General features: G+C 47.8%; 41 protein-coding genes (2 of these 41 cut by a window edge). 24 read left to right on the top strand and 17 right to left on the bottom strand.

Translation table 11 applies throughout. The features are described 5' to 3' along the window. The 11 genes from AC5JBY_RS29635 to AC5JBY_RS29585 all read left to right on the top strand — a co-directional run. A protein-coding gene (locus AC5JBY_RS29635; protein ID WP_495908315.1) for a 3-oxoacyl-ACP synthase III family protein crosses the window boundary here: on the top strand, positions 1-270 show its 3' end. 795 nt of this gene lie to the left of the window's left edge; 270 of the gene's 1,065 nt are visible here — the last part of the coding sequence; the start codon falls outside the window, past its left edge; it ends in the stop codon at positions 268-270. Between the two features lie 266 nt (positions 271-536). Further along, on the top strand, positions 537-1,532 hold the full coding sequence (locus tag AC5JBY_RS29630; protein ID WP_495908314.1) for a hypothetical protein: 996 nt from the start codon (positions 537-539) through the stop codon (positions 1,530-1,532). 17 nt (positions 1,533-1,549) lie between these two features. Continuing rightward, positions 1,550-3,328 carry a thiol-activated cytolysin family protein gene (locus tag AC5JBY_RS29625; RefSeq protein WP_495908313.1) on the top strand — a complete coding sequence of 593 codons (1,779 nt, stop codon included), beginning with the start codon at positions 1,550-1,552 and terminating at the stop codon, positions 3,326-3,328. 21 nt (positions 3,329-3,349) lie between these two features. Next, positions 3,350-6,301 (top strand): two-component regulator propeller domain-containing protein, encoded by a 2,952-nt coding sequence (locus AC5JBY_RS29620; RefSeq protein WP_495908312.1) that lies wholly within the window; start codon positions 3,350-3,352, stop codon positions 6,299-6,301. Positions 6,302-6,311: 10 nt separating this feature from the next. Further along, positions 6,312-7,079, top strand: a complete 768-nt coding sequence (locus tag AC5JBY_RS29615; RefSeq protein WP_495908311.1) for a LytR/AlgR family response regulator transcription factor — start codon at positions 6,312-6,314, stop codon at positions 7,077-7,079. Between the two features lie 76 nt (positions 7,080-7,155). After that, a complete protein-coding gene (bamJ, locus tag AC5JBY_RS29610; RefSeq protein WP_495908310.1) occupies positions 7,156-7,563 on the top strand; it encodes a BamJ family beta-barrel-assembly machinery protein in 408 nt (135 codons plus the stop codon). A gap of 300 nt (positions 7,564-7,863) precedes the next feature. Further along, the gene (locus AC5JBY_RS29605; protein WP_495908309.1) at positions 7,864-10,974 is read left to right on the top strand and encodes a SusC/RagA family TonB-linked outer membrane protein; all 3,111 of its coding nucleotides are present in this window, start codon (positions 7,864-7,866) and stop codon (positions 10,972-10,974) included. Positions 10,975-10,986: 12 nt separating this feature from the next. Beyond that, positions 10,987-12,840 carry a RagB/SusD family nutrient uptake outer membrane protein gene (locus AC5JBY_RS29600; RefSeq protein WP_495908308.1) on the top strand — a complete coding sequence of 618 codons (1,854 nt, stop codon included), beginning with the start codon at positions 10,987-10,989 and terminating at the stop codon, positions 12,838-12,840. A gap of 30 nt (positions 12,841-12,870) precedes the next feature. Continuing rightward, the gene (locus tag AC5JBY_RS29595; protein WP_495908307.1) at positions 12,871-13,278 is read left to right on the top strand and encodes an SGBP N-terminal domain-containing protein; all 408 of its coding nucleotides are present in this window, start codon (positions 12,871-12,873) and stop codon (positions 13,276-13,278) included. Between the two features lie 28 nt (positions 13,279-13,306). Further along, a complete protein-coding gene (locus AC5JBY_RS29590; protein WP_495908306.1) occupies positions 13,307-14,296 on the top strand; it encodes a DUF4466 family protein in 990 nt (329 codons plus the stop codon). A gap of 90 nt (positions 14,297-14,386) precedes the next feature. After that, positions 14,387-16,441 carry a right-handed parallel beta-helix repeat-containing protein gene (locus AC5JBY_RS29585; protein WP_495908305.1) on the top strand — a complete coding sequence of 685 codons (2,055 nt, stop codon included), beginning with the start codon at positions 14,387-14,389 and terminating at the stop codon, positions 16,439-16,441. Positions 16,442-16,505: 64 nt separating this feature from the next. On the opposite strand, the gene AC5JBY_RS29580 is transcribed toward AC5JBY_RS29585, so the two are convergent. Further along, a complete protein-coding gene (locus tag AC5JBY_RS29580) occupies positions 16,506-17,114 on the bottom strand; it encodes a hypothetical protein (protein WP_495908304.1) in 609 nt (202 codons plus the stop codon). A 24-nt stretch (positions 17,115-17,138) separates the two neighbouring features. Further along, positions 17,139-17,639 carry a DUF2004 domain-containing protein gene (locus AC5JBY_RS29575; protein WP_495908303.1) on the bottom strand — a complete coding sequence of 167 codons (501 nt, stop codon included), beginning with the start codon at positions 17,637-17,639 and terminating at the stop codon, positions 17,139-17,141. An 89-nt stretch (positions 17,640-17,728) separates the two neighbouring features. Between AC5JBY_RS29575 and AC5JBY_RS29570 the strand changes: the two genes are divergently transcribed. From AC5JBY_RS29570 to AC5JBY_RS29555, 4 genes are all read left to right on the top strand, one after another. Further along, positions 17,729-18,541, top strand: a complete 813-nt coding sequence (locus tag AC5JBY_RS29570; protein WP_495908302.1) for a DUF1206 domain-containing protein — start codon at positions 17,729-17,731, stop codon at positions 18,539-18,541. Between the two features lie 212 nt (positions 18,542-18,753). After that, complete coding sequence (locus tag AC5JBY_RS29565; RefSeq protein ID WP_495908301.1) at positions 18,754-22,542, top strand: M36 family metallopeptidase; 3,789 nt, start codon at positions 18,754-18,756, stop codon at positions 22,540-22,542. A 261-nt stretch (positions 22,543-22,803) separates the two neighbouring features. Next, positions 22,804-25,281 (top strand): DUF8696 domain-containing protein, encoded by a 2,478-nt coding sequence (locus AC5JBY_RS29560; RefSeq protein WP_495908300.1) that lies wholly within the window; start codon positions 22,804-22,806, stop codon positions 25,279-25,281. 152 nt (positions 25,282-25,433) lie between these two features. Next, positions 25,434-26,474, top strand: coding sequence for an NAD(P)-dependent alcohol dehydrogenase (locus AC5JBY_RS29555; RefSeq protein WP_495908299.1), 1,041 nt, complete (start codon positions 25,434-25,436; stop codon positions 26,472-26,474). A 164-nt stretch (positions 26,475-26,638) separates the two neighbouring features. Here the strand turns inward: AC5JBY_RS29555 and AC5JBY_RS29550 are convergent, their stop codons facing one another. Beyond that, a complete protein-coding gene (locus AC5JBY_RS29550; RefSeq protein ID WP_495908298.1) occupies positions 26,639-27,724 on the bottom strand; it encodes an alpha/beta hydrolase in 1,086 nt (361 codons plus the stop codon). A 165-nt stretch (positions 27,725-27,889) separates the two neighbouring features. Here AC5JBY_RS29550 and AC5JBY_RS29545 point away from each other — a divergent pair, with 165 nt between their 5' ends. Beyond that, the gene (locus tag AC5JBY_RS29545; protein WP_495908297.1) at positions 27,890-28,261 is read left to right on the top strand and encodes a hypothetical protein; all 372 of its coding nucleotides are present in this window, start codon (positions 27,890-27,892) and stop codon (positions 28,259-28,261) included. 10 nt (positions 28,262-28,271) lie between these two features. Beyond that, on the top strand, positions 28,272-29,231 hold the full coding sequence (locus tag AC5JBY_RS29540; protein ID WP_495908296.1) for a DUF6528 family protein: 960 nt from the start codon (positions 28,272-28,274) through the stop codon (positions 29,229-29,231). Between the two features lie 82 nt (positions 29,232-29,313). Here AC5JBY_RS29540 and AC5JBY_RS29535 read toward each other — a convergent pair whose 3' ends face one another. Further along, positions 29,314-30,339 carry a bestrophin family protein gene (locus AC5JBY_RS29535; protein ID WP_495908295.1) on the bottom strand — a complete coding sequence of 342 codons (1,026 nt, stop codon included), beginning with the start codon at positions 30,337-30,339 and terminating at the stop codon, positions 29,314-29,316. 167 nt (positions 30,340-30,506) lie between these two features. Here AC5JBY_RS29535 and AC5JBY_RS29530 point away from each other — a divergent pair, with 167 nt between their 5' ends. The 4 genes from AC5JBY_RS29530 to AC5JBY_RS29515 all read left to right on the top strand — a co-directional run bounded on the left by AC5JBY_RS29530 (position 30,507) and on the right by AC5JBY_RS29515 (position 34,185). Further along, positions 30,507-31,166, top strand: coding sequence for a nuclear transport factor 2 family protein (locus AC5JBY_RS29530; RefSeq protein ID WP_495908294.1), 660 nt, complete (start codon positions 30,507-30,509; stop codon positions 31,164-31,166). 86 nt (positions 31,167-31,252) lie between these two features. After that, positions 31,253-32,218: a DUF2268 domain-containing putative Zn-dependent protease gene (locus tag AC5JBY_RS29525; RefSeq protein ID WP_495908293.1), complete on the top strand. Its 966-nt coding sequence runs from the start codon at positions 31,253-31,255 to the stop codon at positions 32,216-32,218. 159 nt (positions 32,219-32,377) lie between these two features. After that, the gene (locus AC5JBY_RS29520; protein ID WP_495908292.1) at positions 32,378-33,193 is read left to right on the top strand and encodes an SDR family oxidoreductase; all 816 of its coding nucleotides are present in this window, start codon (positions 32,378-32,380) and stop codon (positions 33,191-33,193) included. A gap of 89 nt (positions 33,194-33,282) precedes the next feature. Next, a complete protein-coding gene (locus tag AC5JBY_RS29515; RefSeq protein WP_495908291.1) occupies positions 33,283-34,185 on the top strand; it encodes a helix-turn-helix domain-containing protein in 903 nt (300 codons plus the stop codon). Here the strand turns inward: AC5JBY_RS29515 and AC5JBY_RS29510 are convergent, their stop codons facing one another. The 3 genes from AC5JBY_RS29510 to AC5JBY_RS29500 all read right to left on the bottom strand — a co-directional run bounded on the left by AC5JBY_RS29510 (position 34,186) and on the right by AC5JBY_RS29500 (position 38,927). Then, the gene (locus tag AC5JBY_RS29510; protein ID WP_495908290.1) at positions 34,186-35,508 is read right to left on the bottom strand and encodes a serine hydrolase domain-containing protein; all 1,323 of its coding nucleotides are present in this window, start codon (positions 35,506-35,508) and stop codon (positions 34,186-34,188) included. A gap of 243 nt (positions 35,509-35,751) precedes the next feature. After that, positions 35,752-38,148, bottom strand: coding sequence for an ABC transporter permease (locus tag AC5JBY_RS29505; protein ID WP_495908289.1), 2,397 nt, complete (start codon positions 38,146-38,148; stop codon positions 35,752-35,754). Between the two features lie 248 nt (positions 38,149-38,396). Next, complete coding sequence (locus AC5JBY_RS29500) at positions 38,397-38,927, bottom strand: NAD(P)H-dependent oxidoreductase (RefSeq protein WP_495908288.1); 531 nt, start codon at positions 38,925-38,927, stop codon at positions 38,397-38,399. A gap of 90 nt (positions 38,928-39,017) precedes the next feature. On the opposite strand from AC5JBY_RS29500, the gene AC5JBY_RS29495 reads away from it, so the two are divergent. Both AC5JBY_RS29495 and AC5JBY_RS29490 read left to right on the top strand, forming a co-directional pair. Further along, on the top strand, positions 39,018-39,407 hold the full coding sequence (locus AC5JBY_RS29495; RefSeq protein WP_495908287.1) for a winged helix-turn-helix transcriptional regulator: 390 nt from the start codon (positions 39,018-39,020) through the stop codon (positions 39,405-39,407). A 65-nt stretch (positions 39,408-39,472) separates the two neighbouring features. Further along, positions 39,473-40,009: a peroxiredoxin family protein gene (locus AC5JBY_RS29490; protein ID WP_495908286.1), complete on the top strand. Its 537-nt coding sequence runs from the start codon at positions 39,473-39,475 to the stop codon at positions 40,007-40,009. 75 nt (positions 40,010-40,084) lie between these two features. Here the strand turns inward: AC5JBY_RS29490 and AC5JBY_RS29485 are convergent, their stop codons facing one another. The 6 genes from AC5JBY_RS29485 to AC5JBY_RS29460 form a co-directional block, all read right to left on the bottom strand. Further along, positions 40,085-41,584 (bottom strand): DUF4394 domain-containing protein, encoded by a 1,500-nt coding sequence (locus AC5JBY_RS29485; protein WP_495908285.1) that lies wholly within the window; start codon positions 41,582-41,584, stop codon positions 40,085-40,087. Between the two features lie 207 nt (positions 41,585-41,791). Then, complete coding sequence (locus tag AC5JBY_RS29480) at positions 41,792-43,318, bottom strand: IPT/TIG domain-containing protein (protein ID WP_495908284.1); 1,527 nt, start codon at positions 43,316-43,318, stop codon at positions 41,792-41,794. Further along, on the bottom strand, positions 43,315-46,770 hold the full coding sequence (locus AC5JBY_RS29475; protein WP_495908283.1) for a TonB-dependent receptor: 3,456 nt from the start codon (positions 46,768-46,770) through the stop codon (positions 43,315-43,317). The genes AC5JBY_RS29480 and AC5JBY_RS29475 overlap by 4 nt, the downstream gene beginning before the upstream one ends. A 71-nt stretch (positions 46,771-46,841) precedes the next feature. Beyond that, positions 46,842-47,792 carry a FecR family protein gene (locus AC5JBY_RS29470; protein ID WP_495908282.1) on the bottom strand — a complete coding sequence of 317 codons (951 nt, stop codon included), beginning with the start codon at positions 47,790-47,792 and terminating at the stop codon, positions 46,842-46,844. Between the two features lie 102 nt (positions 47,793-47,894). Beyond that, a complete protein-coding gene (locus tag AC5JBY_RS29465; protein ID WP_495908281.1) occupies positions 47,895-48,485 on the bottom strand; it encodes an RNA polymerase sigma factor in 591 nt (196 codons plus the stop codon). 74 nt (positions 48,486-48,559) lie between these two features. Then, on the bottom strand, positions 48,560-50,689 hold the full coding sequence (locus AC5JBY_RS29460) for a T9SS type B sorting domain-containing protein (protein ID WP_495908280.1): 2,130 nt from the start codon (positions 50,687-50,689) through the stop codon (positions 48,560-48,562). A gap of 190 nt (positions 50,690-50,879) precedes the next feature. On the opposite strand from AC5JBY_RS29460, the gene AC5JBY_RS29455 reads away from it, so the two are divergent. After that, the gene (locus tag AC5JBY_RS29455; protein ID WP_495908279.1) at positions 50,880-51,308 is read left to right on the top strand and encodes a GNAT family N-acetyltransferase; all 429 of its coding nucleotides are present in this window, start codon (positions 50,880-50,882) and stop codon (positions 51,306-51,308) included. Here the strand turns inward: AC5JBY_RS29455 and AC5JBY_RS29450 are convergent. The 4 genes from AC5JBY_RS29450 to AC5JBY_RS29435 form a co-directional block, all read right to left on the bottom strand. Further along, complete coding sequence (locus AC5JBY_RS29450) at positions 51,292-53,388, bottom strand: polysaccharide lyase family 8 super-sandwich domain-containing protein (protein ID WP_495908278.1); 2,097 nt, start codon at positions 53,386-53,388, stop codon at positions 51,292-51,294. The genes AC5JBY_RS29455 and AC5JBY_RS29450 overlap by 17 nt on opposite strands. Positions 53,389-53,488: 100 nt before the next feature. After that, on the bottom strand, positions 53,489-55,435 hold the full coding sequence (locus AC5JBY_RS29445) for a heparinase II/III domain-containing protein (protein WP_495908277.1): 1,947 nt from the start codon (positions 55,433-55,435) through the stop codon (positions 53,489-53,491). A 5-nt stretch (positions 55,436-55,440) separates the two neighbouring features. Continuing rightward, positions 55,441-56,904: a BNR-4 repeat-containing protein gene (locus tag AC5JBY_RS29440; RefSeq protein WP_495908276.1), complete on the bottom strand. Its 1,464-nt coding sequence runs from the start codon at positions 56,902-56,904 to the stop codon at positions 55,441-55,443. Next, positions 56,889-57,671, bottom strand: the 3' portion of a protein-coding gene (locus AC5JBY_RS29435; protein ID WP_495908275.1) for a heparinase II/III domain-containing protein. It continues 1,104 nt past the right edge of the window; 783 of the gene's 1,887 nt are visible here — the last part of the coding sequence; its start codon lies beyond the right edge, outside the window; the stop codon is at positions 56,889-56,891. The genes AC5JBY_RS29440 and AC5JBY_RS29435 overlap by 16 nt, the downstream gene beginning before the upstream one ends.

Here is a 57,671-nt window from a genome sequence, read left to right as displayed (position 1 = left end):
AAGAAGATCTTCATTCACCAGGCCAATGAGAAGATGGATGAAAGTATCGTGCGGGCTTTTTACGCTTTATATGGCACACAAACTCCACAGGATATTATGCCCATGTGCATTCACTGGCTGGGCAACAGCTCGGTAGCTACCATTCCTACTTTGTATGACCTGGTGCGCAGGGATAAATACACGGAGCATGCGCTGGAACCGGGTGACGTGATCCTGTTTGCATCTGTAGGCGCCGGTATGAACATCAATGCGGTTTGTTACCGTTATTAATATATTGTTGAAACTCCTCTACAGACAGCATGTACCTTTGCTTCGATCACTTTTGCTTCGATAGCAGATTTCTCACTGCGCCGCTACAACTTTCACTTTGTAGTTGCGAATGGCTCCGTTCGAAATGACAGAAAGGAGGAGTCGTTTGAAATGACAGAAAAGAGAGCTGCCAGTTAATAATTGCAGGCCGCCAGCTAATCATTGTATGGCTGTATGGGGTGTAGTCCCATTGTATGTTGCATAAAAATCATCCTAAAAGCATTTTTATGAAACGTACATCATCATTGCTGCTGCTCTTGTTGCTGGCTATAGTGGCTACCCAGGCGCAGCAGGCACAGCCGGGTAAAGTAGATCGTCTGGTACAGAAAGGGCAGCAGGCGGTGAACAAGGTGAAAACGATTGTTGCTGTATTTCAGCCTTATCTCATCAAAGCCAAAGAGTTGTATAGTCAGGGGAAAGAGTTGGCAGGCAACGTGAAAGGCGCGGCCAGAGGCCTCAATGGCTCAACGGCTAACAGCGGTACAACCGGCTCTTCTACCTACACCGATAACAGTAGCACTTACCCGCCTGCTACGACCTCTCCTCCTACTACGGGTGATTATGGCAATGCCACCGGAACTACCGACCCTTATGCAGCAGGGACGACTCCACCTGCAGAATATTACCTGCCGGTAAATGAGCCAGCGACCGTCAACAACGATGGCAGCGGTAACTGGGGCAACCAGAACAACGCTTTGTATGGTAACTGTCTCGACGTAATGACGGGCACCGTCATGGGCATGGGGGAGGCGGCTGATAACCCCGGTTCTGTTGACCTGATCTTCTTTGCTTCTACCGATGTGCCCGGCAATTATGTGGTGATAACGCCCAACTATGTGCGCACCAATGCAGCCTCTACTTACATGACACAACATACTTCTGACCCGGTGTTGCAATGGAAAGACGTGAGTGAAAGCGAAGTGGCGCTTACTAAAATGACCATCGGTCAGTTTAACCAGATCCAGAACAACAGCCAGATATCGAATGCCGTGCGGAATGCCCAGAACTATGCCGGCTATCTCAACTTTGTTGGTCAGCGGCTGGAAGGACAGGTGCTGGCGGTGCGCACGCAAATGGAAAACAGGGAAGTGTATGCGCTGGTGGCTGTGGAAAAACAGCTGGGTGTTTCGGGCAGCAATGGTTATCTCAAGATCAGGATCAAGGCCCAAGGGGTAGATAACAACAACAATGGTATTCCCGATGCCAATTATTATATCCGTTAATCATTAATCCTTATAGCATGAAACTCATAAAGCATTTGTGGGGCATGGCCCTGCTATTATTGGCCGGGGCTACAGCCCTGCAGGCTCAGGAGAAATTAAAACAACAGTCTATCCGCATCAATACCGGTACGCCCAATACGGCTGCGCAAGTCATCAAGGGTAGCAGTGCAACGCATGTGGACAAGAGAAATGTGATGAAGCGTGTAACGACCAATGTCAACTTCCAGTTGCCGGGCGGTACTACAGTTACCCGTTATTTTAATTTGCCAGGCAATACAACGGTAATTAAAAAAGGGATCGCTAATCAGAAAAAGGTACTTAAAGAAGCTGCCAGTTCTTCGGGTGAATGTGTTACACAAACGGCGAAGATCGATATGGGGCCGCAGGAAAACATGACTCCTGTAAGCGCCAGTGACTACCTGCTTTGGAATGCCCCGGGCATGATGTATGATATGCTTACTTTCTATGCCGGTGATTACCGTACTAAGGAGAAGTTCCGTTTTGGCGAGGGGCGTAACCCTATTGTGCTGACTACTTCGGTGAGGAATATCGCTACTTCTATTACGGAAACGGTCCAGGCGCCAACACGCGAAAATATCAACCAGGCTATCAGTAATTTGTACAACCGTTTTACCAGTGATCCCACAAAAACGGGTAGCCAGTCTTTTATATATTATGGCAGTGCACTTGAAAATACTGATGAGTTTTTTATGAAAGTAGGGGCCTCTGCCAAATATTTCGGCGGCAGTGTGGACGCCAGCATGGCGGTAGGTAATAAGCAGCAATATAAGAGCATGTACTTTGAGGCCACCAAAGAGTTGTTTTCTATCGATGCGATGCCCACACAACAAGGGTTCTTCAACGCCCCTGTGGATGGGGCCCATGCGATAGGGTACATATCGCAAGCTGTATATGGCGTGAAGGTCATCGGGAAAATAGAGATCAAAAATGAGTCGAACTCCATGGAAGGTAAACTGAAAGTGGCGTATGATGCAGGCTTTGCGGGCGGTTCGCTGAGCATCGAGAACCTGTCGAAGGAATGCAAGACGGAGTCGAGGGTATTTCTCTATGTAGTTGGCGGCACCAGCAATTCGGTGGTCAGTTGTACGATGAACAATATACAAAGTACCATCGAGAGCATTACCCGCAGTGTTACTTATCATACTGCCACACCGTTGCGTGTTCAATTCAGTACGCTCGAGGGGCAGGCTGTGAAGTATGCAGATGTAACCAATAATTTCAATTATGAACGTTGTGTTCCGCCTGTTATAGCGGCTGCGCCTAAAAAGGTTTCCGTTAATGTCGATTTGCTTAAAGTGATTGGCAGTGATTGTGACTTGTTTGGTGAAATATGGGTAGAACTCTGGAGCCCACACGGTGGAGACATGAACAGGTTCAGGAGAAGTCCTGACAACCGGGTATTCAAAGCCTCTGCAGAGCAGGTGGTGAAAAAGAATGAATTGATGGGTTATAAACCTAACCGGGAGGTACGGTATGAGAATATTCCTCCTGAATTGCTGGAAGGAGCAGAATTGCATATCTATTACATGCTGAAAGACCAGGATGATTTTAGTGATGACCTGCTGGAGCAGCGGGGTGGTCATAAGGTAAAAGTGAAAAACCCCAATACCGGACTTGGTGCAGCCGTGACACCCTATTGGGAGTTTTACCGCAGTGAGATCAAACTGACGCCCGGTGTAGATGTACAGGGGTATGATACCGAGTTTGTGGATAGAGGTGATGGCGTGAAAATATCTTTCTGGATCAGGAATGAACCGATGGCGCCGAAAAACTAAAGAAGCGGTACATTTATCGATATGAAATGGCTGGCCGCAGGTATCTTTTGTTTAATAGTAAATGCAGTTGTTGCCCAACAACTGCATTTTGATACGTATACTACCAGCAATGGCTTGGTGGCCAATGAAATTCGCTGCATTACACAAGCCTCTAATGGATTCATGTACTTCGGTACGCCAGCCGGTGTAACGGCTTACGATGGCAACCGTTTTCGTAAATACAATTACCGTAGCGGTTTTCATCATTCACTTGTACAGGATATCGAAGAGGTGGCGCCTGGCGATATTGCTTTTTTTGCTACTGCTGCCCGCACCAGTTATCATATCCGCAACCAGCGATTAAGTTCGGATACCTTGATTGGTGGGGAGCCGGTGCGTAGCCTTTACAAAGCGCGTGACGGGAGCTTTTTTGCCTGCACGGAGGAGGGACTTTATCGTTACGAGCGTGAAAAACTTACCCGTATACCTATTTATGAAGGGCAGGAGGATAAGCCTGAACTGAATTGTATGACGGAGTGGCTGGACAGTTTCGTCGTTATCGGCCGGTCGTTTTTCAGTATCGATGTATTCAATAAATATACCTGGAAGCTGGTGAGCTCTTCTGTTGCTCCTTACTTTGTTCGTAATGTTTTTGCCGACTCTCATGGTCGGGTATGGATCGGTTGTATAGAAAAGGGTATGCTGTGTATCGATCGTAGTTCGGTGCAGGCATCCCGTTTACAATTTGTATCACTGCCTGCATTCTTCCAGGCTTATTCAACAACAGAGTTCAGATGCACGGTTGAAGACAAGCAGGGCAACCTGTGGATGGGTACGGTGGGTAAAGGGCTCATTCGTTATCATCCGGCATCGGGCAGGTTTCAGCAAATATCCTCCGCAAGTGGGTTGGCGGGTAACACGGTGTTTGTGTTGTACGCAGACCGTGAAGATAATCTGTGGATCGGTTCCAATAACGGACTGCAAAAACTGGTGTACAAAGATTGGCTGCTCTACTCTTCGCGCGATGGGTTGCCTGCTGATCTTGTGCTGGATGTGATCGAACGGGATGATGGCAGCTTTGTTACCGCAGGCTATTCAGGTCTTGCCTGGATCAGGCCACAACAAAAGACTATTGTCTGGAATATGCCTTTTGACGATAAGACGGTAAACTCTTTGATAAAGAAAGGCAATGCGTGTTATGCGCTCTCGTCACATACACTGAATGTGCTTTCCTTTGATCATGATGTGATCAAGTTGGTAAGGTCTTATCCGTTGCGCGGCAATTACCGGACGATGATCATGTACAAAGACAATCTTTTGCTGGGTGGCGATAATGTACTGGCGGTATTGCATAACGATCAGGTGCACGAAAACTCGCTGGCATCGGGGCCTATCAATTGTATGACGGTTGACAGCAATGGCATATTATGGACGGGGAGTAAGGATAACACTGTTTGTGGTTATCAAATGACTGAGCTGTTGCAGCCTCAATTGTTGTATACTGCTGGTCATGGTATTGACGGGGTGGCTGATGAAGTTCATTCTATTCTTGCCGATAAACAGGGAAGGATATGGTACAGTACTGTATTGCATGGATTATATATGCTGAAGCCGGATGGCGGAGAGTTCCTTGAAGGTTTGCATTTATCAATACAGGGCGGCATGAGTGATAATACCTGTAGAGGGTTATTCCTGTATAATGATACTACCTTGCTGGCCGGTACAGGGGCCGGGCTCGACAGGGTAATCATTTCTCCTTCTTCAGGCAGGTATTCCGTTGTGCCGGTGAGTACTTACTATGATTTTTCAAGCACAGTGTATATCATCAAGCCTGGCCAGGGGCGTTCTTTGTTGCTGGGCACAGAATCGGGATTGATGCAATTGCCCGGTATTGCTACCGATAAACAGGATGCCCGCCGCCTGCCTATTTACTTTACTTCCTTCAGCCTGCTGAATAATGCGGATTCTGTTATCGATGTTACCCGGCCTGTTCACTTGTCTTATGATCAAAGTAGTTTCACGATCGACTTTGCTTCGCCTGGTTTTGTCAATGAGCGGGCGCTGCGGTATATGTATCGTCTGCAGGGTGGGCGACAGTCTTCATGGAGTGAGCCAACCACCAGCGGCAGTGTCACTTTTTCCAATTTGCCGCCGGGTAAGTACCTGCTGGAAGTGAAGACCATGGATATCAATAACCGGCTTTCTACAGCTACTGCTTCATTGTCTATCAATATAGCTGCTCCTTTCTGGCAAAGGGCCTGGTTCCTGTTGCTGGTGTTGTTATTGGTTGCGTTGGTCGTCTATCTGTTGATCAGGCGGCGGGTAGCGAATATCCGCCGACAGGCAGCCTTGAAACAAAAGGTGGCGGAGACGGAGATGATGGCCTTACGGGCACAGATGAACCCGCATTTTATTTTCAACTGCATCAGCAGTATCGATAATTTCATCCAGGATAATGATAAGGAGAATGCATCCGGCTGGCTCAATAAGTTTGCCCGCCTGATCCGCAACATTCTCGATAGCAGTAAAATGGACAGCGTTCCTTTCTGGAAGGATTGGGAAACTTTGCGGTTGTATATAGAGCTGGAACAATTGCGCAGTGACGGACAGTATAGTGTGCAGCTCGAAGCTGATGAAGCTTTATTGAACGGTCACTACCGCATTCCGCCACTCATAGCACAGCCTTATATAGAGAATGCGATTCATCATGGACTTAAGCACCGGCGCGACCGGGAAGGCAAGTTGCATATCCAGGCGCTACTGCTGGATGGCGTGTTGGAATACCGCATTACCGATAATGGTATTGGCCGGAAGGCTTCGGCGGCGTTGAATGGGATCAACAAGTTACAGCACAACAGTTATGGCATGCAGATGAGCAAGGAACGTATTGCTTTATTCAATGAGCAGGGTGGACAGGATGCGGTTATTGCCGATCTTTATGATGAAACGGGCTCTGCAGCGGGCACCATGGTACGGGTCATTCTTTTTGTATAATACGGATAGTATGAACAGGTTAACGGCTATATTGATCGATGATGAGCGCAACAGCCGTGAGGCGTTGCACAAGAAAATACTGACGCATTGCAGCAATGTCAACGTTGTGGCCCAATGTGCGAATGGTGAGGAAGGGTTAGCTGCCATTGCTGCACACAAGCCGGACATTGTATTCCTCGATATCGAGATGCCGCGGATGAATGGTTTTACCATGTTGCAACAGTTGCCTGAGCAATCTTTCGAGCTCATTTTTACCACTGCTTTTAATCAATATGCCATACAGGCTATCCGATTTGCGGCGCTCGATTATTTGGTGAAGCCGGTAGATGTGCAGGAACTGATCAATGCTGTGGCCCGTGTGCAGGAAAAACGGCTGCATTCTTTTACGGCGAAGCAACTGGCTATTCTGGCCGATCACTTTGCCGGTAGCCGGCAAAAGCCTGATAAGATCGCCGTGTCTACCGCTGCCGGCCTGGAGATCATCGAGCTGGATGGGATTGTGTATCTGGAGGCAACAGGCAATTATACCCATATTCATTTGAAGGAAGGCAAGCCACTGCTGGCGTCAAAAACGCTGAAGGAGTTTGAGGACATGCTGCCAGCCGATCGATTCTTCCGTATTCACAATGCTTCTTTGTTGAATGTAGCTTATATCAAAAAGTACAATAAGGGCGAAGGGGGGCAGGTTGTATTGCACAACGGGGTAGTGCTGGACGTAGCGCGCCGCCGCAAGGATGAATTGCTGCAGCTAATACAGTCTTTTGCCTCAAGGATTTAAGTGCTGTATTTCAGCGTATTTGGTTTATTTTTGCCGGAAATTATAAGTCATGGGCATCTCTGATAAATTATTCCAATTGAAAAATGAAAAGGCCGCTGCCAACCTGAAAGCAGGGCAGGAGTTCCTGGAAGCCAATAAGCAAAAGCCGGGCATTGTAAGTCTGCCCAGCGGGCTCCAATACGAGATCATTACTGAAGGCACTGGCCCTAAGCCTGCTGCCACCAATAAAGTTACCTGCCATTACCACGGCACGCTGATCGATGGAACCGTGTTCGATAGTTCTGTAAAACGTGGACAGCCTGCCACTTTTCCGCTCAACATGGTGATCAAAGGCTGGACTGAAGGTTTGCAGTTGATGCCGCAGGGCAGCAAATGGCGTTTCTTCATCCCTGCTGATCTTGGTTATGGCGACAGGCAGGTCAGTGCGCAGATCGGACCGAACAGTACGCTCATTTTTGAAGTGGAGCTGCTGGGTATCTCCTAAGGTTATATTGATTGAATAATACCCAAATCCCCCGACCATTAATTGGTCGGGGGATTTGTTTTGTGTCATATGTGCTGCAACTACTACACAGGTACTACAAGAGATCAGTGCATGACTGCGATGAATTGTACAACTACTACAACAGTACTTCAGTAATCCCACATTTGTCACATCGATAATGGCTTACGAAAACGTATTCGTAAACGTTTTAGTAAATAAATACGACCATTTCTGAAAACGATTCCAGCTTTTTTCATCAAGTTTGAGTCAGCTATATTCTAACAAATAAACTGATTGCTTATGCCACAGACTCTCCTTCTGCGGACAAAGATCCCTTTGTCCCTATTTCTCCTTCTTTTTGTTTGTTTATTAAGCCCTTTCTTTTCACATGCTCAACTGAAAACGATTTCAGGAACGGTGAAAGATGAGGCAGGAGCCCCTTTACCGGACATATCTGTTACGGTACAAGGTTCTACAACAGGTACCAAGACGAATGACAACGGTACTTTCACGATCAGTGCGGCACCCGGGGCGCGGGTGACCTTTTCTTCAACAAACCATGATGCGGTTACTATCACAGTAGATGATCGATCCGTATATGAGGTCAGCCTGAAGCAAAAGGTTTCAGCGATGAACGATGTGGTGGTGGTTGGTTATGGCCGTCAAAAAAAGGTAAATCTCGTAGGTGCTGTTGGTACGGTGAATGTCGATGAGAAGATGACAGGCCGTGCTATTCCCAACATTTCTTCGGGCCTTAGTGGTCTGGTGCCTGGCCTTGCTGCCAACCAAACTTCCGGCATGGCGGGCAGGAATAATGCTGCGCTGCTGATCCGCGGTTTGGGTACGGTAAATAATTCCAGTCCGCTGGTGGTAGTGGATGGTATGCCGGATGTGGATATCAACCGCATCAACGTGAACGACATTGAAACGATCTCTGTGTTGAAGGATGCAACTTCTGCTTCAGTATATGGTTCCCGCGCGGCCAATGGTGTTATCCTGATCACTACCCGCTCTGGTAAAGGAAACCGGAAGACTGCTATCAACTTTGTCAGCAACTCAGCGCTTACGGTGCCTACGAAGTCTTTTGATTTCATGGCCGATTACCCGCGTTCGCTTACGCTGCAGCAGCGCCGGGAAAGTGTGACTGTAACGCCTGCCAACTTGTTGTTCAGGAATGGTACGATCGATCAGTGGATGGCATTGGGCATGATCGATCCGCTACGTTATCCCAATACCGACTGGTGGGATATCATTCTGCAAAATGGTTATTTTCAGAACTATAATCTTTCTGCTACCGGTGGCAATGACAAGTCAAACTTCTTTGCTTCTGTAGGTATGAAAGATGAAAAGGGTTTACAGATCAACAACGATTACAAGCAATACAATGCCCGGTTCAATTTCGATTACAAAGTGCATAATAATATCAACACGGGTATACGCTTCAATGGCAACTGGTCTAAAACTACTTATGCGCTGGCTGAAGGTTTTACCGATCCTGATGGTAACAACACGGCTGGTTTCGATATGCAATATGCTATTGCCGGTATCACTCCTTATGATCCTGTGTCGGGTAATTTTGGTGGTGTGATGGCGTATGGTGAAGACCCACAGGCTTATAATCCTTATGTGGTGTATCAGAATATGCTGACGCGTGAAAACCGCCAGGAAGCCAATACTTCTATGTACATCGACTGGACGCCTATAAAAGGGTTGACGGCCCGGGTTGATTATGCCTTGAACTATTACAATCAATTCCGTGAGCAGGCGAATATGCCTTCACAGGCTTTCAATTTCCAGATAAATGGATTTGGCTCACGTGTATATGTGGGTCCTAATGCTCCCATCGTCAATGCAACGAATACTGGCTATAAAACAATGATGAATGCGCGGTTGAACTATGGCATCACCATTGCGGACGATCATGAGATCTCTGCTCTGGCAGTATACAGTGAAGAATATTGGTATGATCGCTTCCAGAGCTCTTCCCGTAATGACCGGCTTCACCCATCGCTTAGCGAGGTTGATGCAGCGCTTACGGATATTCAAGGTACAGGTGGTAACACCAGCACTGAAGGTCTTCGTTCTTATATCGGCCGACTGAATTATACAGCCTATGGCAAGTATCTGTTGGAAGGCAACTTCCGGATAGATGGTTCGTCCAAGTTCATCAAAGGCGACCGTTATGGTTTCTTTCCTTCTGTGGCCCTCGGCTGGCGCTTTACAGAAGAGGATTTCATGAAAAGGCTTACGAATACCTGGCTTAGCAATGGTAAGTTCCGTGTGTCGTACGGCAGCCTTGGTAACAATAGTGGGGTAGGCCGCTATGAACAACAGGCTACGCTTGCATCCAGCCCTTATATCGTCGGTGGTGTGGTAAACCGCGGTTTTGTGAACCGTAAGCTGGTGAACCTGGACCTTACCTGGGAAGAAACCAAGGTGCTGAACCTGGGTCTTGAGCTGGGATTTTTCAACAACCGGCTTACTGCGGAAGTTGACTTGTATGACAGGTTGACAACTGGCATGAACAGGCCTTCTGACCTGTCTATTCACCTTTCCGGTGCTTATAATGCTCCCCGCCGTAACATCGGAGAGTTGCGTAACCGTGGCGTTGAACTGACACTGACCTGGAAGGATCGTGTGGGGGCCCTTAACTATAGCTTTACAGCGAATGGTTCCTACAACCGTACGCGGTTGGAGAAATGGAATCAGCAGATCAATCCCGGAGGTACCAATGGCGGTGATAATATTTTCCTCGATATGCCTTATGATTTCGTGTATGCTTATCAGGCTATTGGCATTGCTCAGACATGGCAAGATGTGTATAACGCTACTCCGCAGGGAGCTCAGCCCGGCGATATTCTTCGTAAGGACCTGAATGGTGATGGCCGGATCGATGGAGCTGATCGCAAGGCTTATACGAACTTTCAGAATGCCCGGCCAACTACTTATTTCTCTTTGCAAGGTTTTGCCAGTTATAAAGGTTTCGACCTGGTATTCCTGATGCAGGGCGCTTCTGGCCGGAAAGATTTCTGGATCAATGCTTTCAATAATACCAACTTCGGTAATTCCCGTTATGCTACTACCTGGGATCACTGGAATAAGCCCTGGAGCCTGGATAACAGGAGTGGAGACTGGCCACGTCTTGGCGGTAGTGGTGGTAACCGGGAGCAAACGACTTTCTGGCTGGATGATATGAGTTTTCTGCGGGTGAAGAACGTTCAGCTTGGTTACTCTGTGCCTGGGAGTATCCTACGCAGGCTGCATGTGAGCAGTCTTCGTATTGCCGGTTCTGCTGAGAACCTCGCCACTATCACTTCTTACCGTGGTTTGGACCCGGAGAAAGTTGGTAACAACAATAACCTGTACCCGATCAATAAATCCTATTCGCTGGCTATCATGCTGGGTTTATAAAATTGCTGCAATATGAAAAAGCTATTATCTCTTTCAAAAATATTATCGATACCGGTGCTGGCAGCCATGGTGGTATTGCCTTCATCATGCCGGAAGAACCTGCTCGATCAGGACTCTACCGTTGATCTTGGTGCCAATGCGTTCTGGAAAACAGAGGCTGATGCTACTTATGCATTGATGGGGGCCTATTCTTCCATCCGGCCCTGTTTTGATCGCGATTATTATATGGATGGTCACGCCGAGTTTGTGCGTGTGCGTAGCAATACGCTGAGTACTACGGATGGTAACCTGCGTTTGGGAGATGCCTATCGTAGTGCTGGTTATGACCCCAGCGGTTATGCCGGCAACTTCGACCGCATGTACCGTTATTTGTATGGCGGCGTGAACCGTACCAATTATGTGATTGAAAATGTAAAGCAGATGCAGGTAACGCTGCCTAATGCTGCGGCCAACCTGGAAGTGATCATTGCCGAGTGCCGCCTGCTCAGGGCTTTGTGTTATTCGCGCCTGATAGCTATGTGGGGTGATGTTCCTTATTTCACCAAAAATGTAACTGCCAATGAGGAGGTTGCTTTGATCGCACGTTCTCCGCTCAAGGCTGTAAAGGATTCGATTCTCGCGGATCTTGATTTTGCTTTCGATAAGCTGCCTGCTAAACCGAGTGCTGCAGGCCGTTTGGGTAAACCAGCTGCGCTGGCATTACGCGGAAAGGTAAACCTGTATTGGGCATCCTGGAATAAAAATGGATGGCCTGAACTGGAAGGGTTTACTCCCAGCGCCTCAGAGGCAACGACAGCTTTTACGGCTGCTGCTGCCGACTTCAAAAAGGTGATCAATGATTACGGTCTTACGTTGTATCTGAACGGTGCACCCGGTGAGATCGATGAGCTGGGCAAGGCAGAAAAGCTCCCCAATTATTTTCACTTGTTTACGCCCAAAGCGAATGGCAATCCCGAAGGTGTATTGGTGTTTAACCACGGCGGTACGGGCACTTCGCAAGGTGAAGAACTGATGCGTGATTTTGCCGGCCGTTCTCATGAAGGTTCTCAATGCTGGGTGGCCCCCCGCTTTGAAATTGCCAACCGTTATCAGTCATTGACTACCGGTGATTTTGCTCCTGCGCTGATCGGTTACAGTCCGACCACAGATGCTGCTGCACGCACCAAGCCCAATTCTGCCCTGAACCCGCAAAGCTATGCCGACCGGGATTATCGTATGAAATCGACTATTCAGTGGGATTATGAAACGAGTATTGGTCTGGCTTCTCTGCAATCTACCGGCTGGTGTCCATTTATTTTCAAAACCTGGGCGGGTAAGGTAACGATTGGTGGTGTAGAATATACTACCTACAATACGGATGGTACCAATTCCGGGTATGTGTTCCGCAAATTTGTGCGCAATTATCCTGGTCAGGGCCGTAGTGATGGTGATTTTGCCTGGCCTGTTATTCGTTTAGCTGATGTGTTCCTGATGTATGCTGAAGCCACCAATGAAGTGGGCGGACCTCAGGCCGATGCTATCGATCTGGTGAATAAAGTACGCGCCCGTGGTAATCTTCCTGCATTGAAGCCCGAGAAAACAGCCAACAGGCAGGCTTTCTTCGATGCTATCGAGCAGGAGCGTATTGTAGAACTGATCGGTGAAGGTCAACGTGGTTTCGACCTGCGCCGCTGGAGAGCTATTGAAAGGGTGTGGGGACCTCCCAATGGTGCTGGCAAATGGACCAAGGATACCTGGGGTGCAGATGTAACACGCTATTATCAGAATGTGTCTGACCGGACTTATCAGCAGAATTATATTTTCCGCATTCCGCAGGCTGAGCGTGACCGCAATCCTAATCTTACACAGAACGCTCCGTGGAGATAATTGACATTACGAATCTGAAAATTGAAAACAATGAGAAAACCAATCAATATATTATACATACTCTTAGTAGTAACGTTTGTGGCAGCTGCCTGCAAAAAGGATTATCCTGTTGATGAGGATGGTTTATTGATCACTGCCCGGCAGGAATGTTTTGTGAGTAGTTTTGAAATACTGGGACCTGATTTTGTGACCGTGCGCTCCAAGCCGGTGGTGATCGATACGACTGCACAAACCATAGCGGTGGAAGTACAGTTTGGTACCGATCTGAAGAACCTGTACCCACAATTTCAGCTGGCTTCGGATTGTAAACTTGACCCCAAGGTAACGGGCAGGACCGATTTCTCGAACCTTGCCAGTCCAAGAGTATACACGGTGGTATCGGGCAACCGCCAGATCCGGAAACCTTATACGATCAACATTACAGTGCAACCCCGATAATCCATTTGTTTATCATTAAATGATTATTATGAAACGTACATTTCAATATATACACAGTGTGGTTTTTGTGGTGCTGTTATTGTCATTGGCTGCCTGTGAAAAGAAAGATTATGCGTTGCCGACGCCCAAAGATGGGTTACAGAATGATGCCATCAAGCGTTCACTGGGGCCTAATATCGTTGGCCAGCAGATAGAATTCGCCTATGCCATGGCCCTGCTGCCCGACAAAGGCAAGCTGGTTTCTGCTGAAGTGGAAGCGTCTATCGATGGCGCTCCTGGCACTTTCCTGGAGCATCGTTCTTTTTATACAGGCAGTAATGGGATCGATGTAGGTATTGCCATTGGCAATCCTTCTACTACTGATAAAAACAAAACTACTGTTACTTTCACCAAGGACACGATGGCTGCTACGCTGCGTTATTATTATGTGATTCCGGAAGCTGCGCGTGGTCAATCTGTTTCTTTCACCTTTACTGCCCGCAGCAGTAATGGTCAAACGGTAACTTACAAGCTGGGGCCTTATCAGGTTGCCAAAATGTCTATGACACGCCTGATCACCGTGAGTGATAATAACCTGGCCTACTTCTCTATCGAGGATATGAAGGCTTATAATGCTACCGATGCAGCTGCCAATGCAGCTAAGATCGACCTGGTGTATTTGTATCGTACTTATACCACCAGTACATTCACGCATGCGTTGGTATCGCCCGCGGCTGATGCGCAGTACAGGCCCGATATAACCTTGCCGGCGGGTGTGAACCGTAGCACGTTGATGCGGAAGGTGTTCAATCTGCAGGATAATAATCTTGCTCAATTGCAATTCGGTATTTATATCGATGATCGTGATCTGCAGGAAATCGATCTGACCAATTCTCCCAATTTCGCCATCAACCTGAAGGCTGAAGCGGGTGTGTGGGTAGAGACTGCTGATAAGAAATACCGGGCATACATTTATGTGAACTCGGTGAATAATGGTGGTAAGAGTGCCGTGATCAGTATCAAGCGTTATACGCTTTAACAATGTGAGCAGTTAGTTTTTATATAGCTGGTACAAAAAAGGGTAGGCCTGAAAGGGCTTACCTTTTTACTTAAATAAATGTTTCGTATCATGAATAGGTTTTATGTATTTTTTTCTTTTTTTATTGTTGTGGGATTTTTGTTGCCCGTCTGTACGTTTTCTCAGGCATTCATTCATCCCGGTGTCGATCAATCGGCCAAGGACCTCGCTTATGTGAAAGCGCAGGTGTTGAAAGGTGCAGAACCATACAAAAGTGCGTTCGACAGGTTGAAGGCTGCCACAGATACTCCTTTTACAGTAACTGCACATGCACATGTATTGCGCGGGCCTTACGGCAAACCTAATATTGGTGGTAATGATCTTTCGAAAGGTGCGGCCATGGCTTATAACTATGCGTTGGTGTGGTACATCACGGGTGATAAGCAATATGCCAATAAGGCCATCGAAATACTTAATACCTGGTCGCCGGTGCTTTGGCATTTGGATTATAACGATGCCAAGTTGTTGGCTGCCTGGACTGGCCATGCTTTGTGTAATGCGGCAGAAATACTGCGTTATAATAATGCAGGCTGGAGCAAGGAGGGTATTGACCGCTTTACGGCGATGTTGATGGATGTGTATTATCCATTGCTGCGTTATTATTATCCGCAAGCGAATGGTAATTGGGATGGGGCTATCATTCATTCTATTTTGGCGATGGCCATCTTCACAGACAACAGGGCTATGTTCAATAATGCCATCGATCATTACCTGCATGCGCCGGTGAATGGTAGCGTGTTCAAGTATGTTTATCCCAGTGGCCAGTGCCAGGAAAGCACGCGTGATCAGGGGCATGTGCAGTTGGGTCTGGGTGAGTTTGCTGGTGCTGCGCAGGTAGCTTTTACGCAGGGTGTCGATCTTTTTGCTGCTGGTGACAACCGGCTGGGATTGGGTTATGAATATACTGCGCAGTTTGTGTTGGGTGGTAAACCGCATTGTTATGGTGTAATCTCGGAGCGCGTGAAAGAACTGCGTGATGATTATGAAGCGGTGTACCGTCATTATGCTGCACAGGGTATCGAGCTGCCTTATACAAAACAGGCTGCTGATAACATACGGCCCAAAGCTTCGCGTAGTGTGCTCACTTCTTTGCGTGCACCAACAGGCAAAGCGATCGTGAAGCATGCTACTCCAAAGGCCGGAACCACTGGTTATATTGCAGGTGCTACGGATCGTCCGGCTATACCGGCTGATGCCGTGATGGTAGAGCCGGGTCAGTCTGTTCAGCAAGCGCTGGATGCTGCTGCAGGCTCTAAACGTTGGGTTGTAGCTAAGGCCGGTGAGCATAAACTACCTGCCACGTTGAAGATGCCCTCTGGTGTGGTATTGTCGGGTGAAGGGCTGGCTACCGTACTAATCCTTGATCCTGCTTCGGGTGCGCGGGAAACAATCGTGAACGGCGCTGATGATATGCAGGAGGTTACTATCCGTGACCTGGTGATTGAAGGGGCGCCGACTACCAATGTTCCAACTGATCCTAATAGTGCGCGTTCTTATCGCGGTGGTTACAACCGTGGCGGCATCTTATTCAGGACAACCAAAGAGGGATTAATGAAGAACATAAAACTGGAGAATGTTACGGTGCGCAACTCCACTTATAACGGTGTTTTCATCAACGGTGCCAATGGGGTGTCGATCGTGCGTTGTGACCTGAGTGAAAATGGCGTTAGTGTGCCGCCGGGGCAGAAGCTGTTGCACAACTTGCTGTTATCGCATTGTAGTGGCATTACGGTGCAGGATTGCCGATTGTCGACTTCGCCGATGGGTGCTGGTGTGGCGCTGGAGGCTTGCTCCAATGGCTCTGTAAAAAAATGTGAAATAGCCCGTAATGGTTATTACGGTGTATTGATCTCTGAGAGTAAGGGAATTACTATAGAGCAAAATCTTATTGAGGCCAATGATCGCAGTGGGGTGATGGTGGAGTTTTTATACAAAGGCTCATCGGGTGTTGCGGTGCGTGGCAACATGGTACAGTATAATGCCGGTTACGGTGTGGAATCATATGCAGTCACTGGTATTACTTCGAGTGGTAATAAATATGCGGGGAATGGAAACAATATAGCGCAGGAAAAGATCAGTCCGCAGAAATATATCATAATGGAGTAGAAGGTTGCTTACTGCGTTTACATCATAGAAAAAGGGCTTGCTTACGCAGGCCTTTTTATGTATATCAGTCACTATTATACTTTGCGTCTTCGTTGTCGAATTCTATTTCGAACAGGTAAAAGGCTGATAGTATAGGAAAGATGTCAGTCATGTTGGTTTCGATAGTGCCTGTAAAGTTGATGTATTTGTAACTGGGTCTATTCCAGGCGGGAATATCCATTTTCAGTGAATACTCAGCGTATTCCTGGCTGGCTTTTGAATAGAGACGGAATTTGAAATGTCCCCAGGTTTCTATTTTAAAGAAGTTGCGTTTAGCTTCCGGCTTTTGCCGTTCAAGGATGTATGTTTTGTCGCCAATCTTTAGCAGGAATTGGTTGAATAGGAAGTATTCGGAAGTAGATAATCCAGTTTTGTAGAGTTCACACTGTCCTATTTGTTTGCCGTCACTTTTGTCGACCAGTAAATGTTGGGACTTCTTTAGAATCTTAGAAGTGGTTTCTACTGCTATTTCTTTTTCTTGAAATGTTATGTACTGTTCTTTGTGATAAAAATAGAATTGTCCAAGGATGGCATCCTGCTCGTCAAATATTTTATACAACCTGAGTTGGTCGCTTATTTTGACATTGGTTGTGATGATATCGTTGATAAGGTCTTTGGTAAACCGTAGCTGCATAGGGGAGAAATGATTAGCTGGGGGTTAGCTTTCCATTGTCATGTAGTCCATTTCGCCTTTCTCGTTGGCAAATATGACCACTAAGTAATCGGTGATGTCTCTGTCTATGGAGTAGTCGAAAATGGCAAACTGGTCTTCGCTGTCGGGATACAGGCCTACGCGTATCAGGTGCAATGCGTTGACAAGCTGGATCCTGGGGTTTATTGTCTTAAGGCTGAAGTCGACTACTTGTTTCAGGTCACTTCTGTCGAGTTCGTCCAGGTGATATTCGATGTAGGATTTTACGGTGTCCTTGTCTTTGTCTGAGTAGTCGGCCTGGATATGTTTCTTGTTCTGTTTGTCGAAGGTGGCAATGTTTTCGATGAATTGCTTTACCTGGTCAAGGCGGGCCGGGTCGATGGTTTTGTTTTCGAAGTTCAGGTCTATTTCTATGACGTCATCATTGTGTTCAACCTCCACCTCATAAAACTCTTCCAGGTTTTCTGTGTCCAGTTCTTCAAAATGTGGTAACGAGTACTTTGCCATGGGTTGGTTATGATTAGAATGCCTAAATATACAGAACTGTGGGCGTTGGTCCAATAGTTGTTAATTTCAGGTATAAGCTGTTGGGGAATATGAATTACGCGCAAAAGAAACGTACTGTTGTTCACTGGTTGCCGGTTTATGGTTGTATGGCGACCGGGCTTATGTATGCAGGTATCGGTGTGGTTGCGCTGCTTTCTTTTTTCAAATTGCGTAATGGCGGTGCGGATGAGGGTAGCCTGCTGGCTATACTGAATGATTATGTTATTGGTAAAATATTCATTGGGTTCATATTGCTGGGGACGGTGTGTTATATTATCTGGCGCTTTTATGAAGCTATTACAGATCCTTATGGTTACGACAATGGCGTGACGGGTATCGTCAAAAGGATAGGTATTGCATTGAGTACTGTGGCCGATGTATTTATTGTGTATTCTGCTATCCGGATCTTGCTGGGAGCAAGTCATATTCAGCCGGATGGGCAACCGGTTGAAGAACGTGAGATGGCTCAGCAGTTAATGCAAAGTTATGGCTCCTGGCCGGTTATTGGTTTAGGAGTGGTATATGTTGTTACGGCTGTAGTCCAGCTGGTATATGGTATTACGCAGGGCTACCGGGAAAGGGTGGATATCGAGCGTTTCTCTTCTCTATTCCGTCGTGCCGTTCATTTTGTTGCCTGGGCCGGTTATGCCGCCCGGGGTATTATTCTGGGCATTATTGGTTTTTTCTTCCTAAAGGCGGGGTTTCGTGGCAACGCGCGTTATGTAGTGAATACCGATAAGGCTTTTGATTTTATCGGCGACGATGTAGGGCATGTATGGTTCATCCTTGTTGCCGTGGCTACTTTCTGTTATGGGCTCTTTATGTTTGCGCAGGGAATAGCGTATGACTCTGATGCGGATTAATTTCCACATTGACATTTTTCTAAATCTACCCAGTTAGGCGAAGCGGAGCAAGTTGAAATTACTCTTATCTTTAGGGCACCACAAATATTCTCTTCCTTTCTTAGAATCCAATTCACAACATTCTGTTGCTATTTTATTATTTACCTACAAGCCATGTGCTTGCGGGTGATTGCTGCTATGCCCTTGATTAACTATTAAACACTCATTGATTTATGTTAACCACGTCCTGGAAGAGAACTTCTCTGTGCCTGCTTATTATCTTATTGTTATTGAATGCTGTTGTTGCGCAGCAACGCCGGATCGATGTAAAACAAACTGCTCTTACTTTATTGCGCAAAAACCTGCGCACCACCGGCCTTAACCAGTCAGCCATTGATGACTACCGTGTGTCCGACGCTCATATCGACAAGAAAACCGGTGACCTGATCGTATACCTGCAGCAGGGCTACCTGGGTGTGCCGGTATTTAATAAGATAGGGGTATTCGTTTTCCGGAATGATACGCTGATAGAAAAGAGACTGGATTATGTTGACAAGATCCAACTTAAAGCCGGCATGAATACTACGCCAGCCGTAACTGCTGTGCAGGCTGTTCAGCGGGCTGGTAAGCAACTGGCTATACCAGTTCCGGAAACTCTGCAAATGCTGGAACAGGACGTAACAGCCCGGCGGTTCGTGTTTGATGGAAAGGGTATTGCCCAGCAAAGCCTGCGCAGTGATCTTATGTGGTTGCCGGTGAATGATGGCCAGGAATTGAAGTTGTCCTGGCGTGTGCGCATTGGTTCGGCTGACGGTCAGCAGGAATGGGTGGCCCACGTGGATGCGCAAAGTGGGGAGTTTTTGCAAAAGCATAGTCTCATCGTATCGGAGCGTGGGCATACGGGTGGTGATCATGGTGTGGCGCCGGTGCATGCTGTGCAAAATAATGTCATGATGTCCGTTCCGGTTCCGCTCGCTCCTCCGCCTACTGCGACCAGTGTCAATTACCGTGTGTATGCTCATCCGCTGGAATCTGCTGCTTATGGCAGCCGTACGCTGGTGAATAATCCATGGACGATAGCGGGTGTGAATAATCAGGCTACTACGCATGGATGGCATTTCGACGGTGACCGCAACTTTACTTATACGCGTGGGAATAATGTGTGGGCGCGGGAAGATATTACGGGCCGTCGGGATACGCTTGGGGTGGCTGATGAGTCTACTACGGGCACGCCGTCTCTTACTTTCGACCGCGTATTGGATACGGGTGCTGATCCTATGGCGTCTTCCAATATGGGTGCGGGGATCGATAATCTCTTTTACTGGAATAATCTGGTGCACGATATTACTTATCAATATGGATTTGATGAAGCTGCCGGCAACTTTCAGTCTGATAACCTCGGCCGGGGAGGCGCAGGTAAAGACTATGTACATGCTTTGGCGCAGGATGGCGGTGGCACCAACAATGCCAATTTCTTTACGCCGGAGGATGGTGAAAATCCGCGTATGCGCATGTACCTGTGGGATCTTCTCGTGACGCCGCAACTTCAGATCAATAGTCCTTATACTGCGCAATATGTCATTGCGGAGGGCACGGTGAGCTCACGCAACAGGCTTAGGTATGTGGGGCCTGTTACGGCTGAAATTGTGCGGGTGGATGATCTTAATAATACGCACCAGGCTTGCACCAATATTACCAATGCGGCAGCGCTTGTGGGAAAGATCGCTCTGATCGAGCGGGGTGGCAGCAATTGTTCATTTGTTCAAAAGATCAAAAGGGCCCAGGATGCCGGCGCTGTTGGTGTGATCGTGGTGAATAATGTTGCGGGTAGTCCTATCATCATGAGTGGCGATGATACGACGATCGTAATACCGGCGGTGATGATAATGCAGGCTGATGGTAATACCCTAAAGGCTAATCTGCCGGGGGTAACGGCTACGTTATCGGCTTCGGGAGAGTATGTAGATGGTGCGCTCGACAATGGTGTTGTGGTGCACGAGTATACGCACGGCATCTCGAATCGTCTGACGGCTGGCCCATCTAATGTTACTTGTCTTACCAACATAGAGCAAATGGGGGAGGGATGGAGTGATTATGTGGTGCTGATGCTTACTACGAACTGGGCTACTGCCGGCGTGGGTGATGGTGTCAATAGAAGGCCTATTGGCAATTATGCGCTGGGTCAATTGCCTACAGAAGATGGTATCCGCCGTTTTCCTTATTCTACGGATATGAGCATCAATCCGCTGACTTATGATAGTTTGATATTAACGGGCGGCCAGGAGCATTCGATTGGTGAGATATGGTGTGCTGCGTTGTGGGATATGACGTGGAATATTATTGCGATGGAAGGTATCGATCCAGATATTTATCATGGCACCAAGGGTAATAATATTGCTTTGCAACTGGTGATGCAAGGCATGAAGTATCAGCCATGTGGTCCTGGTTTCCTCGACGGACGGGATGCCATTTTAAAGGCTGATGATATGCTGTACAATGGGGCGCATAAATGTGCTATCTGGAATGCTTTTGCGCGCCGGGGCATGGGTAAGAGTGCTTCTCAGGGGAGTGCTCACTATTATAATGACCAAACGCCTACCAAAGATCTGCCATCGGGGATCAGTATTGTGCAAACGGTGAATAAGGATTCGGTGGCGCCTGGTGATAATCTTACTTATACACTCAAGGCTACCTGTGATTGTACGCCTATAAACAATGTCAATATCGTAGACACGCTGTCGGCTAATCTCACTTTTGTGTCGGCTGCGGGAGGTACTTATTTTGGCTCTATTGTGCGTTTCTCCGGGTTGAATTTTGCGGCGGGTGAAACAAAGACTTTTACTATTCAGACAACTGCGAATGGTAGCTATGTGGCGCCGGTGGCGCTGATCAATGACAGCCGCGACCCTGGGAGTTATACCTGGACACCTTCGGGTAGTGGTTTCTGGACAGAGGTGACCACTAAGTCGCACAGTCCTACGCATGCGTGGTATGCGGCCAACACGGCTAATACCACTCAGCGAATTCTTACATCAGGCAATGTATTGCTGGATACGCTATCTACTTTATCATTCTGGCACTATTATGATACGGAAGCTGCTTTTGATGGCGGGGCCGTAGAGATATCGACCAATGGCGGTAGCTCCTGGCAGGACCTTGGTGCTTACATGACGCAAAATGGTTACAACAGTAACTTACCTCCTTTTCCGGGCGATGCGATCTCTACCACCCGTCGGGGATTTTCTGGCAGCAGTGGTGGTCAATTTATCCAAACAGTTGTGCCGCTTACGGGTTTTGCGGGCAAAACTGCCCAGATACGTTTCCGTTTTGTATCCGACAATACCATGGGGGCTGATGGCTGGTATATCGATGATATCGTGTTGAAGAGCCAGAAGGGTGTTACCAGTGTTGTGAATGTATTTGGCAACAGTTCGTTGTTGTCAACAACCAGGACGGTTGCTTCTTTTGCTGCTGCTGCACTGCCGGTGAACTTCCTGAGCTTCGAAGCCAAACGTCAGGGTGATGGAGCCTTGCTGCGCTGGAAGGTGAACGGAGAGATCAATGTGAGTCATTATGTTGTTGAAAGAAGTAATGACGGCAATTCTTTTACGGCCATAGGATCCGTGCCTGCCAGCACCATCGCTTCCTACGAAAAGGAATATGTATTTACGGATCAGCAGGCGCTTTCCGGGAATGTTTATTACCGCATTGCCGAGAAGGACCTCGATGGCAGTACTACTTACTCGCTCATCAGGCTGGTGACTTTCCCGCTCAATGGTCTGCTGGTAAAAGTGTCGCCTGTGCCTACTTATGACCACCGGTTAAGGCTTGACATCGCTACCAGCGATAATGCTGTAGTAACTGCTACGCTGCTCAATCCGCTTGGGCAGGCGCTTAAAGCATACCGCGTTCGGCAGGGTGTAAATTGGTTGACCCTCGACAATTTCAGTAAAGGGGTTTATTATCTCAAGATCCAAACGAATTCGAACCAGGAAACCATCCGGAAAATAGTGATCGAATAAAACCGGGTACGACTGATCAAACGATAGTGAGGCTGTCTCTTTTTGGGACAGCCTTACGTTTTTAGGAGAATGGATGGCCTGTAAACCATGTCTTTACAATTAGTTAACCGGTCTGCGTATAAAAAAAGCCGTGTTTTGCCCAACGTTTTGGCAACCTATCCTGTATATATTGTGTACATTGTAATAGAAGCTCCCTCGTATTCCAAATCCTGCTGAATAACCTTCCTCCCATCGTATAGCCTTGTTTTAATGTACCGGTCTATGAAGCGAAAACTGATCAGGCATTTGTTGTTGTATTGTATAGCTGCCGCGGCCGCGCTGCCGGGGTTGGCACAATCGCAGGCCTGTCCGATCAATATCAATTTTGCTTCCGGCGATTTGAGCAACTGGTCTGCCAGCACGGGCCTGATGCGGGGTGCTTCACTGAGTTACCCGTTTCCCAATGCGGGTGTGTACAGGGTTCCCGAATACAATATCAATACTACGGGTATCGAGGTGAATACGGTCCCCACTGCTGATGCTTTTGGTTTTTTCCCCTCTATTCCCACGATCAATGGGTATGCTTATAGTTATTCCATCAAGCTTGGGTCTACTGCTACGTCTTATGATCTGGGGCAGGGGAGTAATCCCGGTGGGTTCATGCGGTCCGTTTCTTATACCATCCAGGTGCCGGCCGGCCCGGTGTCGGAGCCATATACCATGACGTATGCGTATGCACTGGTATTGGAAAACGGTACGCACAATTCGAGTGAGCAGCCTTTGTTTCAGGCTACGCTGAATACTCCCGACAGTGTTATTACCTGTGCTTCGCCTCAATATTACCTGCCTACTTTCAACAATGCTGGTCAAGGTGGCGGTGGTCCGGGTGGTGGCGGTGGCAGTTCTACCGGCGCTACGCTGGATTCTGCTACGGCTATTGCGCAGGGCTTTGTGAATAGCCCCGTGCCGTTTTTTTCGCATTCCGGCGGTGGTGGCGGAGGCGGGGGAGGTGGTGGTGGTCAATATTTGTATGATGTGTGGACCAAGGATTGGACGGAAGTGACTTTTGACTTATCGCCTTATCGGGGTAAACAGGTTACGCTTACGTTCGATGCGCATAATTGTAATCCGGGTGCGCACTTTGCGTACGCTTATGTGGCGCTTCGCAACAGTTGTGCAGGGCTGGAGATCAGCGGCCCGAATGATGCCTGTGCCAACGGCACGTTTACTTATTCTATACCAGCACTTGCTAATGCTTCTTATAGCTGGACCGTGCCGGCCGGCTGGACCATCCAATCGGGCGCCAACAGTAATGCTGTGACTGTGCAGGCGGGAACCGGTGGTGGTTTTATTATTGCGCGTGAAGTGAATGGTTGTGCCGATCTGCGCGATACTATTTCTGTGAACAGCAAGCCTCCTACCATACCAGGCATAGTGACCGGCGACAACCAGGTGTGTACTGGTTTGAACAGCTCTTTGCTTACCCTGGGCGGGCAAAACGGTGATATATTGGGATGGGTGTCTTCTACCAATGGCATCAACTGGTCGCCTGTTAGTAATACTTCGCTTTCTTATACGGCACAAAATCTTACTGTCACTACGCAGTTTGCCGCCATCGTACAGAATGGCCCTACCTGCCGTATCGATACCAGTACCCGCGCAGTGGTAACTGTCGATCCTAAAAGTGTGGGCGGGGTATTGAGTCCCGACAATAGTAGTTTTTGTATTGGACAGACAGCGGGTAGCCTGCTTACTTTAAGTGGTAATACGGGCAATGTGGTGAACTGGCAATCTTCTGCGAATGGTAGTCTCTGGAATAGTTTTGCTCCTGCTTATACGCAGCCTTCTTATGCAGCGAGCGGGCTTACGTCTTCTGCTTATTACCGAACGATCGTGAAGAGTGGTGTATGTGAACCTGATACCAGCGCTGTGGCTGCTATTACTTATGTGAATGTACCGTTCCCGGCTGCAACGTATGATCCTGCGCAGGCCAATATTTGTTATGGCGATTCGCTGCAGCTGAATGCCAATATCACTATTGGCACCAGCTATAGCTGGCGTCCGCTGAGTACGCTTCGTAATACCGGCAATGGTAATATTCCTTCGCTTCCTTATTCTTTACAAGCGCTGGCTAAGCCTGCTACCAATACCAATTATATCCTTTCGGTGATGAATGCCGGTTGCCCCAACCCGCTGAATGATACTTTCCGTATACGGGTGGCTGCCCCTATCATTGTATCGGCAGGTAATGATACGTCTGTTGTGCTTGGTCAGTCATTGCAATTGAATGCAACAGTGAATGACGCCACTGCGAATGTATTTACCTGGTCCCCGCCTACGGGGCTTAATAATACTAATATTCGTAACCCAATAGCTGTGCTGTGGGGCGAGACTGCGCAGTCTATGGAGTATATCGTGAAGGCTGCCCGGCCCGATGGTTGTTATGCTACTGACGCTATCAAAGTGAAGGTGTACCGCACGGCTCCTGATATTTTTGTGCCGAATGCTTTTTCTCCTAATAATGACAGCAGGAATGATGTGATCTTCCCAATATGTGTAGGCATTACCCGGCTCGACTTTTTCCGGGTATTTAACCGCTGGGGTCAACTGGTCTTTAGCACCAACACCATCAATAAGGGATGGGATGGGACGCTTGGTGGTGTGAAACAATCTTCCGGCACTTTTGTATATGTGGTGCAGGGTGTAGATATTACCGGCAAGGTGATCGCTAAACGCGGCACGCTGGAGCTCGTTCGTTAAGGTATTGTTTTCCCTCATTAAAAAATTAGTACTGTCCTCGCTGCATTCCTATCTCATCGCTGCTGTTTGAATTATGCAAGTTTTGGTTTGAAATCTTTAATTGCTCTCTGGGTGGGACTGTTTAGTTTTGCTTCCTTAAATGCAATAAGCTTATGATTAAAGCAAAGGGTTATGCGGCTCAGACTCCGGAGACGGATCTGGCGGCCTGGCAGTTTGAACGCCGGGAGGTAGGTGCTCATGATGTTCAGTTGGAGATATTGTATTGCGGGGTGTGTCATTCTGATCTTCACCAGATCAAGAATGACTGGTTTCCTGGCGTGTTTCCCATGGTGCCCGGTCACGAGATCGTCGGCAGGGTTGTTAAAGTGGGTGATCACGTGAAGGGTTTTAAAGTTGGTGATACTGCAGGTGTGGGCTGTATGGTGGATTCGTGCCAGGTTTGTGAGAATTGTAAAGAGGGGTTGGAGAATTATTGTCTGGATGGGAATACGCAAACGTATAATAACCTTGACCGGAGTGGCATTCCTACTTATGGTGGTTATTCCAACACCATCGTGGTTAGGGAAGAGTTTGTGTTGCATGTGTCAGAGAAATTATCGCTGGCTGCCACTGCGCCTTTGTTGTGTGCAGGTATTACTACTTATTCTCCGCTGCGCCACTGGAAAGTTGGCAAAGGACATAAGCTGGCTGTGCTGGGTCTTGGTGGTCTGGGGCATATGGCTGTGAAGTTTGGCGTGGCTTTCGGTGCTGAAGTGACTGTATTGAGCACTTCTCCTTCGAAAGAGGCTGCTGCCAAAGCATTGGGTGCTCATCATTTTGTGGTGACTTCGGATAAGGAGCAGGCAAAGGCTGTACGTCATTCTTTCGACTTCATTATCGATACGGTTTCTGCTGAGCATGATCTGAATTTCTACCTGCGGATGTTGCGTACCAATGGTGTGCATATTTGTGTGGGTGTTCCTCCGGGTCAACTGTCGGTGCATCCATTTTCATTGCTGGGTGGTCGTAAGAGTGTAGCGGGTTCCGGCATTGGTGGTATTAAGGAAACTCAGGAGATGCTGGATTTTTGTGCGGAGCATAATATCGTATCGGATATAGAGGTGATCGATATAAAGGATATTACAAAGTCTTATGAGCGGATGGAGAAGGGTGATGTGCGCTATCGCTTTGTGATCGATATGGCGACTTTGTGATTTCGGCAATCGGCAATGGGCAATCGGCAGTGCGTTTGCTTCGATAGCAGATTTCTCACTGCGCTATCGCTCCGTTCGAAATGACAAAAAAGGTGGTAAATCTTTTAAACATAAAGGCCCTTGTGGGGCCTTTATGCGTTTATATGGGTGGCATGCTACTGTGTTTACTTCAGGGCTTTTTTCAGTTCGGCTCCTGCGTAGTATAATGCTGATTGTATTTCGGGTATGTGGGCCAGTGGGTTGAGCAGGCCGTAGTCGTGGATCATGCCGAGGTAGCGCACGTTGGTGGTGGGTACGCCTGCTTCGTTGAGCTTGCTTCCATAGGCTTCGCCTTCATCGCGCAGTACATCGTTTTCGGCGGTTTGCACCAATGTTGGTGGCAGTCCTTTCAACTGTTCTGTTGTTGCGCGGAGGGGAGATGCGTATATTTCGTTGCGCTGTGCTTCGGGTATGTAATGATCCCAGAACCACTTCATCATATTTTTGGTCAGGAATCTATCGGTAGCAAACTGGTTGTAGGATACTGTTTCGAAGTTGGCGTCTGCCACAGGCCAGAATAATACCTGGAATTTTAAGGCTGGTCCTTTTTTGTCTTTGCACATCAGTGCTACTGCTGCTGCGAGGTTGCCGCCTGCGCTATTGCCCACCACTGCGAGGCGCTGCCCGTCTACATTGATCTCTTTGCCATGTTCTGCTACCCATTTGGTGGCGGCATAGCATTCGTTGAGTGCCACCGGGTATTTGGCTTCGGGAGAGCGTGTGTATTCTGCATGGACGGCTACTGCTCCTGAACTCACTACCACGTCGCGGATAAAGCGCTGGTGGGTGGGGAAGTCGCCGATGACCCAGCCGCCTCCGTGGAAGAACATAAAGGCTGGTAATGTGCCTGTAACTCCGGCGGGCCGCATGATAAAGAGCTTCACTGTGAGACCATCCTGTGTGATAGTCTTCTCGCTAATCTCAACCCCCGATACATCAGCTTTCACGGATGTCTGTGCGCCTTCCAGCACTTTGCGGGCATCTGCAGGCTGCATGGTTTCCATTGGCTTACCGCCACTCGTGTTGAGTGCTTTTAAGAATGCTTTGGTCTCTGCTTCTATTGCAGGGTCTGTAGCGTAGTCTGCTACTTTAATTTCCGTACTCATGGTAGTCTCGTTGTTTGCTGGTGTTGAATTGGTTTGTTCTGGTGTAGTCGTACTGTTGCAGCCAAACAGCAGCAGGGCTGCCGTTGCCAAGCATAATAGTTTCATCACATTTTTGATTTTAAAGTCTGGTGATTCGATGTCTGGTGTCGTTGGAGTAAATCTGATTCAAAGGTAGCCGGGCGTTGTAGCTGTATCAATTGATAAATACAGGGAACTGTTGTATATTTCAATGCCATTATATCTAATGGTTATCAATTAATTTGAACTGTCATGAAAAGCAAACTGATCAATTATGACCCGGCCGATTTTGAAGTGGTGAAGAAAATCGCTTTAACCTTTCCTGAGACGGAGGAGAGCACATCTCATGAAGGAACGCCTTCTGTGAAAGTGCGCGGCAAGCTGATGTGCCGATTGCATGACAATGGTGAGTTTATTCCTATCCACCTTGACTTTGAGTTCCATGATAAGTACCTGAATAGTCATCCTGAACTCTTTCATGTACCTGATCACTTTAAGGGCTATGCTTATATCTGTATGTGGATTCAGCCTCATTATGACAAGAAACTGTTGATGGAGGTACTTGAATTAAGCTGGCGGGGACTGGCGACGAAGAAGAGTATAAAGGCGTACGATGAAAAATAACTTTTATTACATGGATCGTTTTCATAAGTTTCTTTCCGGTACCTTATTGTTGTGTGGTTCTTTTTGTGTGGGTGGCAGGGCTATGGCTCAAAATGCATCAATTCCTACGTTCACTAATTGTAAGCAATGTCTTGTGCTATCTGAGCAATCTGTAAACAGGGTGGCTATTCTTGATCTTCCTGCCAAGCGTATCGTGTGGGAGTGGCGGCCTGATCAATCTTCCGCTATCAAGCCTGAGCATGTGGGCTGGTTTAAATATCCTTCGGATGCGAAGGTGGTGTATGGTGGTGCGGCTATTTTAACGAATGCATCGGGTGGGGGTGTTGCGCTGATCCGTATTGCTGATAAAAAGGTGTTGTTCTATGCTTATGCCGGTGGTAACCCGCATTCTTCTGAACTGTTGCCTGACGGAAATATTGTTACAGCTTCCAGTACGGGCAACGTGATGACCGTGTTCCGGGTGGATACTTTGCAGTTTCCTGATAAGGTGTATAGGGACACGCTTGTTCTTGCTTTTGGGCATAATGTGGTGTGGGACGGGAAGCAGCGGGTATTGTGGTCGGCCGCACAGGATCAGTTGAAAATATTCGCTTATAATAATTTAAATCCTTTTGCGCCGCGCTTCGTTGTAAAGGATTATGTCACTTTGCCTGAAAAGGGGGCGCATGATCTTTTTCCGGTGTATGGCGAGGAGGCTTTGTGGCTGACTAATGAAAAGGCAACTTATAAGTATGATGTTATAAAAAAGAAGTTATCTGTTGTTCCTTTGCCCTGGCATAATGTGAAGAGCGTAAGCTCCGGCCCCAAGGGTTTGCCTACAGTGATCGTTATTCCCGATGGTACACCAGGTAGCTGGTGGACGGATCAGATCAGGTCGTTTGATCAAAGCGTGGTCTTCAAACAAGTCGGGTTGAAAATATATAAGGCAAGATGGTTTGTCGAGAATGAGTTTAGTTATCCGGTTAAGTAGTGAGTTCGTTTACTTCGATAGGGCCGAAGACCCTGGAATAGAGCTGCGAGGCTACAAGCCTCGCAGAGCCATCCTGGTATATTTACATTAAGACACTGTTCTTGGGTTGTATTGGTTTTGGGATGTCTTTTTCGCCGAACATCTGGAGCAGGTCGATCTCAATGGTGCGGCAGATGGACAGCATCGGTACATCGTTGTATAAACCTTCGAAAGGGTTTTCGGAATAATCGCCCACAATTTCCAATACTACAAATATCCAACCGATCAGGGCGCCGATGGGAACGGACAGCCAATACATATCTCCGCCCAGCTTGCTGAACTCGCCTACAACGCCAAAGGGTAGCAGGAATACGAATATGCAGACAAATACAAAGCTGAAGCTACCGTAATGCCTTGGAAATGGGAAGCGCTTGATCCGTTCTGCTTTTCCCTGTTCATCATAAAAGTTATTAAGTGTGCGTTGGAGCTCGATGTGCTGCATCATGTTCATGCAGTTGTTGCGGAAGAGTGCTGCAAGGTCGCCAGTTTGCCGGTCGATCAGCTGGGTTGCTTTGTTGGCAGCGCCTTCATAGGTTTTTTGTTCCTCCGGATCGAGATAGGGTTTGGCTGCAACTTCTGCCAATTCCTGTTCGTAGGGGATCTCCAACAAATGGTAATGGCGTTTCCTGTTGAAGTAGCCAAAGATCCAACGCAGGCTCACGTGTTCCCAGGGAGCAGGCGCCAATAGCTGTTGCCGGAGGGTATAGAGATAGGCAATGTGTCTGTGGACCATGCGTCTTTTGATCAGTTCGAGCTCTTGTGGGCTGATGGTGTCGCTGGCAACAAAATGTTTGAGCATCGTGCCCAGCATCCGGCTGTTGTTGATCATGGCGCCCCATATCTTGCGGGCTTCCCAGAGGCGGTTATAAGCCTGGTTATTCTTAAAGCCAACGTAGAAGGCTACGGCGATGCCGATGACAGAGAGTGGAAGCCAAGGGATGGCCATCCACCGCCATTGGGTGAAATGGTAGGTGCCGCTTACGAGGAGCATCCAGGGGATGAGCCAAATAAAATGGTGGCCGCCAAATTCATAAATCTGTTTGAGTCCGAGTGTTTTCCTTACGATCATAGCCTGTTAGTTTTGAACGTGTTCAATATAGGGAAAAAATGCGTTCCTTGCTCAGCCGCGCGCCGTTTGCTCATTGAATATCCGGAACGCGGGGTAAAGGGATTAAGTTGCCTCGTCATCGATGCCGGACCTGCCCCGGTATATTTTTTCAGGATCAATTCTTAGCTATGAACAAGCGTAGGGACTTCACTTTGCGTAATTACATCTTCTTGCTTTCGGTATCTTTTATCGTTTCCTGCAGTGATGCAGCCCAGGAACTGGAATCGTTCTCCGAGCCAGGGGAGGAGGCTGTAGTGCAGGAAATTTCACTTAGGGATAACAATACGCCTACAGTAGATATTGACAGGTATGTGTTGGTGAACCGACCGTCTGCGGACAGGGCACATGATGCTGCTGAGATATTGCAGGTAAAACGGAAATGGCCGCTGGCGATGCAATCGCAGCGGGTGGCGGACTTCGATTCGATCCTTGCCAGTGATTTTACTTTCTTTGGTGAAGGACGGTTGCTCAACAGGGCTGCTTATATCAAAGATCGTACGACTGCTTCGGAATGGAAGATCACGCATGTGAAGTATGATAACCTGACCTTGCAGTTCTTTGGTGATGTTGCTGTATTGAGTTACCGGAACCGGGTGAATAATGCGCATGCGACTACCAAGGCGGTAGAAACGGAATTTATCGATTGGGTGGACATTTACAGGAAGGAAAAGGGCCGATGGATGATCTGTGGCGCTCATGTGGTTGAGTTTCGTATGCAACCTGAATCTGCGCAGGCATCCTATCTTAACACCAGTCTGGCAGACAGCAAGCGTGCCGGGATTGAATGACTGTGGCTGATTACAATCGTTTGCGTATAAAAATGCTTTGTCGTCCTGTAACTTTATAGCTGCCGATGCGTCATTACTAAAAGATTATGCGCATAGGCCTGATAATTCTTGTCCTGGCTATTGTTACTTCTCCTGTATTTGGCCGGCAATCCGGCATCTTCACTTCTGATATCAACAATTTCTGGAAGGCTTACGATAAGGTTATCCGCATCAGCGATAGTGCTGAGCAGGAAAGGATCATTCAACAATTCTATCTTGACAAGGGAAGTGCCGGTCTCAGGGATTTTGCACGGGCAAGGAACTGGACAGCGGGTAAGTTCCGGTCTGCCATATTGCAGCATCCTGAATTCTGGCGGAGTGTACGTCGCAAGACAATGGTCGCCAGCCGGAAGGGTGCGGCGATCAGGAAACTATTTACCAGTTATCAACAGTTGTATCCCGGATTCAAAAGACCGGATGTGTTTTTTATGATCGGCCATATTGAAACGGGTGGCACGACTACACAGACCAGGGTGTTGCTTGGGACAGAGATCGTAGCTGCTGACAGTAGTGTAAACGCGGAGGGGCTTCATCCGATGCTGCAAAGGTTCTTTTTATCTAATCCCGACATCATGGGGCTTGTAGCGCATGAGCTGACGCACACGCAGCAGCGGGGCGGAGATATGGAAACGCGGCGGAAGTCGAACCTGCTGGGGTTCTGTATTGCGGAAGGGGCCTGTGACTTTATTGCCGAACTGCTGACCGGGAAAACGCTCATGCATCCTTACCTTGTTTATGGTCGTGCGCATGACCGGGAATTGTGGGTCAGCTTCAAGGGGGTGATGTACGGCACAGCTACGCAGGATTGGCTTTATAACGGTGGCCTAAAAGCTACCAAGGTTGCCGACCTGGGTTATTACATGGGTTATGCAATCTGTAAATCTTATTATCAGCATGCTGCTGATAAAGCGCGTGCTGTACGGGAGATCATCGAGCTTGACCTGGAGGATAAGGCGAAGGTTGATCTTTTTCTTGCTAACTCAGGGTATGATGCGGGTGGATCAGTTTATTAGTATGGGCCTATATTTTTAACCATGGGGCCGGACAGGATCAATGTGAAGGTGGGGTAGGTTTCAGTTTAAGAGAATTTGTATACAACCAACCCGTTTTTGTATTAACAGCACCCCTTGTACTCAGCGGATATTTGTACTGTAATATCAAACAACAAAAAAATGAAAAAGTCAATCTTTATTACAGGTGCAAGTAGTGGTATCGGAAAAGAAACTGCAAAATTATTTCACGCCAAGGGCTGGAATGTTATTGCAACGATGCGCAATCCGCAAGACGAAACGGAATTGACGCAGCTGGATAACGTGTTCGTTACTAAGCTGGATGTGCTGGATCTGGAGTCTATTCAGCGTGCAGTGGCTGAAGGGGTACAAAGGTTTGGAAAGATCGATGTGTTGCTCAATAATGCCGGTTATGGCGCCTACGGTCCTCTGGAATCTTTCTCAAGGGACAGGATCATCCGCCAGTTCAATACCAATGTTATCGGGCTTTTAGACATTACCCGGACAGTACTGCCGTATTTCAGGCAGCAAAAAAGTGGGGTCATTATCAACATTTCTTCAATAGGTGGCAAAGTTACTTTCCCTTTGGGTACGTTGTATCACGGGACGAAGTTTGCGGTGGAAGGATTGTCTGAAGCGTTGCATTATGAGGTAGAGCAATTTGGCGGACATGTTAAAATGGTTGAGCCGGGGGCCATAGCTACCGATTTTGGAGGCCGGTCGTTTGATTTCAGTAATGATGAATCGCTAACAGCCTATCAGGATATAGTTGCCAAGTTGTTTGCCGCTATGCCTTCCATGCTCGATCATGCTTCGCCTGCCAGCGTGGTGGCTGATGTAATTTATGAAGCTGCCACCGATGGTAAAAGCCAGTTACGGTACATTGCCGGGGAAGATGCAAAGGTGTTGTTGGCTAACCGAAAGCAATATGATGATGCTACTTTTATCGGTGGTATTAAAGCGCAATTCAGCCTTTAAATAAGGAAAGGAGTTCGGGATCAAGTATTTTGCCGGGGTTGTTGTTTGGCAATAACTCCGGCTATTTTAATAAATTGTGTATTATAATTATGAAGCCTATACTGCATTTACAAGGTATTCCGGATATCGATTCTTTTATGGAATACAAAACCAGACACCCTTTGGTGGAGGTCGTAGATTTTAGTAGTGTAAATGAACATATGATGGAGGGTATGCGTGTGAGTTGTGACTTTTACATCGTGATGTTTAAGAATTATTGTGCCAATAAGCTCCGCTATGGCAGGCAAACGTACGACTTTCAGGATGGCAGCCTGATGTGTGTTGCTCCGAAACAGGTGATAACGATGGATAGTGAGATCGAGCAAAGGGAAGATATGATGGGATGGGGGGTGTTCTTTCATCCGGACCTTATTCGTGGCACTTCACTGGGAAGCAAAATGAAAGAGTATTCGTTCTTTTCCTACGAAACGCAGGAAGCGCTGCATTTGTCGGATAAGGAAAAGCAAGTGCTCTATGATATTGTACAAAAAATAAATGCTGAATTGTCGGAGAATATAGACAGGCATAGTCAGGCGCTGATCGTATCGAATATCGAGTTGCTCCTGAACTATTGTACAAGGTATTATGACAGGCAATTCATTACCCGAAAAGCTCCTCACAGTGACGTGCTGTCGAAGGTTGAAAGTGTATTGATAGCCTATTTTCAGTCACCGGACCTTCATGAGAAAGGATTGCCGACGGTCAAGTATTTGGCAGACCAGGTGCATTTGTCGTCCAATTATTTAAGTGACCTGTTGAAGCGTGAAACCGGCATGAATGCTCAAGACCGGATACATTATTATTTGATTGAAGAAGCTAAAAATTTGTTGTTGAGTACAAATAAAACAGTGGGTGAACTGGCGTTTGAGTTGGGTTTTGAATATCCGCAATATTTTTCAAGGCTGTTTAAATCTAAAACTGGAATGACGCCGCTTGAGTTTAGAGGCCTGTAGTTACTTACTCTTCGACAGATAATAAACGTTGTCTGTTTCTTTTATTTGCAGTTCTCCTGACTGCGGATAGAATTGAAAGAATGTGCCGGTCTTTAGGTTCATAAAGTAATCGGTAGTTACCGGTTCTGCTATCATCGTTCTGCCGGCGGCTTCTAATATCAGAATGTTGTTTTCCTTTTTGCAGATTACTTTAAAAGGAAGATCGCCGGAGGCGTATTCGCCCAGGTATTTGTCGAGGTCGCTGCTTTGCCCGGTAATGGGTTTTGAAAAGGGGATGGTATAGTTGTCGTTAAAACAAATCTTCAGTACTCCTTCTACTATGTCTCTTCTTGGATACAGGATGCCATTGGTGGTGTAGGATATCGCCAGTTTTTGCTCCGGATAATATCTCAGGGCTGTATAGAATTCTTCTATTCTTCCATAATGGCCGTAGCCTTTGGCTCCATCAAAGTCGTACGGAAAGATGCCCATTCCATAATCGTCGATCATGGTGGTCATCTTTGCAAGGCTTGTCTGACTAATGAGCTGACCGGTGAAGAGCTGATGTATGAATGTGGTCAGGTCTGCTGGTGTGGATACGAGCGAGCCTGCGCCTTTGTGGATGCCCGGGTCTGTTGCTTTTTGTATTTTCCAGGTGCTGTCGCTGTATTTATAGGAGAAGCTTTCATTTCTGGCAATGCTGATGGGCTTTCCGTAGTAGGTGTCGGGTAGTTTCAATTTGCTTATTATTCTTTTCTGTACAGTTGCCTCGTATGGCTGCCGGTCGATCTTCTCGATGATATAGCTTAGCAGCAGGTAGTTGGTGTTGCAATAATCTGCTTTTGTGCCCGGCTCGAAATCTGTTCCTTTCTCTGTAATGATCTTCAGCATTTGGGCTTCTGTCTGCGGCTTGTCCATCCAGTCGGGGAAGTTGGTGTCTTTTGTATAATCATGTAACCCGCTTCTGTGGTAAAGCATTAGCCGGATGGTGATCTTGCCCGCATTGGGAAGGCCCGGGAACCAGGTGCTCAGTTTGTCGTCAAGGTTCAATTTGCCTGCTTCGATCAGCTGAAAGATCATGGTGGCTGTGAACAGCTTTGATACTGAGCCGATCCGGTATTTTGTATGGATATTGGGTGTGGTCTTCTTGTTATTCTCCAGTGAAGTAAATCCGATTGCTTTTTGGTATACTACTTTGCCGTCGATTGAAATGGCAACGCTTCCGTTTGCCAGGCCGTGGCTTTGCAACATATTGAACAGGCTGTCTAATTTCCTTGTGTTCAGCTTTTGGGCGTTGGCAGCTGTGTAGAGGAGCAGGGCAAGGACTGTTGTAATAAATCTCATCTGTGTTTCTTTGGTTGTGCTTCCTGTGAAATTAGTGGCTGGTTGTTGTTTGAGCAAACAATTTATTTAGGATTGGGCTAAAGCCCAGAGAGGGGTTGTCTAGATCCCGGCCCTGAAGGGCCGGGCAATTCTGTTCGCAGCAATGCGTTTGCTTCGTTAGGGCCAAAGGCCCTGGAATAGGCCTGCGAGGCTGCAAGCCTCGCAGAGCGGAGGCTACAAGCTTTGAAGAGCGGACTTCTTTTGTTATTCAGTCTTTAAGCTGTCTACGGGGTTTGCCAGTGCCGCTTTCATAGACTGGAAGCCTACTGTAACTAATGCAATGATCACTGAGAAGATAATGGTGGCCAGAAACACTTCGGCTCCTATGCTCGTTCTGTAGGCAAAGTTTTGCAACCATTGTTGCATGAAATACCAGGCTGTTGGTGCAGCGATGAGGAATGCAAGGGTGATCAGTATTACGAATTCTTTTGAAAACAGGTAGATAATGCTCATGGCCGATGCGCCGAGTACTTTTCTGATGCCTACTTCTTTGGTGCGCTGTACTGCCATAAAGGATACAAATCCATATAGCCCCAGGCAGGAAATGAATATGGCTATGCCTGCAAATATTTTGTACAGGTGGGAGAGCTGGTATTCCTGTTTGTAAAAGCTTGCGATCTTGTCGTCGAGGAACTGGTATTCATAAATAAAGCCCGGGTAGGCGGTGCTCCATAGTTTTTCTATGGTGGCTAAGGTTTGTGCTGCGTTTTGTGGATGTATTTCTATATTGATCAGTTGGTAGGAGCGTTTTAATGAGCCAAGTACTGTTGGTCTTATTTCGTTTTCCAGCGAATGTCCATTAAAGTCTTTTGTGACGCCAATAACTGGTGCTGTTACTCTTCCGTTCCAGAAGTCTATCTTTTTGCCAAGGATATCTTCCGGCCTGGTGAATCCCAGTTTTTTAGTCATTGTTTCATTGACTACAAATCCTTGTACGGTATCGGCTTGTCCGTAAAATCTGCCTGCAATCAACTGTAAGTTGTAGGTTTTAAAATAGTCTGCATCGGCCCATTTAAGGTCGGCTCCATAGTCTGTGTTCTTAGTGGCATTGTCAAACCTAAACTCGCTGCTCCAATGTGAGTCGTCTGATGGGCTGTAAGCGCTGACGCTGACATTTTTTATGCCTGGCTGTTGCTGTAATTGCGTTTTTAATGGATCTATTGCTGATCTATTGGGAATGGGTACAGTGACGATGGCCTCTTTTTTAAAGCCCATGGAGGTATTTCTGAATACATCCATCTGGCTTACCACTGTCAGTGTTCCTATGATAAGGACCTGAGCAATCGTAAATTGTAAAACGACTAATGCTCTTCTCATGGATATGCCGCCAGCTTTTCTACCGGTCAATTTACTTTTCAGCACTGCAATGGGTTGAAATCCTGACAGGATCATGGCGGGGTAGAAGCCTGCCAGCAAAGTAACAAGGATGACTACTGATAGCAGGAATGTAATCATCGTTGGATTGAATTGCATTTCCATCGGGGTTTGCAGGACCGTGTTCAGGAATGGCAAAGCAATATATGCCAGTAATATTGCCATCATTACTGATGCAAATGTAACGATAAATGTCTCACTCAGGAACTGAACGATCAATTGTGTTTTGCTGCTTCCCAACACTTTTCTGACGCCTATTTCTCTGGACCGTGTGACTGCCCTTGCGGTAGCGAGGTTGATAAAATTTACACAGGCGATGATCAGGAGAAATACACCAATAAGGGTTAGAACATTGATCAGTTCTTTGCTGAAGGTGCGCCCGCTGAGTGTTCCAAACTCTGCATTGTAGTGTACATCTTTCAATGGTTGTAAGGTATAGCCCATGTTGGCATATTCAGCAGGGGTATATTTCTTTACGAGGGCTTTGAGGTCGTCGTTGAATTGTTGTTCTGCTATGTCTTTGGGTAGCACAATGTAGGTGTTCAGGTTGCCCGTCTGCGTTGCCCAGTCTGTTGAATTATGCTGCGAATAGGTTTTTAAGGAAAGAGCTGCCTGGATGGGGAAATCAGTATTGACGGGAACGTTTTTTAGAATGCCGGTTACCTTACATACTTTTTGGTTGTCGTATTTGATGTAGTTGTTTATGGCTGTCTGCCAATTGCCAAAGTATTTATCGGCTGTTTCCTGTGTGAGTATAATTGTATTGGGTTCGGACAGGGCTGTCTTCGGATTGCCTGCTATGAAGGGAAAATTAAAGATGTCGAAGAACTCCGGGTCGGCAAAGTACAGGTAGGGGACTTTAAACATTTTCTGTGTTGCGTTGGCTTCATCTGCCATGACCGTCAGCTGCATATTGTCTTGCACGAAAATGCGCGCCACCTGTTCCAACTGCGGATAGTCTGTCTTTAAGGCTCCGGCTAACGGAAACGTGTTGGCTCTTGAATACTCCATGCCATCAGGAGATTGGGTGGCAGCTACTACTCTGAAGATGCGGTCGTCGTTTTTGTGAAAATTATCAAAGCTTGTCTGGTATTGTATGACCAGGAAAATAAGCAGGCAGGCTGCTATGCCTACTGCCAATCCTGTAATGTTGATCGCCGCATAGCTTCTGTTGCGGAATAATGTTCTGATACCGGTCTTAAAGTAGTTATTGAAGTGTGATGTCATTGGTTACAGTTTGGCATTGCTGATAGGCAATGGCAGCTATTACAATGCCAAAACTGCAGTTTGTTGATTTGCAATTCAATAAGATGAAGGGTTAAATGTCATACAATGTTTCTGATACGGACAGTGTCCGGTTTTAGTACAGGATGTTGCGTTCTTTTGCTTCGGTAGCAGATTTCTCACCCTGTTTATTTCTTGTGTATGTAAGTTCGTATGGCAGGGTTCGAAATGACAAAAGGGGAACAGCCTGATTATAGTTTATCGATGTAGGTGAGGTATTGGTGTGTGCTTTCTTCGATTCGTTCGTCGGTGGCGCGAAATTCCAATCCGTAGTAAGCAAAGAAGGGGCGATAGTCGGCTTTTATGTAGGCAAAGGTGATCTCAAAGGGTGAGGTCAGCTGGGCCAGGGTGTATTTGTATCGCCCGTCTTCCCGGTAGTCGATTTCTTCGATGCCTGCCGACATTGCAAGCGCTACTTTTTTGTTCTGCATTTTGTAGCCGCTGGTACTGCCATAGGCCCATCCATAGGTCATTACTTCATCGAGCCATTTCTTCAACAATGGGGGACAATTGAACCAGTAGAACGGGAACTGGAATATGATCTTGTGGTGTGCTTCTACCAGTTGCTGTTCTTTGGGTACGTCTATTTTCTCATCGGGGTATTGCTGATAAAGATCGTGCAGCGTGTATTTGTCAGGGTGTTTTTGGAGCTCTTCAATCCAGCGTTTGTTGGTCCTTGAAATGGATAAGTCCGGATGTGCGATAATGATCAATGTTTTCATGGCTTATATTTGTTTTCAACAAAATTAGCCGGCTACCTGTTAGCTTGTATGCTGGCAACCCATTGTACGGTACTATCAAAATTGTAAGTAATGAGTAAAGTAAAGAAGACCTCTACGAACTATGAAAACAAGCAGCTTATGATCGATGAATGTATCGAGATGTATGCTATTCATCTGCTCAGTGGGCAGTGGACGATGGCTATTGGCTGTTACCTGCTACAAGGGCCGTTGCGTTTTGGAGAATTGCGGAAATGTTTGCCCACTATTACGGAACGGATGTTGACGCTACACCTGCGTAAAATGGAACAGAACAAGCTGATCAAACGAACGGTATATGCGGAAGTGCCGCCGAGGGTGGAATATGAGCTTACAGAGATCGGTCTGGGACTGGAGCCTATTATCAAGTTGTTGGCCGAATGGGGCGAAATGCATAAAAATGCTGTTAAATTGGCTCCAACTGGTGAGCCGGTATCTCAATAATTGTTAAATCCGGCTATCTTTAGTTAACTCAACCGCAAAAGCGCGGAGTGATAAAATTTATTAATATGAGAAAACTGCTTATTATCCTTTTGGCTTTGTATGCTTATACTGTCCAGGCTCAGGGGCCTGCCAACGATAAACCTGTTGATGAGGGGTATGTGCTGAAGGTGAATGACAAGGCGGCTGATTTCAAAGTTCAACTGCTCGACGGTACTTCTGTCTCCTTATCCAGCCTGAAGGGTAAAGTGGTACTCATCAACTTCTGGGCTACCTGGTGCGGCCCCTGCATGATGGAGTTTAATGAAATGCCCTCTAAAATTTTGACTCCTTTCAAGGATAAGAATTTTGTGTTTCTCGCGATCTCCCGTGGTGAAGAGAAGAATCTTGTTGACAAAAAGATGAAAGAACTTCGTGAAAAGGGTATCGACTTCAACCCTGGTCTCGATCCTGATAAAAGTGTCTGGAGTCTGTATGGTACGGCTTACATCCCTAAAAACTTCCTGCTGGATAAGGATGGTGTGATCCGGTATGTGTCTACAGGTTATGGTGAAAAGAAGGTAGGTGAGCTGGCCAGTGAGATCAAAAAGTTATTGGGACAATAAATTATAAGTCATGCGCGCCTTGTCACTACTGTAGTGCAAGGCGCGCATGTTTTATTTATAGAAGGGGCTACTTAATTAAAAGCCAAGTCCTACTGCAAATGCTTTTACTGCAGTGGGGAAGTTTACTGGTTGAGTGGCTGCTCCTGTTGTTGTGTTGATGGAATATATTTTAGTCATACCTCCTGAAGTTCCCAGCAGCCATGCTTTGTTGCTGGTACCTCCTATATCGAATCCATTGGCGCTGGTGATATCTACTCCGAGGGAGCCAATTTCTACCAGTGTACCGTTATTGGGTGGATTTTGTTCGTACAATTTATCGGTGTTGTGATCGATCACAAACAGTTTGGTTGTTGTAGCTCCTGCAAAGTTATTGGTGTAGGCAGCTGCACTTACCTGTGGTGTGCCGGGGTTGATCGTGCCGTCTGTTGCAACTACAATACCGTCCACCGGATGAAGCCGAAGGTTCTGACCCGTGTTGCTCACTACTCTGATGCGATCGACTGTTGGATTGAAGTCAAAGCCGAAATCAGTACCGCTGAGCGCTGGTGTCAAAGGCAATGTTCCTACCTGTACAGCTGCGCCTGTTCCAAGGTTGAGGATGTAAAGCCGGCTGCTGCTGCCCAGTGCATATAGCTGGCTGGTAGCTGGCCGGAAATCGATGCCTATTATCGTTTCTCCTCCCTGCAGTCCTGCAATTGTTTTTGAAACGGGTGTGGGATTGAGGGGATTGAAGATGTGGAGGTTGTTACTGGCATCGACTGCATAGGCTATTGGATCGGTAGGAATGGCCAGATCGATGATCGTTTGTGGCAAAGTGCCAATGTTGGTTGCTTTGCCGGTGGTTACATCAACGGTGTATATTTTGTTGGCTGATCCTGTACGCACGGCGAGGATTGCTGCGCTGTTGTCGGAGCTGATATCAAATGCGGCTTGTCCATCAAGGGTAATGCCCAGGCTGCCAACTTCCACCAATGTACCATTGTTGGGTGGATCTTGTTTGTACAGTTTGCCGGTAGTTTTGTCGATGTCGAACAGGGTAGTGCTGGTTGCTCCTGCTTTGCTGTTGGTATATGCGATGCCGGTGATGGCGGGCATGCTGCCTCCGTTGATGTTTATATCGGTGGCGGCTGTAACACCAGTCTCGGGATGCAGGCGCAGGTTTTGTCCTGTGTTGCTCACCAGCCGTATTCTGTCTACTGTTGGATTGAAGTCGATGGATGCAATGGTGCCGGCAACGGCGGGCGTAAATGCTGTACTGCTTACTACCCGGCTTGCAGCGGTCATGACGTTGACCACATATAACTTACTTGCATTGGATAATGCGTATAGTTCTCCTGTTGCGGGACGAAAATCAATGCTGAGTAGTTTTTCTCCGGCGGCTATACCGGTGATAGCAGTTTTGCTGCTGAACATGGACGGGCTTTTGGCATTGAATGCCACCAGTTCATTGGATTCGGTGAGGCCGTATACCATGATGTCAGGTCCGGTGACCATATCATTGTTCTTGTCTTTTTTGCATGCGTTGAGTGATACCCAGCAGGCGAGTGCCAGGCAATAGGTTGTTATTCTGGTCATCAGTGAATGTGTTTTCTTAGATACGTAATTGGCCTTTCAAAAAGTTTTGTGACTGTCTCTTTCACGGAATAAAACCCTGGCGCATGTCACTTTCTTATGTGGTTCTTAACCTGATGTAAGTGCAAGGGTGTTTTTATGACAAAAGGGCTCCGTGAATGGAGCCCTTTGTTGTAGTGGGTAAGGATCGCGCTATGTCTATCGGTTGGGTCAGGGGAGAAGTATATCAAAATAGCCGGGCCATGGGGTGTCCATTACAAACTGTACGTTGGTGCCATCGGTTTTACTGCGCATCAAACCGGGTTTTGCTCCGGCTGTCATCCAATAGAGGTAACCGTTTTTGGCATCGATCTCGATATCATACATTACGCCTGTCAGGTCTGCTGGGGGAATAGGCAGTTTTGTAAGGGCTCCGGTGCCATCCAGGTTACCTACCCATATCATTGGTTCAGCAATTCCCTGGTCTATGATGTATATTTTGCCATTGATCTTGTCTATTGCAATGTTCTTGGCGAAAATAATACCATCACCATCGTCAAAGAGAACGGTAGGGGCCTGGGCTGCCGGTCCACCTGCTTTTCCACTCATCACTCGCTGGTTGTTGAGTTCTGTCCACCACATGTCTCCGTCTGCATCAACCTTGAGCCCGGTAGGATAAGGACCGTTGGGTAGTTCGTATATTTCTCTTGTTTGGCTACCTCCGGCATTACGGCGCATTATGTAATGTGACGACGGATTGGTGCCGCCCATCATTACGAAATAGATGTTGCCGCCCGGGCCTACATCCAAGTCGGACATTTCATAGGTGTTGACATTACCCGTACCTGGATACAGATCGGTGATCGTTTGTGATCCATTGAGTTCTCCTCTTTTTACCGATACCTCAATCTGGATCGGGAAAACAAAAATGTTTAAGAAGGAAGTGGTCCAATAGATACGGCTGTCGGAACTGGCGCTGCCGTTGTAGGTGCTAACCGCTGTTGGCGTATGAAAGGATGTTTGAAAGAAGCTATTGGTGGTGGGTACACCATCTTTGTCAAACGTTGTTTTGCTTATTTCTCCACCGTTGGTCCAATATACTGCTGCCAGTAATGGTGGTGGTTCCTGTATTTCAAAGCTGCCTATTGTTACGCTTGCATTGCCTTGTTTTATCTCAAGTGGAACAGTGCCTGGGGTCAGCGTGGGCGCCTTCACGGTGATCGTGGTATTGTTGATGCTTAGTATCTCCGCTTCGGTGGCGCCAAACAGGACTTTCAATACTCCTGTTCGGGTGGAAAAGTTGTAGCCAGTGATGGTGACAACTGTTTCGGGTAATCCCTTTTCCGGTGTAGCGCTTTTTACAATGGGTACGGGCACAACGGACTCATCGATGGTATAGTCGAAGGAGTAGGTACTGTCCAATTGTTGTGCGTAATTGTATTTTTCATGGGACGGGTCGCTGCGATCGAACCAGAAGTTCAGTTTACCGCTGACTGCTCCGGCAGGTATATAGAGTAGTACGGTGTCTTTCGATACATCTACTACTGTTACCTGTTTGTCGTTGAGGGTAACTTTTATTTCGCTTTCCTGGTAGGGGAAGTTTTTTACGTAGGCAGTGATGTACACATCCGATGGGCCTTTGCCCGGGGAAATGCTGTCGATGCTTACTTTGCCGAAATCTCTAACATCCAGCCGGCCTTCTTTTTTACAGGCAAACAGCAGGATAGTGATGCTTATAAGGAGGAATACATTTTTCATTTGCTTGCTTTTTTAGTTTTACCCTGCAGGTTGAATTGGAAGCCGAGTGTATAGTATACGCCGGGCTTATAATTGCGGTAATAATAATCGCCTTGTATAAAGGGGGCCTTTGTTGGTGGCGTTGTTGGCGAATTGTACAGCAGGGTATGTATCAGGGAAGGGGTTTCGTCGTAACGTTTGTTAAAGTTTCCATCTGCATACCATTTGATGGGTGCATTCAGCAGGTTTTGTGCTGCTACGCGGATGCTTACCCAAGGGGTTAATTTTTGGAGTATCGACAGGTCGAGTACGCTGCGGCTTTTTTCAAATATCCAAGGTTCCTGTTCTACGTTGTCGCCGGTATTGATGAGCAGACGATCGGCGATGCCGTTGTATTGGAGTGAAATGCGGGTGCCTGCTTGTTTGTTGTCGTAGAACAATCCTGCATTTACAATCCAGGGAGCTGCGCCGATGAAGGGGCGGGTAGTGCCGCCGGGGTAGTAGTTTACATGGCCGCTACCATTTTCTGGCCGGGTGTTGTTGGTTTCGGTGATGTTGTAGCAGGCGTTAAGAATGATGCCGAGGTGCTCGAATATGGGACCATTGATGAAGTTGAGTTGCTTGCGCACTTCGATCTCGGCGCCTTTTATTTTAGCGAAGACCAGGTTGGAAGGAGCGTAACCCGGGTTGCCGGTGTTGAGGTGGTTGTTGATCTCTTCTATTGGTTCTGTCAAGTCCTTATAATATATGCCGGCAGAGATTGTTTCTCCTTCGCGGGGATAGTATTCCCAACGCAGATCATAGTTGTCGATGTGGGCATCATGCAGGGTTGGTTTTCCGATGTAGGTGAAGCCTTCTGCCGGGTTATAGGTAACGAAGGGCGACAGCTCACGCAGGTCGGGGCGATTGAGTGTTTTCCCATAGGCCAGGCGCAACTGGTGTTGCGGGGTGATGTGCCAGGTAGCGGATACAGAGGGCAGGATGAATCGCTGAATGGGCTCGGCTGCTCTGGCCAATACAATTGGCTGTCCGGTAGGCCCGATCCCTGTTTCTTCTACAATTTCTTTTCCGGTAGTAGTGTATACGTGGCGTTCTGAATATTCTAATCTTACGCCTCCGTATATGTCAATCTGCATGGCTGGTTTTTTGCCAAAGGGCCAACGGAATGCTAATGGAATATTGGCGGCGAGGTAACCTGCTATGTTTTTAAAGGTGGCTTCGTATCCATAGGTCTGGCCTCCTATGCCCGCATCCTGTATCTGCAGGTGCATGGGTTTGTTGCTTTGCTGCGCGCGGGCCAGCAGGCTATCGCCTACGTGTGTCCATGGCGTTTTGCCCCAGTTCATGACGGGATAATCTTTTAATGCCAGGCTACTCAAACTATAGATCTTGTTCTTGTCTTCATAGTAAAAGCCTGCTTTTATAGCTGCCTCCTCCCATTTTTTGAAGGGCCGGAATACATAATCGAGGTTGGCTTGTTTTCTTTTTTCTTTTCCTTCGGCATCGGTAATGCGGCCGATAGTAGTGTTTCTGACAGTGACTCCCAACAGCCGCCATTGGGTACTATCGGTAATGTTTACGGTACCTTTATTATCTGTGCTGCCGCCACCACCATTGAAGTGGTTGTTGGTGGAAATGTCGTCTACTTCATATACATTGGAAACCTGGTTGGGGTCGTTGATGTTGGCTTCTGAATATACAGCACCCCATTCGATGGTATGGCGCCCGTTGCCGAGTTTGTGATCTCCTCCTATGCGTCCCAGCGCAATGTCCTGGTTGTTGTAGGCTGATTCTATACGACGTGGAAAGAAAGAGCCTCTGTCGCTGGCCACGAACTCTGTGATGGTATTGATCTGCAATACTTCTTTGGTATTGCGGTTGAACATACCCATGAGGGTGATCTCGTTGTTCTTATTGATGTAAAGGGACAACTGTTCCATTAGTGACAGGCGCACGTTGTGCTGGAAAGTGGAATCATAGCCCAGCCGGTAATTGTCGTCGTAATCAGGCGTAAGGGGTGAGCCATCTGTGGGGAATTCTTTTTCCTCGTACCTGTTGAGCCGGTAACCCATGGGGCTTCTGAAATAGCTGCGCTGATTTTCATAGCGGCCAACGGTTACGCTGTTGAGGCGCATTTTGCCCAGGTCGGCATAGTTGTAGTAGCTCATATCCAACAAGAGGTCGGCCGGATGGTATACTTCTCCAATGTTCCAGGTTTTGGCGGCTCTGCCTAGCATGGCTTTGGTCAGTACTTCATTGGTTTTTGTATAATTGTTGGGTACGGTTTCCACCTGTGGTACTACTACCTGTCCGTACTGATCTCGCGGCATGTTGGCCGGTATCCTGCGGGTTCCATCGTCTACGCCGAACCAATCGTATTTGCCCTGGTAAGCGGTGGCATGGTTGTCGAAGAATTTGTTGTCGGTGCGGTATTGCCCATTGATGCTTAGTTCGAACCTGCGCACCGGCAGGGCTTTTTTCGTGTATACTTTCACTACACCGCCAGCAAAATCAGCGGGTAGTTCGGGTGCTGCTGTTTTGTATACGAGGATGCGGTCGATGGTATTGGATGGGAGCAGGTCGAAGTTGAAGGCTCTTTTGTTGGGATCGGTTGAGGGCAGGTAGGTATTGTTGAGGTAAACCGGGTTGTAGCGGGGTGTCATACCGCGTATGGTGATGAAGCCGTCCTGCAGGCTTACGCCGGCTACGCGACGTACTACTTCGGTGGCGGAGCGGTCAACGCTGATGGTGATCTGCTCGGCTGATATACCTGATACAACGCCTGTAGACTTCCTGATCTCGTTGAGTAGTTTGGTGTTGCTGGTGGTTACCACGCGATCGGCCGTGATCACTACTTCTCCCAATTGTCCTTTTTCTCTTTTGAGTTTGATGTCGAGTGTTACGGTCTGTCCATCGTTTCCGACCTGGGCTGTTATTTTCTGTGTACCATATCCCACCGCGCTTATGCTCACGTCGTATTTGCCGGGCGGCAACAACAGCGTGAACAGGCCGTTTGAGTCGCTGGTGATGCCTTTGTCGCCTGCACGAATGCTGGCGCTGGCTATTGGCTGTCCGTTTTCTTCATCAAGTATTCTGCCTGTTATTTTGCCCGACGTTTTTGCGGGTGTTGTGGTATTTGTTTTGAGGCTAATGACAATGCTGCCATTGATGGACTGGAAGCCGTAGCCTGTTTCTTTCAAGAGGGTAGTGAGTATGTTCGACAGGCTTTCATTGGTGAATTGCCTGGCGTTGCTGGTGAACCGCTTTAGCTGGGTTTCGTCGAAGGCGAAGATGGTCTGTGAGGCATCCTGTAACTGCCTCAGGGTCTGGGCAAGGTTTTGTTGCTCCAGGCGGATGGTTAATTTTTTGTCTGTCTGTGCTGACACTGGCCGTGGCATGGCCAACAGGCAGGCTGCCAGCAAGACACACCATAAACAGTCCGATAAGTTTCGGTCAACTCTTTTTTTTCGCATACTTTTGTTTTACTGAAATAATTAGCAATAATTGTTTTAAGGGTGCAGCCTGGCCGCTGCACCCTTTTTTATTAACGGATGGCGACTACGTTTCCATTGATGGTATAGCTTACTCCGTGCATGGCGCAGAGTATCTGCATGATGTTCTGTATACTGCTTTGGGGCCTGAACATGGTAGAGAAATGTGCTTTGGTTAATTTGTGTTGAGGATCCTGCAGTATAATGTCATATCTGTTGTGCAGCAATACTTGTAGTTCTGCAAAGGATTGATTGTTTAATATTAACCAGCCCTGGTAAAATTGCTCTGCCATCTGTGATTCTTCCTGTTGTACATTGAACTGGCTGGTAGTGGTATCGAATGCAAGGCGGTGGCCTGCGGTAAGTACTGCCAGTACTTTTGTATTGTGGGAAACCTGTACGCGGCCTTCTTTTACTACTACTTCCTGCTCGCGGATGCCGTTGATAGCGCGCACGGCAAATGAGGTGCCTAATACTTTTACGTCCAGCTTACCTGTGTGTATAATGAAGGGACGGCTACTGTCTTTTGCAACTTCATAATAAACCTCACCGTTGTGCATCGTCACTTCCCTGGCCGCATCATCAAATGCTGTTTTGAAGGTGATGAATGAACCGGGCCGCACCAGCAGGGTGCTACCATCGGGCATAGATAACTTTTTGGTAATGCCGGCGGTGGTAGTGAGGTAAGTGTATGATTTGTTATCATTGCCGGCAGGACGGGAGAGCCATATGGCTGCGGCAGCTATAATCACCAATACAGCAGCGGCTGCGCTTGCGTAGCGCCACCACAGGCGGCGAACCGGCGCCGGAGCGGTGACGGGTCCATTGGCTGATAATATGATCTTCTGCCGGATCGATTGTTTGATGTTGTCCGCTTCTCCAGGTGTCAGTGTGATATCCTGCTCCTGATCGTAGTATTCATACCAACCATCTACAAGTTGTTGTTCTTCGCGGGTAGCGTTGTTGTCCCTGTAGCGCCGGAAAATATTTTGTATAAGGCTCATTTGTGAATCTTGTACTTATACTTTCCGGGAAATGGTCGTTTGGTACCGATGGTTCAGGTTAAGGAATTGTAAACAAAATGAAGTGGCTTGTCTGGAGCGTTGTTACCGGAACTTGTTGAGGACTATCAACGCAATGATACACAGGGTTTCAGGCGCATGGCCAGTATAATATTGTTCTACTATTTTGCGCAGTCTTTTGCCTGATAAGGATGCCAGGTTTTTTACGGTTTGTTCTGAAAGTCCCAGTATTGCTGCAACTTCTTTGACCGAGTGGTCTTCCACGCGCAGCAAATGGTAAGCGCGTTGCATGTTTTCGGGCATGCTGCTTATTTCCTGTTGCAGCAGGGTGTTGAGCTCGCCGGTTATCAACTGGCTGTACTGGTCGTCGGTCTGCATCAGCAGCAGTTTTTCCAATACTTCTCCCTGGAAGCGTTCGGGTTTTATTTCTGCATAGAAGCTGATGATGCGGTATTTCAAGGCGGTGAACAGGTAACCTCCAAGGGAGCTGTTGCCGTGTGTTTTCAATGTAGCACGTCGTTGCCAAACGGAGGTGAGTACTTCCTGCACCATGTCTTCTGCCTCGGGGCGGCTGTGGAGTCTTTTGAAGGCAGCTTTGTAGAGTGGCTCCCAGTAGGTATTGAATAATTCATCGAAAGCCGTAGCATCATTTGCCTGTAGCCGTTCAATTAGCACAATATCTGGGGATGGAGTGGGCTGCATACTTCAGGGCGCAAAGAAAAGGACTTTATATTAAGTAATCATTATGGTTATTTTATCAGTGTTACAGTTCCTTTTTTTGTGACCAGCGGCTGTCCGTCGAGCTGGTACTGGCAATACCATACGTAGGAGCCTGCATTGATCAGGCCTTTGACCTTTCCATCCCAACCTGCTGAACGATTGGTGGTGGTGAATATCTGCTGGCCGTAGCGATTAAAGACTGCGAACTTGTATTGTTTCATAGCGCCGTATACCACTGGTTTGAATATTTCATTTTTATAGTTGTTGTTGGGAGAAAAGGCGTTGGGCACATAGATGCCTTTGGGTGGGCAGGTTTCGATACGTACGTAGATAGAATCGCCTGTTGCGCAATTGTTAGCATCGTTGGCGTGGAGCCAATACAAGCCTGGTTGGTTGATGGTGATAGAGGGGGTGTTGGTTTGTGTGCTCCATTCCAAATCGGACAAGGGCTTATTAGGCGCCAGGATGAGCTGATCATAGGTGCAGATGGTGGTATCTGCTGGCAGGAAATTGCGTATAGGTCTAAAGTGTGCAACTTCTACTGTGTCTCTGAATGTGTTGTTGCATGCATCCAGTACGGTGAGGTGATATTTGCCTGTGTTGTGTATCAGTATATCTGTTTGAGTGCTGTTGTCCTGCCAGGTGTATGAAATGTAATGTTGCGGCGCTTTGAGGATGGTGTCGTTTCCGGGACAGATGGAGAAGTTGGGGCCCAGGTTGAGCGGCACCGAGTTGGATACTTCCATCTTTATTTTGTTGCTGGTGTCTGCACCTGGTAGTGTGCATGCTTTATTGGAGCTAAGGATGCATATTATTTCGTCGTTGTCTTTCAACGTGCGGCTGACGTAGGTGTTAGTATTGGCGCCCACATTGGTGCCATTTAGTTTCCATTGGTAAATGGGGTTTGCAATCTGGTTGGTGTTGCCGGCTGAAAAGGTCACTTCATCGGCCGGGCAAATAGTTGCATCAGTGGCTGTGATAGTGACTGATGGATTTTGCTGGTTGTATATTTCAAAGGTTTCGACATAGGAGGGGCAACAGGGATAGTCGATGGTAATTGTATAAACGCCTGGGGCAGTGGCGACGTACCTGGGATCGATGCTGTTGGAGAATCGCTGTACGCGGTGGTTGGAATAGTCTGCCACGTAGAGGTGATTGTTGCCAACAATAAATACGCCAATGGGATTGTACAACTGGTTGGCTGCAGCACCTTGTCCATTGCCTCCGGCTACTATTGTGCCTGCTGTACCTGGATTGGAACCAGGTGGATATTTCAGTACCTGGTTGTTTACATAATCACATACGAATACATTACCATCACAATCTACCGATACATCCAACGGGTTATAGCCATTGGCTATGGTAGTGCCTAAGGTAGCGCCAGGCGTCCATTTTTGCACTCTTAAATTATCGGTATCGCAAATGTATAAATTGCCTGCTGCATCAACGAATATACCAGTGGGTGAAAATAATGAGGATGAGCCATTGCCGACGCTGGAATTGCCGGCCACTATAACACCGGTTGTCGAACCGGGTGCATATTTCTTTACTACATGCCCAAGCTGATCTGACACGTACATGGTTCCGTTCTTATCTACGAATACATCTGTAGGGTATTGAAGATCGTTTGCTACCGTGGTGCCTGTGGAAGCTCCGGGCGCCCACTTTTGTACACGTTTATTGTTCTGATCGGTTACGTATATGTTGCCTTGCTGATCTACAAAAACGCTGGATGGCCTGCTAAACTGGTTGGCCGCTGCACCGGCTCCATTTCCTCCAGCTACTGTGATGCCGCTGGTAGCGCCCGGCAGCCATTTTTGTACGCGGTTGTTGCTGAGGTCGGGAATGTACATAATGCCTGCGCCATCTACATATAAACGGTCAGGCCCGTTAAATTGGTTGGCGCCACCTCCTGAGCCAAATCCTCCGGCTACAGTTGTGGCATTACTGCTCAATGTTACGGTTTGGGAGGCCACTACATTGCCGTTCAATCTCCAAACTACCGACTCGGGTAATACATTTGAGTTTAATAGTATTTCGCTTCCTACGCAGCGGTTGCCCGAAATAGTTGTTTTGGGTGTTATGCTGCATTGTGACCTGGATGAAACAGAAAGGCATAGTAATATGCAAGTGAGAAATGCAGGGGCTTTGAGCAGCATGGTTACAGGTATGTTTAGGGTATTGCAATGTAAGCATCTGTGCTGCTAATTTGTTGTGTCAATCCATTATATTTTGTGAAAATTGTCGGGTATGGAAGCGGGTTAAATGCGTACGCCACAGAACGAATGGAGGTTGGGTAGTTGTAGTGATTTATAATTTAAAACGTAACTTGCCGGCCAATTGAATACTATGTCGATCAGAACTGCCACATTGCGTGATGCTGAACCTATCTGTAATCTGCTTGATGAGCTTGGCGGTTATGATAATTCCCGCGAGTATCTTCCCGGCCGCATTGGGCATATCATGAATCATCCTGATCACTACCTACTGGTATATGAGGTAAGTGGTGGTTTGGCGGGTGTGGCTTCATTCCATATCATTCCTGAACTTGGCTTGCCTTCGGATACTGCCATCCTGCGCTACCTGGTGGTGAGTACCCGGAGCAGGGGACAGGGTATTGGTAAGCTGCTGGAGGAGCGGTGCGTCGAGATCGCCAAACGACGTGGTTGTGGCCGTATTCAACTGCATTGTGCCGACCGGCGTGACCGGGCGCATGAGTTTTACAAGGGGCAGGGGTATACGGAATCACCCAAGTGGTTTATTAAGGAGTTACTTTAACTATGCTACCGGCTTCTGCTCCTTTGGGCAATTCTACTTCTATTGTACGTTCATTTACTTTCAATTGCAGGTTACTTAATTTTTGTGTTGGGTCTGTAACTGCTATCGCTAATACAATAGCTCCCTTAGCTTTGATCATTATGATGCATGGCTGATTAGTGGCAAGGGTTAGTTTGTCATTTATTTTAATGCTGCCTGCTTTGTAAAAGACGATGCCTGTTCTTTCGAGGGCTGTGTGCTGTACTGCCTGCAGGTCGGCGGTGTTGGCTATTATTTTTACAGGAAGCTGTTTGTTATAGATCGCTGTGGAGGCTGCGCTCATATTGGGCACTACGATCCAGGCATAGCCTGCGTTTTGGGGTTGTACACCATGATCGAGCCAAAGGGTAAATACATTTCTCTTCACCGGTTCATCGGTGGCCCATGCCTGATGGTTGATCTGCCGCCAACTGCCGACTGCTTCTGTATTGTTGAGCTGAACGTTGGTTGCCTTTGGGAAGATATAGGCCACGCTATCATGGAGTACCCATGATATGTTTTGCAAACTATGTTTGCCAGTTTGCAGTGTCGTGTTTTTGTTTTGGCTGCTTACTACAACTTGTCCATTGAGTAAGCACTGGTTTAAAGTGCTAGCCACCGACATAGCAGTGTCGGCGGTAATGGCTGTACCAAGGCATACGATCTCTTTGTCGAAGAAGAACCATGACTTGTGGGCCTTTAATGGATCGTGTACGCTGGCAAAATCAAAAGCTGCCACGCCGTATGTACCATCGCTTACACCTCCTGAAAAATCTGTCAATCCTTTTTTCGCCAACTGCCGCCAGTGGGGTATCTCCGGCTTTTGCATGATGGTGGCGCCGGGTATTTTGCGCCAATCCCATACGGGAAAGATGTTGTTGAACTCATGTGCTGTGCGGCTAATAAACAAGGAGCCATCGCCATAGAAATGATTCCTGATGCCTTCTTCGTTGTGAGGCTCTTCCATGTTGTTGGCCCGGGCCGAGTGCATGCGTACGGAAGCAAAGTAGTTGGGGCGCTGGTGGGTGTAGTAGTGGGAATACCAGAAATAGCGGTCGCGGGTGAAATTTGGTTTTGTTTTACCGTTGCGTACATCGAGGACTTCCTGTAACTCTTTTGCGCGCCAGGTTGTTGCGGTCAGCAGGTTTTGTGGCAGGCTGTTGTCTTCCTGCTCCAATGCGTTCCTGCGGCTGATGTCGCGGTTCATGGCGCCGGGATCCGGCGAGGTGCGATATACTAATGACTGGCAGATGCCGTCGAGAAAGTAGTTGACTACGAGTTGTAGCAACTGATCGGAGTATGAGAATTTTGTGCCGGCTGTCTTGGCTGCCCAGTAGGCAAAAGAACTGGCGTAGTTGCTGCCATAGGTGAGTGTAGAGATCACATTGTCTGTGCGGTGGTGAAAGCTCATATCTGGTTTCAGCCCACGCCCTGTGCTGATCTTGATATCTGCCTGCATGGCTTTGAGGGCTTTGCTTAGTGTATCATCGTTCATAAGGAAGAGTCCCTGCTTGGCAAACATACCGGCAATGGGCATGAGGTCGCCTCCGGGGCGGGCGCCAAAGGTTTCCATATTGGCGCGATGGGCTATGAGCCATCCTTCGTGGCGTTGGTTTTCGGTGAGGCTGCTGTCCATCACCAGCAAGGTATTGATCATGAGATTGGGCGTACCCATTTCATTCCACCACCAGTTGTCGCAGCGAAAATCATTGGCCAGCCAGAAGTCCAGCGCTGCCGAGAAGGTCTTTTTCACGTCTTCGTTTTGGTAATAAGGTGTACCTGTTTTCTTATAAGCACGTGCCAGTGTCAGCATGTTTTCGAGGTGGTCTTTGTGCTGGAAGCCCGTGCGTGAAACGTCTTTGTAATCGATGCCCGGCCAGGTGCCGTCGGTACGGATGGTTTTTACCAAATTGCCGATGGCTGTTTGGTTGATGCCTGGCGCCATGAGGTCGCTTACTACGCGTTGTTTAATGATACGCAGGGTTGGATCCTGGGCGAGGGTGGTAACAGAGGCCAAGAGTAGGAATGAAATGATAAATATAGAGATGCGTTTGTTGGTCATACTTTTTGTTTTATGCTATAAGCTTTGCAGTGCGTACGGATCAGTCTGGCCGCTTTGAGCGGCCTGACTATATATAGTGAGGCTACGATGGTGATTCCTGTTATTTTGGTGCGATGACAAAATTGATCTTATCGTTTGTCTTTGGTTTATTGACAGTGAATTTTATCCGATAGATGTTGTCGCCCCAGCGGTCTTTCACGCCTTTGTCTTCCATCTCGGTCATGGATACTTTTTCGATGGTTGCGCCCATCTGGCCGGGGTTGTATTTGATCACAAAATCTTTTTCTTCGCCGTCTTTGGGTTTGTAATGTATCACTAATTCTCCAGGCTTTACTAATGTGGCTGGATAGCAGGTCATGAGGTTTTGGGTGATGCTGTCGGCGCGTGTAAGGGAGATGGCATCTTTCACTTCTACGTTCTTGCCACGGTTGAGTCGTATGGTGCGCTGCCAGGTGTTGATACCAGCATTGGCGGGATATGATTTGCTGATGTCGAGCGACGGTTCGGCGAACGCTTTATCCTGTTTATAAGATACGTTGGAGGCTTTGAACTGTGCGCCGGGCGATTGGTTGACGCCGTTGATGGTGGGTACATTGTGGTAATCGGAGCAGTTGTACCATATGTCATAGCGTCTGCTGCTGAATGTTTTGCGGGTGTAGGTGCCGCTGCCTACATCGATTAATAAGGGCTGGCCGTTGTAATAGACAACATAGTTGCCAATATCATTGTGGTTGTGGCTTTCGTCGTTGTGTCCTCCTTTGGCGGCAACAAACAGTCCGTCTGTGCTTCCTTCTTTGTCTCTGGCGATCATCACTTGTATGTCGGGGAGCCATACGTTGGCAGGCAAGGGCAGTGCTTGTGGCGCTTTGCGGTACTCTTCCTGCATAAAGAGTGCAAACAGGTGCCGGAAATAATGAAAGCCACTGACTGCGGTGGTTTCCGGTTTGCGGTAGTACGCACCGAACTGCATCATGTTGTTGTCCTGTATGTCTTTGCCAAAGCGATAGATCATATCGGCGGCCATGCCAGGCGTAGGTGAGGCATCGGCAAAGTTCACAAAGTATTTGGGACTGATCTGTGCGCGGTAGATGAAGCGGGCCATGTTCCTGATCTTCTCATCCTGGTATACGTATTGGAAGGCGTTGTTGGAAGCGAGGTTGAGCATGGCGATATTGTCGTACAAGGATGCAGCGGCAGCGCCCCAATAACCGGGGCCTTCATCGCATCCACCGTCTTGTGGATACGGGTTGGTGAACTCATCCAATGTCCATAATATTTTGGCCACCGCGTTGGCTCGTTTCGTGTCATCTTTTTCCAACAGCAGCACGGTATTGAGCCAGTTGGAACATATCCACGGATTCCAGTTGTTGGGTGGACGGCCATTGGCGTTCTTCGTCATCCAGCCATGGGGCTTGGTCATGAGTGGTTCGAAGATGCGGTAGTTGGTTTCATAGTAGATGCGTTTTCTGATCTGCGGTGAAACGGCATCGAGTTTATCGCCGAGGAAATAATCTACCCAGGCAAGGAAGGTGCCTGTCTCTGCGCTGAAAAGATCAACGAATGGCGCTGATACATCCATAAGCCCGGAGTATTCTTTGCGTTGTGGCAAGTGGGCCGGTACACCCCACCAGGATTCTTCACAGATATTCCATACACCGTTGATGATGGGATCGATGAAGCGGCCTTTATTCTCATATACTTCTGCCAGCAAGAGGAGGCCTAATACATTTCGTTTTTCAAAGCTGACGTTTTGGTATTCGTTGCGGTCGCCCGTGCGCTCGATCAACAATGATTTGGTGGCGGGTATGGATGGCCAGTTGTAGCTGATGTATCCTTCTGCTTTTTTAAGGATGGCTTCCATCATGTCTTTATCGGCTTTTGCCCAGCCGGCGCGGTCGCTGGTACGGGGAAAAGGTGTCCATTGTGCCTGCGGTATCAATACTTTTGTGAGTTGTGCTGCGGGATATTTTCCGCTCAACAGGTTTTGCTGTGCGGCGAGGTGCAGGCATGGCAGCATGATCAGCAGTAGCAGGATATTTTTTCTCATAGCGTTTATTTTAGAGGTACAGGTTTGGCGGTGGCCGTTTGCATGTTGTAGGGCAACATGAATACCTGTCCTTGTTTATCGGCAAAAAATAATACGGAACGTGATAGTTTATCAGCATCTCCATCGGCCCACAAGGCATAGAAGTCAGGATGAGCGTTTAATGGCCGGCGTGCATAGGAGTGGTTGCGGGGACTTTGCTGCGTGAGCTGGCGTGTTTTATTCCAGGTGGCACCTCCGTCTTTGCTTTCCCATAGGGCCATTTCTCCACCGGTGCCCCATTGTTGCGGACCGGTTTCTGTGGGGCCGATGATCTGCCAGTGATCTCCTTCAATGTACAATGACCCCATGTCATAGTTGTGGGTGGAGCTACATACTTTCACGAAATCCCATTGATCATTCTTCCGGCGCATGATGACCCAATCGCGCGGATTGCCATCTGGCCCGGGTGCATATCCTTTGCTCACAACTGCCAGCACTACCGGATTGCCTGCTGCATCAAAGTTGAGGTCGTTTACGTATACCAGTTTTCCTTCTGCTTCATAATCTTTTATGAGTGCGGGATTGTGTTTATCGGTCAATGGTGTGGTGATGGGCTGGTTGTCGATCGTTGTCCACGTTTTGCCCATATCGGTTGTTTGTACAAGATAGCAATTGGTACGCTTGTCTACATTGCCGCCGGGATGGTAGTTGAATATACTCACCAGCTTATTCTTCCACACGTTGCTTACCTGGTAATGACCGCCCATGCCGGCGAGTTTTTGTTCGGGCTGCCATTGTTTACCATCGGGGCTTTTGCTCCAGTATAGTTCGCGGCCTTTGGTGTACTTCGTAAAGAGGTGTATAAATCCTTTGCCTGGCATGTACCAGGGTTGTGGATAGGTGATCTCGGCTTCCTGGACCTTTTCAAAGCTGGTGATGTCGTAAGGGGCTTTGCTTTTGAAGATGATGCCCAGGCGGGTGGTGTTGCGTCCGCTGACGAATACCCACAGGTAGCCTTTTTCATCTATGGAGAGAGAGGCATTGTCATGCGGATCGTCCACGCCTTGCTTGTCGTATACAATAACTGGTTGTGGAACTGTCTTGTTCTTGTGGTCGTAGTAAGACAGCATGATGAGCAGGTGGCGTTCATTTTCAGCGGTGGTGCCGCCGTATACAAAGAAGGTTTTGTTGACGGCCTTTGCATAGATGGCGATGGGCACATGGCTGGAGGTGTAGGTGCCCAACCCGCCGGAATATTTATCGCCGTATTGGGTAAACTGGCCGAGGGTGAACCAGATGCCTTTGTAGCCGTTGGCACGGGGGAGCTGTGAGAAGGTACTAAAAGGCACAAGTACGCCAACGCACAGGGCTATGGCCGCATACTTGCGCCAGGATTCGAAAGCTGCTTTCACTTTATTGCTAAAAGCAATGGAATAGGGCTTCGAGGCTACAAGCCTCGCAGAGCTGCGCGTGATCAATCTTTTTTCCATTTATCAAGGGGTGTTACGGATACAGTTTCTCCGGCAGCTTTGGCTGGTTTAAGTGCTACACGGATGGTGGTTTTGGTATTGGCCGGCAGGGTTACTTCGAAACCGGTAAGTGTGGTGCCGGGGTTGGGTGCATCATAGTCATGGGGCGGATCGGTGGACCATGTTTTCATGGTTACGTTTGCCGGTGCTGCTACTTCCAGTATCAGTTTCTTTCCGTCTTTGGTCAGCTCTGCGCGGTTGTTGCCGGTGATTGTTACGCTGGCGGGCGTGAGGAGTGTCCAGCGCAGGGTAGTGGGCTGATCCAGTGTTTCCACTTCATCCTGTACCAGTACGTAAGCTTTGTTGACGATGGCAATGCCACGGTTGGCTTTTGTGAGCGCGCCTTTATATACCGCTGTCATGTCGGTTGTAGCTTGCTGGAAAGCAGGGGCTGTAGAAATGCTGGTGATCGGTGCGTAGCCGTCGACGCGCTGGTGCTGGTTGTTGATGGCAAGGGTATTGTGGACCAGGTTGGTGAGGCGGAATACTGTCCAGCGCTCTGCGTCCTGTGTCCTCCCAAATAATTTGATGCCTTTGGATTCGAGTGATTCATAATCCTGCATGCCAAAGTCCATGGCCCAGCGTACGCCGTCGGCTTCCATTACAAAGGAGCCTATATCCATGTGTGCATGGTTTACTGATACGGAGCCTCCTTTCATACCTACGAAGATAGCGTTGGGATCGGTCCAGGAGGTACGCATCAATGCTACGGGGTTCTTGCCTTTGCC

Source organism: Paraflavitalea sp. (genome assembly GCF_059502485.1).
Note: the sequence above shows the minus strand (reverse complement) of the source record. Positions and strands in the feature narration are given on the sequence as shown.

Excerpts from the sequence above, each read along its gene's own strand:
- AC5JBY_RS29630 (WP_495908314.1), top strand. The coding sequence starts at position 537 with ATGAAACGTACATCATCATTGCTGCTGCTCTTGTTGCTGGCTATAGTG.
- AC5JBY_RS29625 (WP_495908313.1), top strand. The coding sequence starts at position 1,550 with ATGAAACTCATAAAGCATTTGTGGGGCATGGCCCTGCTATTATTGGCC.
- AC5JBY_RS29620 (WP_495908312.1), top strand. The coding sequence starts at position 3,350 with ATGAAATGGCTGGCCGCAGGTATCTTTTGTTTAATAGTAAATGCAGTT.
- AC5JBY_RS29615 (WP_495908311.1), top strand. The coding sequence starts at position 6,312 with ATGAACAGGTTAACGGCTATATTGATCGATGATGAGCGCAACAGCCGT.
- AC5JBY_RS29605 (WP_495908309.1), top strand. The coding sequence starts at position 7,864 with ATGCCACAGACTCTCCTTCTGCGGACAAAGATCCCTTTGTCCCTATTT.
- AC5JBY_RS29600 (WP_495908308.1), top strand. The coding sequence starts at position 10,987 with ATGAAAAAGCTATTATCTCTTTCAAAAATATTATCGATACCGGTGCTG.
- AC5JBY_RS29595 (WP_495908307.1), top strand. The coding sequence starts at position 12,871 with ATGAGAAAACCAATCAATATATTATACATACTCTTAGTAGTAACGTTT.
- AC5JBY_RS29590 (WP_495908306.1), top strand. The coding sequence starts at position 13,307 with ATGAAACGTACATTTCAATATATACACAGTGTGGTTTTTGTGGTGCTG.
- AC5JBY_RS29585 (WP_495908305.1), top strand. The coding sequence starts at position 14,387 with ATGAATAGGTTTTATGTATTTTTTTCTTTTTTTATTGTTGTGGGATTT.
- AC5JBY_RS29580 (WP_495908304.1), bottom strand. The coding sequence starts at position 17,114 with ATGCAGCTACGGTTTACCAAAGACCTTATCAACGATATCATCACAACC.
- AC5JBY_RS29575 (WP_495908303.1), bottom strand. The coding sequence starts at position 17,639 with ATGGCAAAGTACTCGTTACCACATTTTGAAGAACTGGACACAGAAAAC.
- AC5JBY_RS29570 (WP_495908302.1), top strand. The coding sequence starts at position 17,729 with ATGAATTACGCGCAAAAGAAACGTACTGTTGTTCACTGGTTGCCGGTT.
- AC5JBY_RS29565 (WP_495908301.1), top strand. The coding sequence starts at position 18,754 with ATGTTAACCACGTCCTGGAAGAGAACTTCTCTGTGCCTGCTTATTATC.
- AC5JBY_RS29560 (WP_495908300.1), top strand. The coding sequence starts at position 22,804 with ATGAAGCGAAAACTGATCAGGCATTTGTTGTTGTATTGTATAGCTGCC.
- AC5JBY_RS29555 (WP_495908299.1), top strand. The coding sequence starts at position 25,434 with ATGATTAAAGCAAAGGGTTATGCGGCTCAGACTCCGGAGACGGATCTG.
- AC5JBY_RS29550 (WP_495908298.1), bottom strand. The coding sequence starts at position 27,724 with ATGAAACTATTATGCTTGGCAACGGCAGCCCTGCTGCTGTTTGGCTGC.
- AC5JBY_RS29545 (WP_495908297.1), top strand. The coding sequence starts at position 27,890 with ATGAAAAGCAAACTGATCAATTATGACCCGGCCGATTTTGAAGTGGTG.
- AC5JBY_RS29540 (WP_495908296.1), top strand. The coding sequence starts at position 28,272 with ATGGATCGTTTTCATAAGTTTCTTTCCGGTACCTTATTGTTGTGTGGT.
- AC5JBY_RS29535 (WP_495908295.1), bottom strand. The coding sequence starts at position 30,339 with ATGATCGTAAGGAAAACACTCGGACTCAAACAGATTTATGAATTTGGC.
- AC5JBY_RS29530 (WP_495908294.1), top strand. The coding sequence starts at position 30,507 with ATGAACAAGCGTAGGGACTTCACTTTGCGTAATTACATCTTCTTGCTT.
- AC5JBY_RS29525 (WP_495908293.1), top strand. The coding sequence starts at position 31,253 with ATGCGCATAGGCCTGATAATTCTTGTCCTGGCTATTGTTACTTCTCCT.
- AC5JBY_RS29520 (WP_495908292.1), top strand. The coding sequence starts at position 32,378 with ATGAAAAAGTCAATCTTTATTACAGGTGCAAGTAGTGGTATCGGAAAA.
- AC5JBY_RS29515 (WP_495908291.1), top strand. The coding sequence starts at position 33,283 with ATGAAGCCTATACTGCATTTACAAGGTATTCCGGATATCGATTCTTTT.
- AC5JBY_RS29510 (WP_495908290.1), bottom strand. The coding sequence starts at position 35,508 with ATGAGATTTATTACAACAGTCCTTGCCCTGCTCCTCTACACAGCTGCC.
- AC5JBY_RS29505 (WP_495908289.1), bottom strand. The coding sequence starts at position 38,148 with ATGACATCACACTTCAATAACTACTTTAAGACCGGTATCAGAACATTA.
- AC5JBY_RS29500 (WP_495908288.1), bottom strand. The coding sequence starts at position 38,927 with ATGAAAACATTGATCATTATCGCACATCCGGACTTATCCATTTCAAGG.
- AC5JBY_RS29495 (WP_495908287.1), top strand. The coding sequence starts at position 39,018 with ATGAGTAAAGTAAAGAAGACCTCTACGAACTATGAAAACAAGCAGCTT.
- AC5JBY_RS29490 (WP_495908286.1), top strand. The coding sequence starts at position 39,473 with ATGAGAAAACTGCTTATTATCCTTTTGGCTTTGTATGCTTATACTGTC.
- AC5JBY_RS29485 (WP_495908285.1), bottom strand. The coding sequence starts at position 41,584 with ATGACCAGAATAACAACCTATTGCCTGGCACTCGCCTGCTGGGTATCA.
- AC5JBY_RS29480 (WP_495908284.1), bottom strand. The coding sequence starts at position 43,318 with ATGAAAAATGTATTCCTCCTTATAAGCATCACTATCCTGCTGTTTGCC.
- AC5JBY_RS29475 (WP_495908283.1), bottom strand. The coding sequence starts at position 46,770 with ATGCGAAAAAAAAGAGTTGACCGAAACTTATCGGACTGTTTATGGTGT.
- AC5JBY_RS29470 (WP_495908282.1), bottom strand. The coding sequence starts at position 47,792 with ATGAGCCTTATACAAAATATTTTCCGGCGCTACAGGGACAACAACGCT.
- AC5JBY_RS29460 (WP_495908280.1), bottom strand. The coding sequence starts at position 50,689 with ATGCTGCTCAAAGCCCCTGCATTTCTCACTTGCATATTACTATGCCTT.
- AC5JBY_RS29455 (WP_495908279.1), top strand. The coding sequence starts at position 50,880 with ATGTCGATCAGAACTGCCACATTGCGTGATGCTGAACCTATCTGTAAT.
- AC5JBY_RS29450 (WP_495908278.1), bottom strand. The coding sequence starts at position 53,388 with ATGACCAACAAACGCATCTCTATATTTATCATTTCATTCCTACTCTTG.
- AC5JBY_RS29445 (WP_495908277.1), bottom strand. The coding sequence starts at position 55,435 with ATGAGAAAAAATATCCTGCTACTGCTGATCATGCTGCCATGCCTGCAC.
- AC5JBY_RS29440 (WP_495908276.1), bottom strand. The coding sequence starts at position 56,904 with ATGGAAAAAAGATTGATCACGCGCAGCTCTGCGAGGCTTGTAGCCTCG.